The organism is Hyunsoonleella flava, from assembly GCF_004310325.1.
Classification (GTDB): Bacteria; Bacteroidota; Bacteroidia; order Flavobacteriales; family Flavobacteriaceae; genus Jejuia; species Jejuia flava.
This window is the reverse complement of the sequence record NZ_SIRT01000005.1, coordinates 1-57671: the sequence shown is the minus strand read 5'-3', so window position 1 is coordinate 57671 and position 57671 is coordinate 1. Positions and strand designations below refer to the sequence as shown.

The window sequence follows — 57671 nt, the reverse complement described above, 5'->3', positions numbered from 1 at the left end:
AACAACAGTATGGGTTCTGATTTTGTAGACATTAATAACGATTTGTTTCCAGATTTGGTAAGCTTAGATATGCTGGCTGCTGATAGAAAACGCGGAAAGGAAAATATGGCATCTATGGATATTAGGAAGTTTCATCGTATGGTAAATAAAGGTTGGCACCATCAATATATGTCTAATATGCTACAGTTGAATAACGGGAATGGGGTGTACAGTGAAATAGGTCAGTTCGCCGGCATCGCCAAAACCGATTGGAGTTGGGCGCCATTAATTGCCGATTTTAATAATGACGGATATAACGATTTGTTTGTTACCAATGGTATTGAAAAAGATATTGCCAATCAGGATTTTAGACGGCAAATGAAAACTAAGCTATCAAGGTATGATGAAACAGAGAATTTAAAAACTGCGTTACAATTAATTCCTTCTGAAAAGTTAACCAACTATATGTTTTTAAACAATGGCGGTTACACGTTTACAGATGTCTCTAAACCTTTTGGTTTTGATGCAAAAATAAATTCTAACGGTGCTGCTTATGCCGATTTTGATAATGATGGTGATTTAGATTTGGTGATAAATAATCAATCGGACGAAGCATCTATTTATAGAAACAATAGTGCTTCAAACTATTTAAAAGTAAGCTTAAAAGGGCCTAAAAAAAACACCTATGGTATAGGTGCCAAAGTATTAGTTTTTGCCGATAGTTTACAGCAGTCCAAAACCGTTTATGCGAATAGAGGCTATCAATCTTCTGTAAGTTATACATTGAATTTTGGCTTGGGAGAATCGAAAATTATTGACAGTTTGAGAGTCATTTGGAATGATGGCAGACAAGAATTTTTTGCAGATGTCGATTTAAATCAGCATTTAGAATTGGCTTACGAAAATGCCGTAGAGGATGAGCAATATAGAAAAGCATATCATTCTATTTTTGAACCAGTACCAGCCTCTAAATTTGAAATTAATTATAAGCATCAACCTACGCGATATAATGATTATAACTTGCAAATTTTATTGCCTCAAAAACAGTCTACCATTGATGTAGCTTTGGTTGTAGGGGATATAAATAATGACGGTTTAGATGACATTTTCATTGGAAACACAGCTGATTTTCCTTCTGAAATGTACCTTCAAAATAGTTCAGGAAAATTCACATTGTCTTATCAACCTATATTTGAAAAAGACAAGGATTATAACGATAATAACGCTCTGTTTTTTGATGCGGATAATGATGGCGATTTAGATTTGTATGTAGCTTCCGGGAATTATAGCTTGCCTGAAAGTGACAATCTGCAACAAGACCGATTATACATTAACAATGGCAAAGGACAGTTTAGAAAAGGGCGTCTTCCGAAAATATTAAGTGTTACTAAAGCCATATCTGCAGGAGATTTTGATAATGACGGTGATGTAGATGTCTTTGTGGGCGGAAGAGTAATTCCAGGGCAATATCCCAAAGCCCCAGAATCATATTTACTAGAAAACAGAAATGGCACTTTTATAAATGTTACTTTTAAACGTGCTAAAGCATTACAGAATTTAGGTTTAGTGAATGATGCGGTATTTTCAGATTGTGATAGTGATGGCGACAAGGATTTAATCGTTGTGGGCGGGTGGCTACCCGTAACGTTTTTTAATAATGAAAATGGCGTTTTTACAAAAGAAGATATGTCAGGCGACGAAAAAACAGGCTGGTTTCAAACCATAAAAGCCATTGATTTTGATAATGATGGCGATGACGATTATTTTGTTGGGAATTTTGGTGAGAACAATAAATTTCATCCTTCGGAAGCAAGCCCTTTGCATATTTATGCCAATTATTTTGATGATAATGATAGTTATGATATGGCGCTAACTAAATCGTACAACGGTAATTTATTTCCGCTTCGCGGGAAAGAGTGTTCTACGGAACAAACACCGTTTTTAAAGGATAAAATTGCAACTTACAAAGCCTTTGCAAACTCTAATATTTTTGAAGTTTACGGGAAGGAAACTATTGATAATGCGTTACACTTAAAGGCAACAACGTTTAGCTCTTATTACATTGAAAATAAGGGCGACGGCAATTTTGAATTTCACCGTTTGCCAGATAGAGCACAATTTGGACCAACTTTAGATTTCGAGTTTATTGACCTAAATAATGATGAACAAACTGAGGTTTTAGGTGTAGGGACTATCTATAACGCCGAGGTGGAAACTGTGCGTTACGATGCCTCTCAGGGCTATGTTCTACAGGCAAAAGAGAACTCAAAATTCACAAGTCTTAATCAAACCATTTCAAATGCAGAAACAAAAGCCATGGAGCAAATCACCATTAATGGAGCCTTATATTTGATTTTGCTGAATGCTGATAGTGAATTGAGTTTTTTAAAATTGAAATAAAAAGCTATTATTTTATGCTTAAATTAGAATAAAACACACCTTTATGATTCATAAAAGCACCATCCTTTTTATTTAAATCTAAAATATCACCGTTAAAAGAAGTGGCGGGTAAACCAAGTTCGTTGTAAATACAGGCCGTAGCGGCATAATCCCAAATACTGCCACCACCATTTTCTTTTTTCTGGAGCTTTAAAAAGCAAGCTGGCCCGTTTTCTAAAACTAAAATAGCACACATCACAGCGCCTGCTCCTGAAATTTCTTTAATACTGTTTAACCCCAAATCAGATTTATATGTGTTAAGTATGTTTTGAATTTTATCAGATTGAGGTGTGTCTTTTAATTTTTTATCCGTGACGAATGTTAAATAATCATTGGTGTTTTTGATTTCCCACCGTTCTTTATTTTTATAAGCACCTCTCCCTTTTATAGCATGGTATACTGTTTTGGTGGAAGGGTCAAATATCACGCCAATAACAGGTGTGCCATCCTTTGCAATTAAGGCAATCGATACTGAAAACCCAGATTGTTTATTGATAAACGCCAAAGTACCATCTAAAGGATCTATGCACCAAAAAAAGGCTTTCTCAAATCGGCTACCATCATCTTCTGTTTCTTCAGACAATAATCCGATGTCAAACGTTTTACAGGTAGGTTTTAAGTGTGAAAGAATGACACGCTCACATTCATGATCTACTTTTGTTACCACTTGAGACGCATAGGTTGATCCACCTTCTTTTTGTTCTACTGCAATATCATCATCCATGTATTTCTGAATGCTATTTCCAGCAGTAAGCGCAGCTTCAATGGCGATATTTGCTAAGTGTTGTAAATCCATTGCTATAGATTTTTGATGACTTCAGAAGTGATACGTTCGCTATAACTATTAATTTTCCAATGCCCAGGACTCCAACCTTTTAAAAACCGATGGAAATCTGCCCAAGCTACACGATATAATGCTCGCCATTCGGTTTCAAGGGCTTCGTTTTTCTCGCCAAGTGCTTTGTGTAAATATGTAAAATAAGTGTCTAATACTTTTGATTCTAAACGTTCACAATCACTTTCATTAAGGCAACTTCCAATAAAATAAGCGACATCTTTCATACCACAGCCACCACCTACATATTGAAAATCTACACCTGCAACTTGTCCGTTTTCCGAAAAACAAAAGTTGGCCAATTTTGCATCACCGTGTACAAAGGTTTTAAAGGTGCGATTGTTCAGTTTTTTATCAATAGCCACCGCAGCGTTTTTCAAGGTTGTATCTTCTAAAACTTCGAGTTCTTGTGGTCTGGTGTCTAAATGCCAATAGGTGCCAATGTCCCAAAGTCCTTTAGGAACTTTTCCCAAATAACTCGCATGAAATTTTGCCAACCATTCTAAACAGGTTTCTATGTCTTTCCATGTTACGCTTTGTTTTCGTAATGGAAAACCTGCCGCATCTAAATCTTCAAGAATGATAAGGGTCTCGTCTTGGTAGCTTTCGACGTCAAAACACTTTGGCAAACGTGCCTTACTATGTTTACTGTAATCTTCATACCAAGTGGTTTCTACCTCATAAGATTTTAATTTTCTTTGATGACCAATATCTGTATGCCAACCTCTTGGGTGATTTTGGTTTTTGGGTAACTGCACGTGTTTTACAACAACACTTTCTAAAGGAGCATTTTCTAATGCAACACGAATGATTTTACCATAACCACTCCATAATTTTTGAATGGTTTCTTTTTCAACTAAAGAAGATGCACCAGTTTTTTGTAAAATGATGGATTTGAAATGGTTGTTCATAGGGTGGTAAAGGTAGGGAATTGTGGTTTCTATTTAATTAGTTGTCTTTTCCTAATATTTCTACTAGGTATTTTGTTTCAATGTCAATATCAATTTCATTTTTCAACAGTGTTTTAAAGTCGAATAGATAATTACAAAGCATTTCAATTGTCTGATACATTAATGTTGTTTTTCTTTCTAAATCATGCCTGTTTTTATATAAATCTCCAAACTGGAAAACTGAAAAATAAGAGGGATGACTATCTAAAGAAAACATTTGATAGGTTCGATTTTGTCTACCTTTATTTTTCTGCGAGTTTTCAAACATATCTTTCCAAGAAATACTTTGAATTCTTTTATCATTAATTGTTAATTGCCATCTATTTCTTTTTATATAATTGTCTATCGCTTTTTTGTTTTTAGCATAAATTGATGTTCCTTTTATTTCTTTGGTCATTTGAGAAACAAACTCTTTTTCGGTGTCTATTTTTTTCTTGTTATCTGAACTCAAACTATTTGTACTTTCTTTAAGAAGTTCAAACCTTTGAGTTAATGAGGTTATTTTCCATATGTTTTCTAAAACAAGAAATTCTTCATTGTTCCATTCATGAATATATAAGTGATTAAAAAAGCAATAATTTTCAAATAAAGATCGAAAGATGCTTGATTGAGATTGAATATCAATTAAGGGGATCTCCATTTTTGAAGTACCAAAAATTGTAGTTCCTTCAGCTAATTGAAGAATTGAATTTGCCTTTAGCAATGACATTTGTAGCATCATATTAGCAAATTTGTTTTCTTCATTCTTAAAATGTTCATCTACATACTTGAACCCAATTTTTATCAAATCTATTAAAACAGTTTTTTGATATTGATAATTTGAAAGCAATTGATCCTTTTTCGCTAACAGTTTGATAATAAACTCACTTTTACTCATCCTAAATCGACTTTTTATTTACAATATAGCATTCTTAACGCTTTCTTTGAAAATATTCCTTCACCCGCGTAAGCGATTGCAGCGGCATCCTTTTTAAAAATGGGTTAGCACTTACTTTGTGCAGAACTGGAATTTGGCAGATTACCACGTCCTTCGTCCTTGCAATGCCATTTTAAAAAGATATAGCGTAAAGCGCGACCCCGCCTTTTTCCGGCGGGGTTACGCCCAAAACACCTATTTAATTTCCAGAGAAAATCTCCTTTAATTGTGTTACAATACCGCCATTACCAGCCACCGTGATTTCACCAATCTTATCGGCGATTTTTTCAACATACTCCATCTCTTTTAGCTTGTACAGCATGTGGTTCTCTTCCATTAACTTTGCCGTGTTTAGCAAGCTACGGGTAGAGGCTGTTTCCTCACGACGGGTAATGGTGTTGGCCTGCGCTTTCTTTTGTGCTACTAAAACTTGGTTCATGATATCTTTCATATCACCCGTTAAAATAACATCTCGAATACCGCAAGTAAGCACGGTTACACCCAATTTGGTTGCGCTTGTTTTTACGTCGTTAAACACGGCATCTGCAATGTTTTCTTTACGCTCTAAAAGTTCATCCAAAGTGTAAGCACCAACATAGGCACGCAACACCAATTGCATAGTAATGTACAATTGCTTTTCGTAGTCCTTGTTTTCTAGTAAAGCGGTTTCAATATCGGTTACTTTGTACTGTGTGTAAAAGTTGATACGGATAGCCGCTTTGTCTTTAGTTAACAATTCTTGTCCAGCAATTTCCAGTTGCAATTGACGTGTATCTACCTTAGCGATTTTAATAGTTGTGTCGTTTCTCCAGAAACGGTACGTACCACCGCTAAGTGTTTTGGTGTACACATCGTCTACCAAGAGCACCGCCTTTTCGTAAGCGGCCACCTCAAAGGTGCGGATGTGTTTGCTCAAATCATATTTGCTGAACAACGCCTTGTCGATATCTTCAGTAATATCAATTTTGCTTAAATCTACTATTGTAAATTCACGATCAATCAAACCCTTCCAGTACACGTAACGTCCCGCAGACAATACGGTTTTAAAGTTTCCGTTTTCGAAAACTAAAACCAATTCACTGTCTTTTACCTCAATAACATCAAGCATTTTGGCCAACGTTTCGTCTTGTAGTAAGAGTTCTAGAGCAATAGGTGTAGCAAAGGCATTTTCTAAGCTATACACCAATACACGCTGGTTAAAACCTATCCAATGTTTTCCCTCGGTAATTACACGTTTGTAGTTACCGCCTTTGAAAACCAAACCCACTTTTCCTGCATTAATTCTTACTCGTTTCATTGTTTCTTACTTTTTAAATTATTCAATTATTTTTTGCCAACTAAGGCGCGGTAAAACCTGTAACGGAAGGGTTACCATATTTAAAACACAACACCGAGTAAATGCTGAATTTTAAATCTATTTTGGGCGTTACCCACAAGGGGTCGGGCTATCCGTTCAATAGTTTTGGCTCGATGCTCGCCTCGCCAAAAGCTAACCACTTCTATCCCTAACGCGGAATTATCGTCTTAAAAACAGCAGATTGAAAGTCATCTGTTACACACGGAAATACTCATATTAAAAGCCTCAATAACTAGTGTGATGTAGTGTGGAAGTAAAAGATTATATCTCCATTAAGATACGACGTTTTATATCCTGAAAACAAAACAGTAATTAGATATAACAATTAAAAATCAGTATTTCAAAGTGCGTTTCAGATTGCTTCCATTGGGGCACAAAAGCCGACTTACAATCCAACTGTTTTCGCCCTGTTTTTGTTGAGCAGTGTAGCGAACTGCGTTGGCTATCAGTTTTACAAGATGATAAGCTTTGGTGGGGGAGGGTTAAAAACCCATTAACCTACATTATGAGTGTAGTGCTCTAACCTACTGAGCTACGAGATCCAATTTTTGGTGACCTCGGCAGGATTCGAACCTGCGCTATCCAAAAAATCAATTGTTCTAACCTACTGAACTATCACGCCGTAGCGTGAGTGGGAATCGAACCCACGACCTATTGAGTCGAGACTATTTTTTGGTAAACAGTTAAAACCTCCAAGTCTAGTTGAACATAAAACCATCATGCATCCCTGCAACGTTTTATGCAATAGTGCTATACTGAAACACCCAACAAGACCAGCTTGATACTATTTCCTGCAAAAGCAGGATTCTCTTTTTAAGAGTGTTGTGCCTCTTGCCAGATTCGAACTGGCACTTTCGCAGGACGCGAACAGATAGGCTCTAAATGCGCTTTCCTACTTTACATCCTGTGTATTTCGGTGCTTTTGCAAAACCTAGTCATTGGCAGGCACGCCACCAACCACATCATCCTATCACTCCACGGTAACGAATCAAAATCTTTTTCCGCAGCTCTTCCCTTTAAGCTAAAGAGGTATTTAGTGGAACAGACAGGATTCGAACCTATATTCCCAGAGCTTCAATCTGGTGCATTGACCAACTTTGCTACTGTTCCAATGTTTTGAGTATCTATCAAGATTCGAACTTGATCTGGGCGGATATACCTCCCGTGCGAGCCATTACACTATAGATACTCTTCCTATTTGGGGTGACTTCGGGATTCGAACCCTGTTCTTCTCATTCACAGTGAGGCGTTTTACCAAATAAACTAAAGACACCATTTTTTGACAACCTAAAAGGACTCGAACCTTTACCCCAAGATTCGAACTTGGACTTTACGGTGCTTAAAACCGATGCCTCTTCCAGTTGGGCTAGTAGAGCAAATAGTACAGGAAGAGAGATTCGAACTCCCAGTTTCTCGATTCTAAGTCGAGTGCGTTTGCCATTTCGCCATTCCTGCATATTGTTGAGGTATTAGGAGTTGAACCTAAATCACCCGAGTTAAAAGCTCGGTGCTTTAACAATTAAGCTATACCTCAATGTGTTGAGACAATAGGATTCGAACCTATGACTTTCACGATGTAAACGTGACACTCTTACCACTGAGTTATGCCTCAATTTGTACTCCGTAAGAGAATCGAACTCTTAATTCTACATAGAAAGTGTAGCGTCTTATCCATTTGACCAACGGAGCATTAATTTTGCGGAGAGCAAAGGAATTGAACCTTCATTACCAAAACGGCAAACTTACTTAGCAGGTAAGCGCAACAAACCAATATTTGCCTACTCTCCAAATAGCACTCTATAAACCAATGGCCTCTTATACTTCTCTTATAGAACCCAGCACCATTCGCGTTGTTCACAGAGTACTTTTGCGGTTCATACGAGAATCGAACTCGTTTCTCCTGAGAGACAATCAGGAAGGATAGCCATTACCCCAATGAACCAATATTAGTGGGAACTGAAGGATTTGAACCTACTTTGTATAATACACCTGTTTTACAGACAGACCTAGCTCTCCAACACTAGCGAGTTCCCATTAAATCGGCAAACCATGTTTGCCGATTTGTTATTTTCTCTTTCTTTTTTTGTTAGACTTCCTCTTTTTTCTATTACTTTTTTTAGGCTTTATTTTCTTTTTCACTCTAGATATTTCGTTATTTACGTAATCAATAAAACAGTTGCTTGTTGCTGTTTTGTTAGCACTTTTAAATGCCTTAACTGCTGCTTTATAATTATCTTGCTTTTCAAACAAGATACCCTGTAATAACTCAATCAATCCTTTGTCAACACCTTTTATGGTTAATGCAAAAGCAATTAACTTTTCAGCCTCATCGTAATCATCATTCCACAATAGTGTTTGAATGTAGAATGGGTACGTTTTTGGCATCTCCATATGTTGAGCCACAGCTTCTGCGAAATATTGTTTAGCAGTCTGGTAGTCACTTAATTGCTCTGAATACACACGCCCCATTAAACAAAGCGCTTGTGCGTCTTTTGGGTTGTATGATAAAGCATAGTGTAATGCCTCTAAGGTTTCTTCCAATACATATGGATAAGCATCTAAAGCTTTAAACAAATAGTTGTTATGTAAATTATTTTCCATTTTCGTTTTATTTAATATGATACTTGATTTTAAAGCACACCTTTTGCGCTCTTAAAACCAATCAGATTTATTTATTCTTAAAAAATTTTGAAATAAAAAATCCGAAACAGTTTATTCTGCTTCGGATTTTTTCTGTGGAAAGTAATCTACCTACTTATCAGTAGGCAGGCAGAAAACACCGAAGCCTGAGCAGTAACTCGCGGTTACAACTCCAATCCTGAAATGTGATATGATATTTCATCATGACTTCTTGTTTTTGTTAATATTAAATTTTTCTAGCAGTTGTTTACCTAAAACTGCGGTGCAAATATAAAGTGTAATTTTTTAAACTTCCAAATAAAAATTCAATTTAATTTATTGAAAATCAAGTAGTTGGTATTAAATTTAGGTAATGGAATTCTAGTCCGTTTTTCAACAGATAGTTACGTATTTCGGCAAAAGTTTGTCTCCCAGTTGCTTACGCTTCAATGCCTAATATTTTAGTTTTTAAAATTTAGTTTCAAATTATTTTCACTTAAAATCGGTTTCACTAATTTTTTTTCGTTTTCTAATCGGTTTTTGATAATTTTTAACCAATTATTTTTAATAAATGCCTATTATGGGCCATAAAAAAAGCGTCCAACATGTTGGACGCTTTTAAATAATATAGATTTTCTAATCGTTTTATCTATTCATATTCTTTATTTGGTCTACAAAATCATCCAAATCAGTACCGTGGCTTACAAGTGTTAATGCCTTATCGATAATATATTTTACGTTTACCGCATGAAATCCAAGTCCAACAGCTATCTTTTTCAACAGCAACATTTCTGGTTCACCAGTAATGGTATCCACATGAATCATTCGCACTAAATCATACAGACGTTCCAAACGCTGATCATAAGACACAGGCGGGTTAATGGGATGGGAATTATAATCCTTTAAAATGGATTTATAATCGTCATCACCAATCTCTAGCTTACGCGCCAATCTGTCTAAAAACGCCTTTTCATCATCGGTAATTACACCATCTGCCATAGCCACACGGACTATTGCTGCAAAATGACTTTTGTTACGCTTTTTAAACCCTCCGTCAAATAAATTTGAAAACGACATATGTACTTCTTTTTTAGTGCTGCAAACGTACATATTTTTTTTAAGATTCTAAATTGAAACTTTAAATTTTTGGACGCCTGCCTACCTGCAGCTTCAGAGGCAGGTTACCCTCCTAAGATTGGATGGGGCTTTACTTATTGATTTTCGTTATAAATTAATGAATTCGTGAATCTACATATTTAGAAAGCCGCTCTCCTGCGTCGAGGAGCTTCCACAAACCTGTGCTGAGTTTATCGAAGTATCCTTCAATCCTTAATGCAGAGCATTGTTTTTTAAAATAAACTATGATTCCTTTTTAGGATTTTCTTCTTTTTTATCAGAATCTGTCTCTACTTTAGATTTTAAATCCTTACCCTTTAAATATTCAGGTAACTCCATACCTGCCATATTGAACATTTCTTGCAAAGGTGGTACAGATTGATACATCCCTGATAGGAAATTAGCGGTTGAAGATTTACCATCTTTACTATTTCCATTTTCCCAAACAGTAACCTTGTCGATCTTAATATTTTTAATAGCATCTGCTTGAGTTTTAACCAATTCTGGAAGTTTATCAGCAATTAAAAGCAATACTGCATCTCTAGAATTATTACCAGCTGCTTTTACTATTTGGTCTAAACCAGCTGCTTGTTTCGTTAATACCTCATACAAACCTTTCGCTTCTGCTTGCGCTTTGAATAAAATAGCGTCAGCTTCACCTTTTGCGCGTCTTCTAATTCGCTCTGCTTCAGCTTCAGCATCAATTTCAACTTTTTTCTTATCAATTTCAGCAGGCACGATAACATCTGCCATTTGAGACGAACGTTCTCTATCTGCTCTAGCTGTTTCAGCTTCCTGTTCAGCAGCATAAGCTTCTTCCAAAGCTTTTGCACTCTGTACCTTTTCTGAAGCAATAGCAACACGTTCGGCCTCAGCTTCGCGTTGGCGACGTAACGAATCTGAATTTGCAACAGCAATTTTGGCTGTATTTTCACCTTCAACAGCTTGTGCATTTGCAGCTGCAACCTGGGTTCTTTCATCCTGTACCGCATTGGCCTCACCAATAGAACCATCTCTGTTTTTCTCAGCAACAGATTTACGAGCTGCATTAATCGCATGTGCAGCAGCTTCTTTTCCAAGAGCCTCAATATAACCAGATTCATCTACGATATCTGTTATATTTACGTTAATCAGTTTTAATCCTACTTTCTTTAGTTCAGATTCTACACTTTGAGAAATATTGGTCAAGAATTTATCCCTATCAGAATTAATTTCTTCAATATCCATAGAAGCTACAACCAGACGTAGCTGCCCAAAAATAATCTCTTTTGCTAATTCTTGAACATCATTCATCGATAACCCTAACAAACGTTCTGCAGCATTTTGCATTACTCCGGGTTCTGTAGATACACCAATGGTAAAACGCGAGGGGACGTTAACACGTATATTTTGTTTGGAAAGAGCATTTATTAGGTTTACTTCAATAGAAATAGGTGTTAAATCTAAAAACTCATAATCTTGAATAACTGGAAAAATAAATGCAGCACCACCATGAATACATTTTGCGGATTGACCACCACCAACTTTACCATAAACCACTAAAATCCTATCTGATGGACAGCGTTTGTAGCGTCTAATTAAAATAATTAGAAATAAGAAAATAAATAATACCGCAAAAATTAGGGCAAGAGGTAATCCAAAATTAAAGCTCTCCTGAGCCATCAGTAATTTCATAAGTTTTTTGTTTTATAGGTTCAATTGCTTTTCTCGTTTTATCCACTATTAAAATTCCATTACTGGTAACGTCTACAACTTTAATTATAGTTCCAGATGGTAAAGCTTCAAGCGCATCAGTAAGCGCATCAAGCTCGCGTAATGAGCCTTGAACACTTACACTAACCTTTCCCATTTTAGAGCGGTTTGCACCAATGCTTAAATACACCTCTCCAATGGCATCAATAGCATTTTCGTATTTTAAAGTACCACTGTCTACCAACTTCCCCATAAAATAGAACATAGCAGCCATAATAGTCATCATTATCAATCCAGAGATTGTAGAAATTACAAAGGTGATAGGAACAGGTAAATTAGCGTCTATACAAGCTACACCACTCCAACCAAAGATGGTGAAGAATCCAACTAAATTTTTAAATGTGATAAATTGAAAACCAATACCCGTGTCTGATTCTATTTCGGAATCTAAGTCTTCAACCTCGCCTGCATCGCCTCCTAAAAAGGATAAAATGACTACTATTAGAAATATAAATGAGCTTAGAATTGCTATGAGCCAGTAAAATTTTGAAAGAAAATCTAGATTCGCAAACCAGTCTAACATAGTAAAGAATTTAATGAATTAAATGTAAGCTTATTTGTAAGACTCAGCAAATATTTTTGACAGTAAAATCCACTGATTATGCTTATCTGCTTAACTCATATTTTCGTTAGTAGATTTGGCATCAAATGCACTCAACAAAGTCTTATTGTATATTGTTTGTATATAAAATATCAAGTTTGTTACATTACTATAAAAAAGAAAAGACCAGATATATTTCTGGTCTTCGTTTATCTTAAATTTAATTAATATTTTAATTGAAGCTATACCTGAGTCCAAACAATACATTACTAGGTGGCATCGGTACAAACCCTGTTTCAATATACTCAGCATCAAAAATGTTGGCCGCAGTAAGCGTAAATTCAAATTGTTTCGCTGTTATTACAGCAGAGGCGTCCCAAACGTTGTAACTTAAACCAGCGGTACGTTCGGCATGTTTATAGATCACATTTAAATTAATATGTTTTGATAACTGTGAGCTCAATCGAGATGTAAAATGATGCTTTAACGAATTGATAGAATATCTAGAAAATGCAATATTTAAATCGCCGACTTCGTCCTCAATAAAGGTATAACCCATTGCTAAACTTTGAGGAGTATTGCCTATTTTAAAGTTGTAACTCGCGTTAACTTCAAAACCTTTAGTATACAAATCACGTAGGTTGGTGGCCATAAAACGGTCTGCTTCATTTTCTTTTACGTAATCTATCAACTTACTGGCATCTCTGTAGAAAACGGCAAATGATCCATTGAAGTTTGGTGAAAAATATTTACCTCCAAACTCAAAGGAAAGTGCTTCCTCGGGTTCAAGGTTTTCATTTCCTATAGTTGCAGGGTCGCTATAAAACAAATCAGTATACGTTGGGATACGATATGTGTTACCAGTATTAGCATAAATCTTAAAGCTGTCATTTAATCTATACCCAACATCTAAACCAGGAAAGGCATGAAATTTAAAATCTGAAAAGTAGGTAACTGCAACACCTGGCGTAACATCTAGTTTACCATTAAACAACTTAAACTGATGCTCTAGAAACACATTGGTCATAAACCGATTTCTATTTCCTAGATTATTACTTCTTATGTAAATTTTGGATAGGTCTATACCAAAGCCAGTAACTCCAAGATTAGAATTGTAAGACGCGTTAACTTCTGCGCCTATCTTATCCGTGATATGCAGGTTTCTAAAGAAAAGCGGTTCATCACGCTTCAATAAAAACATATCTTGGTTGCGTTTCCAATATACACGTGGTCTTATTTTAAAGTTTTCAGATGTAAAAGTGGTTGTAAACCCTATTAAACTGTTTTGGGTTTCTTCATATTCGTTCCAATCCGGATTGGTAGTATAGAAATTTTCAGCACCAAATTTCCTATCAAAAAATGTCGCAATCATTTCTACGGCCTGTCGCTCTTTATTAAATACACTTTTTAAAAAAAGATTAGTGTTGTTATAGTCTGAATTATTTCGGTATCCTGCTGAGGTTAATTTTCCTGCATGAATAATATGCGACGAATTCTCTAACTCAGAACCTACAGTAACAGAGCCATTTAACTGTCCGAAACTTCCTGTTTCAACATTTGTAGATACTGTATTTTTTAGTTGTTTTTTGGTTACAATATTTATGGCACCAGTAAAAGCATTTTGACCAAACACACGTGCTGCAGGACCTTTAATAATTTCTATACGCTCAATAACTTCAATAGGTAACGCGGCGTTCATGGTGTGGTGTCCTGTTTGCGCATCATCCATTTTAATACCATCAATAAGCAGTAATGTTTGGTCGAAACTTCCACCACGAATGTATAAATCGGCCTGACTTCCAGCTGTTCCACGTCTTCTTATATCAACACCTGCAACTTGTTGCAGTAAATCCGCAATGTTATTGGTGGCACTGTTTTTTATGTCTTCAGAAGTAATGATATCAATGGTTCTCGAGTTTTCCTTAAAAGGTAAATCTATTCGTGTTGAGGAAATTACAACGGTATCTAATTCTTGTTTTTGAGGTTTTTCTTGCGCGTTACTTGTAAAAATAGTTGCTATTACGCTTAAAATAAGAAGTTTAGCTTTCATAAAATAGTTGAATTAAAAACGATGCAAAAGTCGTAACTTTCCGGACGACTTAGATAGTCCAGTTTCAAAACAATGAATAGTCCGGTTGTAGATCTTTTAGAGCAATTAATTCACTTTGAGAAATCAGGCACAAATCCTGTATACATTCAAATAGCACAGCAAATCATTAATGCTATTCAGCGTGGATATTTAGCAAAAGGCACAGTGCTGCCAGGGACGCGTACATTTAGTCAGTTATTAAAAGTGCACAGAAACACAGCTGTCGCGGTTTATGATGAGCTGGCATCTCAAGGTTGGGTGGAGATTGTTCCTAATAAAGGCACCTTTGTGCTAGACCCCAAGCAACGCAGTACACCAATTAAGGCCACAACGCAGCATATTCATCAGGTGTATGATTACTCTAAAACAACAGGGTTTCCATTTCAACCAGCATTTCATTTAGCATCAACCTTTGAAGAAACAGTAGCAAAATATAGCGTTAATGATGGTAAGCCTGATTTACGGCTGCATCCAGTACATCAATTTTCAAGATGGTATAGTGCCGTAATGAAGCGGAAATCGTTGGTCTCAAAATGGAATCAAACAACAGCATCACATTCCGTATTTAAAACTCAAATCTGTAATTATTTAAACGTTACACGAGGGTTTCATATAAAACCGAATAATCTCTTAAGTACAAGAAGCACTGAAATGAGCTTATATATTGTATCGCAACTTTTAATTAAACCGAATGATGTTGTTTTGGTTGGGAGGCTAAGTAATTACGCTTCAAATATGATTTTTCAGCAAGCTGGAGCCACCATTAAAACCGTTCCGTTGGATGATAGCGGTTTGGATGTTTCTTATATCAAGAAGCATTTTATAAGAGGTAGTATTCGTTGTGTTTATGTGCGCGCAAACAGGCATTACCCAACTACGCAAACCTTAAGTGCAGAACGCCGTTTGGAATTATTGGAACTAGCTAAAACCTATGAATTTGCCATTATTGAGGAGGATTATGATTATGATTTTCAGTTTGAAGGCTCTGCAATGCTACCTATGGCCAGTGCCGATGTAAATGGTATGGTTATTTATTTGGGGAAATTGGGACAATCGTTGTTTCCAAGTTTTCAAACGGGGTTTGTAGTGGCACCAGAGAATTTAATTTCTGAAGCAAAAAATTATTTGCAATTGCTAGATGAACAAGGTGACATTATTCAACAACAGATACTTTCTGAATTGATTTCTGAAGGAGAAATATACCGCTTAATGAAAAAGAACATCATTATATACAAGCAAAGGCGAGATTGTTTATGTAAATACCTATCAGAATATTTCAAAAATACTATCACTTGGAGCATACCAACAGGTGGATTGGCTATTTGGCTACAATTTGAACCTAAGATTTCATTAATAAAATTAGCCGAATCCGCTGAAGATCAAGATGTTTTTCTTCCAAAAACTATTTTGTATCAAGATAAAGACACCTGTGCCATTCGCTTTGGTTTTGGACATTTGAATACTGATGAAATAAAAAGTGTAGTTAAAAATTTAAGGAAAGCATATGATGAAGTTTTAAAAGCTAAAATTCTATAGCGTAGTTACTATGCTTAAGGTTTTTCAATTTTAAATTCAGTACTACAATTTTCACATTTATACTTGTATTTTGTGTAGAATGGTAAAATTGACACGAATAGATTTATTAGAAGTGCAAAAATAAAAGCTAAAAAAGACTTGCCATCTCTTATTGTAGAATACACTTTTACTTTTTCACTATTACAATTTGGGCAGTTTATATTATTTCCTTCACCATTAATAGAATACTCATTTATAGCATTAAGAATTTCTTTTGCTTCTTCTACTTGGTGCGATAAAACTTTAAGTTTTACACCACCAATGGCGTTGCTTACCAAAGGATCTGTATCAATAGTAAAATTATCTCTTAAAAATACTTGAATACCTTCAGATTCTAATCGCCCTTTTATAATTTGAGCTTCGCTGGAATATTGAAATTTAGCAACTGTGGTGAAGGTTTGTAGCATATTACTAATATGTTTTCATACAAATATAAAGTATGTCATGGAAAAAATAATTATTTATTTCGATAATTAATTATTGTTTTTCAATAATTTTATTACTTTTGTTATTGTTAAACAATAATATTAAATATAATGAAAACAATAGAACTATTAAAAAAATTAATAACCGTGTATTATTATCTGCTAATAATAGGTTTTGTAGCCATAATATTTTTGATTGTAACAGGCTTTAGTAGCGGGGACATATCAGGATTAAACATTATAGAAGATTATGATGTATCTCAATTAGGGGTAATGGAACTGATAGCACTAGCTGTGGTGCCTTTTACTATTTATATTCTTTTCGTTAGGACTGTCTATTTGTTAAAGGCAACTTTACGGGACTTATCAGAAGGTAATTATTTTTCAAAGTTGGTTATTAATCATTTTAGTACCATTGGCAAACTTATTTTAATTTGTGCAGTTTTATATGCAACGTTTAAGTTTGTGGCAAGACTTCTACTATTAAGCGATGTAAGACTAGGAATAGATTTCTCTTTAATTACACCCATTGCAATTGGTTTGTTTTTTATGTTTTTAAGTGAAGTTTTTACAAAAGCTAGAAAAACGGAAGAAGAAAATAAATTAACCATATAACTATGCCAATAATTGTAAACTTAGATGTGATGCTTGCTAAACGTAAAATGAAAAGCAAGGAGTTGGCAGAAATAATAGGTATTACCGAGGCAAACCTTTCTATTTTGAAATCTGGAAAGGCAAAGGCTGTTCGTTTTTCAACCTTAGAAGCTATTTGTAAGGCATTGGAGTGCCAACCAGCTGATATTTTAGAGTATATTTCTACCGATAAAAGTTGAAGTATTGAAGAATAAATCTGCATTTTTAGCATATATTTTATTTAAAATAACCTGCTGTGAAAAAATGTGTTTTTGCCTTATTGTTTTTAACCTCTTTGTTGGCGTACTCTCAAAATAACCGTATCGTAAAAACTGAAGATGGCAGGCGTGTATTATTAAAAGCAGATTTTACTTGGGAATATATAGATAGCCAACCACTAACTTTGGTAGACAGTAGTAAAATTAAGCCCGTACAACCCTTAGATACAAAACTTTGCAACACCCCCAAAGATTTTAAAGAACCAAAATTGGATAGTAAAATCCAAGCACAGCTCAAAAAGGGTAGGGCAACTATAAGCCATATTAAAAAGAAAGTTGCGAAAGATTACAAATGTGATGTAAAAGATGTAATTTTAATATCAGCTTCTGAAAGGAAAGCCTCAGGAAATTACACCTTTTGTGCCAATGGTAAAAAGGTGTTTTATAAGCGTAGCGGACATAATGTTGCGGAGAAGCGGAAGTTGTTTTAGTCAAGGTATGAAACTTTTCCATAATCTTTAAAAACTTTTTTGTCAACCCATTTGTGATAGCCTCTTTTTCTTGCATCTAGTAAATCAATATTTAGTTTGTCTGCAATAAGATATCCGTTTTCAATAGCCTTATCAGGATCTTCTAAAGTCATCAGATTTAGAATTTTGTTTTTTTGATACCACATATTAACGTGATAATAATCACCAGTTCTAAAAACGGATATATATTCTAGCTCTACAAGGTTTTGCCATACTTCTCTATAGTTAAATATGCCTACTCGATAGCGATGTTGTATTTTTTGGTTTTTAAAATTAAGATGAACACTGTGAGAAGCAATGGCCATAAATGAGGACGAAAATAATATGCAGAGAAGAACAACTAAGTAAATTATTATTGTCCACCTTTCAGGGTGATTCCAAAAATCCCTGTAAGCAAATAAATATATAGCGTAGCCAATTAAGCAAGTATAAAGGAGTGACACAATAATTTTATTAATAAAAGGTTTAGTAGGTTCTTTTATAACAAGGTCACTTTTATACATGCTACAAATATAATCAACAAGAGTTTTATTGTCTTCTATTGGCCAACAATGGTGGTGGCTCTCCAGTAAAAGGATTCCACCTACTAATACTTTTAGCCTCCATTCCTGCTGCGGTAATTACTGCCCTATCCCCAAAGCGTTCGCGCATTTTATCAATAGCCTCACTTAAGTGGAGTTGTTTTTCGTTATCTTCAAATAGGTGTATTTGGTGTCCGCCCTCTACTAAATGGCTAAATTTTACACCAATAAGTCGTACCAACAAGCGTCTATGGTACAGCTTTTTAAATAAATCTAAAACTACAGGAATAATGTTATGATCCATAGCACTGTATGGGATGCGTTGCTGTTGGGTATAGGTTTGAAAATCAGAATACCTAATTTTAAACGTAACACAAGCGGTTAGTTTATTGCCTCGGCGTAATTGATACGCCAAATTTTCAGCCATGGCTATAATGATACCTCTTAATTTAGAAACATCGGTAGTGTCTTTGTTAAACGTACGTTCGGTTGAAATAGATTTTCGTTCATGGTATTGAACAACAGGACTATTGTCTATACCATTGGCTTTTTTCCAAATACTTAAGCCATTTTTTCCCAATACCCGATGCATTAGTTCCACAGGCATGTCCTGTACTGTTTGTATGCGCTTAACCCCCAAATCGCATAGTGCCTTGTAAGTAACATTACCAACCATAGGTATTTTTTTCACAGAAAGCGGTGCTAAAAAAGGTTTTTCAGTACCTGAAATAATACGTATTTGGTTGTTGGGCTTTGCCTCACCTGTTGCAATTTTAGAAACTGTTTTGTTAATAGATAATCCAAAGGAAATAGGCAATCCGGTTTCTTTTATGATACGCTGGCGTAACTCAGAAGCCAGCTTATGGCAACCAAAAAATTTATCCATACCTGTAAGATCAATATAAAATTCATCAATGGATGTTTTCTCATATAATGGGACACTTTCTTTAATTACATCGGTTACATTTTTCGAAAACTTTGTATAAATACCAGAATTACCACGCAAAACAATAGCCTCGGGACATAATATTTTTGCCATACGCATAGGCATCGCAGAATGAATACCAAATTTTCTAGCTTCATAACTACAGGATGCTACAACACCTCTATCAGAAGTACCACCAATAAGTACAGGTTTCCCAATAAGTCTACTATCCAACAAACGTTCGCAAGACACGAAAAACGTATCTAAATCCATATGTATAATAGAACGATTAGTGTTCATAAAAAATGCAATTAAATTTTAATGATTATCATAAGCTTTTGAATGGCTTAATATTTTGGGAGACATGGGCGATAGATGGTTTGCTTTATGATCAGCAAAACTTTTCTTATTCTGAAATGTACTGTTCGAGCTCTTCAAGGCATAGCGAGGATCTTCGATAATGGTAGAGCGTTCCAGACACTGCACTTCAATATTTACACAGTCAAACTCTATCAGAACCTTTCCTGTAATGGTGTAGATGCCTTTTCCTCGAAACGGATATTTTGCAGCTACAGGAGGGAAGTGTACCGTATCGATAAAATTGCCGTCATGGTCTAAAAATGTACCGAAATGCATCTTTTTCCCATTAGAAGTTTTTGTGTTTTTTGTAGCCACTAAGTACCCTTCAATGGTTATAATTTTATTGTTAAAATTAATTAAATGTTTAGCTCTTAAGGGGTTTGATGTTGGGGTTTCCAATAGATGAAATGGATTGCATAAAGGAAACCCCAATAACTCTATTTCATCAAAAGCATTTTCTAAGGCAGTGCTTGGTAGTGCGGGTGTGCTGTAATTTATTTTTTCAGCTTTAAAAAGTGTAATAATATGGGTTTCAAAAGTGGTTTTGCTAATTTTTAAATGGGCTTCCCAGAGTAATTCCCGTTTATTGATACCTGTAAACCGAAAGGTATTTATTTTTATGAGAATTGAAATTTGCTCAATGGATATAGGGACGCGGTCTATAAAATCGTCCAAGCTTTTAAATGCGCCATTTTGCTGACGCTTTATTAGTATATTTTCAATTGTTTTAGCTTCTAAAGCATGTAAAAACATAAAGCCCAAATAAATGGTCTTACCTCTAATAATGGCTTGACTAAAACTAGTATTAATGCATGGTGCCTCTATAATACCTCCATGCATACGCGCTTCGTGTACATACAATTCGGTTCTGTAAAACCCTCCAAAATTATTGATAGTAGCTACCATATATTCCAATGGATAGTAAGCTTTTAAAAACAGACTCTGATAGCTTTCTACAGCATAAGATGCTGAATGCCCCTTGGCAAAGGCGTAACCTGCGAAACTTTCGGTTTGGCGCCATACCTCAGCGGTAAGCGCTTCGGGTTTTCCGCTTGCTTTACAATTATCGAAGAATTGTTGTTTAACAGCTAAAAACTCATCCCGAGAACGGAATTTACCTGACATGCCTCGTCGTAATTTATCAGCCTGCCCCAAATCTAAACCTCCAAAGATATGAGCTACTTTAATTACATCTTCTTGATATACCATAACGCCATAGGTTTCGGGCATGATATCCAATAAAACAGGATGCGCTTTTTTAATACGCTCGGGATACCGATGCCGTAAAATATACTCTCGCATCATTCCTGATTTAGCAACACCAGGGCGAATAATGGAACTTGCCGCTACCAAACCCAAATAGTCATCAACTTGCAGTTTTTTAAGTAACATGCGCATTGCAGGAGACTCCACATAAAAACAGCCAATAGCCTTTGCATTTCGAAGTAAATATTTAATGTTTTCGTCCTTTTTGAATCGCTCAATATCATGAATATCAATAGGGGAAACTTTCGGATTATTATATGCAACGATATTTACAGCATCTTTAATTTTCCCTAATCCGCGTTGACTAAGGATATCGAATTTGTACAATCCAATATCCTCAGCAACAACCATATCAAAATGTGTAGTTGCATAGCCTTTGGGGGGCAAAAAGGTGGCAGTATAGTAATGAATAGGTTTTTCTGAAATTATGATACCACTAGCATGAATACCCAAATAATTTGGAAAGCCTTGAATATAGGTGCTGTATCTTAGTACAAGTTGAGACAGTTTGTCCAATTGGTTTATATTATAGCGTCCTCTTGTAAGCACATCCATTTCGGCTTTAGGTAAACCAAATACTTTCCCTAGCTCACGCACAGAGGCTTTAAATTTAAAGGTGTTGTATACGGTTAGTAAAGCTGTGTTCTTAAATGTTTTAAAGATGAAATCTGTAATGTCATCCCTATCGGTCCATGAAAAATCAATATCAAAATCTGGTGGATTTTTGCGATATAAATTAATAAACCGCTCAAAATACAAGTCTAATTCTATGGGATCTACATCTGTAATCCTAAGTAAATAGGCTACAACACTATTGGCACCACTACCGCGACCAACGTAGTAATAACCCTTGCTGCGTGCATATTCCAAAATACGCCAATTGATTAAAAAGTATGAAACAAAGCCTTTACTTTTTATAATATCTAGCTCTTTTTTTATACGATTATGAATGGTGTCGTCTGGGTTTTTATAGCGATAGGTAAGTCCTTCATAAGTTAGTTTTTTTAGCAACTCATAGTCGGAATCTTCGTTTTCAGTAAACGATTTTTGATTGTTTGGCGTTTCTTGTGAAAAATCAAATGCGATAGTGCAATTGTTTAGAATAGCCAAGGTGTTATCCAAAAGCTCTGGAAATTCCTGATACGTTTCACATAATTCATCATAAGGCAGTATTTTATCATTTGGTTTTCCTTCTTCGCTTTTAGGAAGTTTACTCAATAATGTGTTGTTATCTATAGCGCGTAATAAGCGGTGGGTATTGAAGTCTTTTTTCGTTTCAAAAGAAACTGTTTTCAGCACTACCAGCTTGCTTCTTAAATTATTCCACTGGGAGAATTTAAGCTTGTTGAGATCTTCGGGTTTAATACCTAAAAACTCATTAGGTTTTAATTTAAAATTGTTGTGTTGCTGGTAAGGATAAATAACATAGGTGTGTTCTAACTCAGGAGCCTTTTTAGGAATTTCAAGATGGTTATCATGAAGAAATTTTGATAGATATGCGTTTATATTTTGAAAACCTTTATTGTTTTTTGCCAGTAGCACAAACTGCTGTTGTGCGCCGTTTCTAAAATCGATACCCAATACAGGTTTTATACTATATTCTTTAGATAATCTTACAAAATCCAAACATGCCGATGTGTTATTAATATCAGTTAGTGCCAATGTTTTAATGCCATTTTTTGAAGCAATGGCTAGTAACCTCTCTGGCTTAATGGTGCCGTAGCGTAAGCTATAATATGTGTGACAGTTTAAATACATAGGATTAACAAAATTAGCTACTAATTGTAGTTTTAGTTGCTTATATTTGTAGCAAATAATGTTAAAGTTTATTTTTTGATGAAGCATATTAATTCTAACATTAAACACTTGCGTGGTCTTAAAGGGTTTTCGCAAGAGCGATTTGCAGATGAGTTGGGGTGGTCGCGTTCTATGGTAGGGTCTTATGAAGAAGGACGCTCTGAACCACCAATTAACCGTTTGATTGAGCTATCTAATTACTTTGATATTCCCATTGATATTTTAGTGAAAAACGATTTGCGTAAAGCCACCAACACCTCTTTTATCAAAGTAGGAAATAAGCGGGTGCTATTTCCAATTACCGTAAATGAAGCCAATGAAGATTTAATTGAAATCATACCGGCAAAAGCATCAGCCGGATATTTACAAGGGTATGAAGACCCCGAGTACATAGAGCAGCTTCAAAAAATAAAATTGCCTTTTTTGCCTACGGGAACACACAGGGCATTCCCTATAAGCGGTGATTCTATGTTGCCTGTAAAAGATGGCTCGTTTGTTGTTGCAAAGTTTGTTGATGATATTGATACCGTTAAAAATGGGCGTACATACATTGTATTAACAAAAGATGATGGTTTGGTATATAAAAGAGTTTATGTAAAAGACGATGAGACCTTAACGTTAAGCAGTGATAATAGGTTTTATAATCCGTATGACATTAAAAAGGCATCTATTATAGAATTATGGGAATTTGCCTGTTGCATCAATACCCAGGAATATGATAAAGATGAATTGAAGGTAAGCAGTATTGCAACATTATTCCAAGAGCTTAATATTGAATTAAAATCGATTAAAGGTTTGAAAAACTAATTTTCAAGCTATCTTTGAAGTGAGTTCCATACCTTCTGATTAGTACAATGAAGAAACCTCTAGCAATCTTGATTTTTACATTTTTTACTACTGCGGTATTTTCCCAAGAAATTACCAGTAAAGTAGTTGATTCGTTGTATAAAGAAGATCAATTTTACATAGGAACAACATATAATTTATTAACCAGAAAACCAGAAGATTTAAAACAAAACAGCTTCTCTCTTGGGTTTCATTTGGGCTATATTAAAGATATGCCAATCAATAAAAGGCGAAACAAATCTATTGGTATCGGTTTGGGGTATTCTACAAACTCCTATATTCAAAATATGCTCATACAGCAGGATAATTCAGGAAACCTTAACTACAGTATCATAGATACTGAAGCGATAAGTTTTACCAAAAATAAGTTTTCCGAACATGTTTTAGAATTGCCTATAGAATATAGATGGCGCACTTCAACTAAAACGTCCTATAAGTTTTGGCGTATTTATGCTGGTGCTAAATTTGGATATGTGTTTTCTAACAGAAGTAAATTCAAGGGAAGCTTGGGGGAATTGAAATATAATAATATTGAAGATTTTAATGCATTTCAATACGGACTCACCTTAAGTGTAGGTTACAATACATGGAATATTTATGTGTATTATGGTTTGAATCCTATTTTTTCAGATACAGCGCAACTTGATGGTGAGAACCTCGACATGAATGCTGTAAAAATTGGGCTAATGTTCTACATTCTCTAAAGCCATTTAGTTACCAAAATTAATTGGGGGAATATTCCAACAAAAACACCCATAATCAATTCGGGATACGTGTGCGCTTTTAGATGCAATCGTGAAGTTGCTACAGCTCCAGCTACAATACTCATAATGGCTAATGTGCCGTTAATGTTAATACTAAAATGGATACTCAAAGCAATAAAAAACATAAACACACCAGAAATGGCAATCATGTGTATACTTGCTTTAAATTTAAGAATGGCCAAAATTAAACACGCCAATGTTGAGATTAATATACCCACGAAAAAGTAGTAAAGTTCAATGTAGGGATCTGGTCTTAATATCCGTTGAATGACCAATAGCACTACAATGGCATTTAAAATTAAGGGGACAATACGCTCTTTAGTGTTTCTTAGATAAATAGAATTTACCTTTCCTAAGGTTTTCAAAAGAAAATATAAAAGTATAGGTAAAATAATGGTTAAAATGGTCAGCGATACCAATTTAGCCCAAATCACTTCCCTATCGATAAATCGAGGTGTTTTAGCAAAATAAAAAATAACACCTGCAATAGGCATTAACAATGGATGAAAAATAACCGAAACACTTTTTAAGATTTGATGCATTTAAATTTTCTTTCTTAAACGTGCTACAGGAATATCTAATTGCTCTCTGTATTTTGCTACAGTACGTCTTGCAATTGGATACCCTTTTTCTTTTAAGATTTTCGCTAAAGCCTCATCCGTGAGCGGTTTCTTTTTATTTTCTTCTTCAATAACCGTTTCCAATATTTTTTTAATTTCCCTAGTGGAAACATCTTCGCCTTGATCGTTTTTCATCGATTCTGAAAAGAATTCCTTTATCAGCTTAGTACCGTAAGGCGTATCTACATACTTACTATTGGCAACCCGAGAAACTGTGGATACATCCATATCAATTTCATCAGCAATGTCCTTAAGTATCATTGGCTTTAATTGACGTTCATCACCAGTTAAAAAATAATCTTTTTGATAATGCATTATCGCACTCATGGTTACAAACAACGTTTGCTGACGTTGCTTTATAGCCTCAATAAACCATTTTGCAGCATCCAGTTTTTGCTTAATAAAAAGTACTGCATCTTTTTGAGATTTACTTTTGTCTTTAGCGTCTTTATACCCTTTCAGCATATTGTTGTACTCTCTAGAAACGTGCAACTCAGGTGCATTTCTGCCGTTAAGTGTTAATTCTAATTCTCCATCAACAATTTTAATGGCAAAATCAGGAACAACATGCTCTACAATACGATTGTTTCCGGCATAAGAACCACCGGGTTTAGGGTTAAGGTGCTCAATTTCAGTTATGGCATCTTTAAGCTGAACCTCTGAAATATCAAACTTTTGAAGTAATTTTTTGTAATGTTTTTTAGTAAATGCATCAAAGGCGTTATCGATGATATCGATAGCCAAATCTGTATCTGCCGTTTTTTCTTTTCTATGTAATTGAATGCTTAAACACTCCTGTAGGTTTCTGGCACCAACACCAGCTGGATCCAATTGATGCACTATCTTTAAAACGCTTTCAATTTTATCCTCAGTAGTATAAACATTTTGAGTAAATGCCAAATCATCCATAATATCAGATAGAGAGCGCCGTATATACCCACTCTCATCAACGCTGCCTACTAAAAACTCTGCAATATCACGTTCTTCTTCATCAAGCCTATAGGTGTTTAGTTGGTTAATTAAATGTTGCGTAAAAGAAGTGCCAGCAGCATAAGGAATAGATTTCTCATCATCATCACTACTATAATTATTGGCTTGTGTACGATAATCAGGTATTTCGTCGTCACTTAAATACTCATCAACATTAATGTCTTCCGCATTTATGGTCTCATTATCATCAAAATCATCACTACTGTTTTCAAATTCGGCATCAAATTCAGTATCCTTTTCCTCTTTGCCGCCTTCTAAAGCAGGATTTTCTTCAAGTTCCTGTTTTATCCGCTGTTCAAAAGCCTGCGTTGGCAACTGTATCAATTTCATCAATTGAATTTGTTGCGGCGATAGCTTTTGCGATAATTTAAATTGTAAATGTTGCTTGAGCATATTTGGGTTTGGTATTAATCAAAGATAAAAAAAGCAATATGTAAACCAAAGGTCGTACCAAACTATTATAATTTAAAATTTTCAGGAATATTATTTTTTTGGGCGCTACCCACAAGGGGTCGGACTTTCACTACTCAATCCCTCCTACGTCGGGGATTTCAAACATGCCGTTCAATCCCTAGCGCATACCTACTTGCTAGCACAAGTACTTTATCCACGTGCAAGGTGTATTTTCTTAAGTAGTATCTTAATCAGTTTCTAAAACTCTGCATTTTGAGGAGTCCGTGGATAAGGAATTACATCTCTAATATTGTTCATTCCTGTAACAAACATAACCAAACGCTCAAAACCAAGTCCGAAACCAGAATGTACGGCAGTACCATATTTACGTAAGTCTAAATACCACCATAATTCTTCTTCAGGAATATCAAGGGCAGCCATTTTTTCTTTTAAAACTTCTAAACGTTCTTCACGTTGAGAACCGCCTACCATTTCGCCAATGCCTGGAAAAAGTATGTCCATAGCACGCACCGTTTTGCCATCCTCATTCAAGCGCATGTAAAATGCTTTTATATTAGCAGGATAATCAAACAAAATAACGGGACATTTAAAGTGTTTTTCAACTAAAAAACGTTCGTGTTCACTTTGTAAATCTGCACCCCATTCGTTTATAGGAAATTTAAATTTTTTCTTTTTATTTGGTTTACTGTTACGTAAAATATCGATGGCTTCGGTATAGCTTACGCGCTTAAAATTATTATCGATAACAAATTTTAACTTTTCAATCAACGACATGTCGCTACGTTCTGCTTGAGGTTTAGTTTTTTCCTCATTTATCAAACGTTGCTCTAAAAACTCTAAATCGTCTCTATTGTGTTCTAAAATATAGTTGAGGACATATTTTAAGAAATCTTCAGCCAAATCCATGTTTCCTGGTAGGTCCATAAAGGCCACCTCAGGTTCAATCATCCAGAATTCAGATAAATGGCGTGAAGTATTTGAGTTTTCAGCACGAAATGTTGGTCCAAACGTATATACCTTTCCTAAGGACATGGCATAAGTCTCGGCTTCTAGCTGACCAGAAACCGTAAGATTGGTTTCCTTACCAAAGAAATCCTTTGAGTAATCTACCTCGCCATTATCATCTAAAGGCGGGTTTTTAACATCTAATTTAGTTACCTTAAACATTTCACCAGCGCCCTCAGCATCACTACCAGTTATGATAGGTGTATGCATGTAATAAAACCCATGCTCGTTAAAATATTTATGTATAGCATACGATAGTTTAGAACGCAAACGCATTACCGCACTAAACGTATTGGTTCTTGTACGCAAGTGTGCATTCTCTCTCAAAAACTCAAAAGAGTGTTTTTTTGGTTGAATTGGATATGCTTCTGCATCAGAGTCTCCTAAAACTTCTAATTCACTAACAAGAATTTCGACTGTTTGCCCTTTACCTTGGCTTTCTACCAATTCGCCTTTAATATGCAATGCTGCTCCAGTAGTTATGCGTTTTAAGAGTGCCTCATCAGTGTTTTCAAAATCTACAACACACTGTATATTACTTAAGGTAGATCCATCATTTAAAGCCACAAATCGGTTAGCTCTAAACGTTCTTACCCAACCTTTAACTTCTACTTCTGGTAATTTATTTTCCTGCTTTAATAATTGAGAGACAGAATACAACTGCATATGTTATGGGTTTAGAACAGTAAATATAATGGTTTCAATGTTTAAAATTCAAATAATAAATTCTAAAAATCAGGCAAATTTTGAATTAATTCATCAAATGTGATTTGAAATTGTAATTAATATTGATTTTCAGGTAGTTCCATATCATTATCGTCCTCTTCAGGAATAATATTAATTGGTGGTTTCTTCAGTACCTCTTTGTTGGCTATGCTTCTTTCTAATGATAAAAGAAGCGACGGCAATAGCAGTAAATTAGACAACATGGCAAACAATAAGGTTGCCGATACTAAAGCCCCCAAGGCTACTGTACCTCCAAAATCGGATATGGTAAATACCGAAAACCCAAAGAACAAAACGATAGAGGTGTAAAACATGCTTACCCCAGTTTCTTTTAAAGCACCATAAACAGATGGTTTTATTTTCCATTTGTTGGCCTGTAATTCTTGTCGGTATTTTGCTAAAAAGTGAATGGTATCATCTACCGAGATACCAAAGGCAATACTAAACACCAAAATGGTTGAAGGCTTTATGGGTACGCCTATATAGCCCATGACACCTGCTGTTACCAGAAGTGGTAAAATGTTTGGTATAAGTGATACGATAATCATTCTTCCAGACCTAAACATATACGCCATAAAGAGAGATATTAGCAAAATGGCAAGGGATAATGAAATTGCAAGGTTTTTAACCAAATATTTGGTACCTTTTTGAAACACCAATGCTTTCCCAGTCATTGTAACATCATAACGTTCGTCTGGAAACACTTTGTCAATTTTATCTTGAAGGTTTTCCTGGATACGTTCCATTTTATCAGTGCCAATATCTTTCATAAACGTTGTGATACGTGCATACTGACCGGTACTATCTACAAAGTTCTTGAGTAAATCCACATCAGAGGATGAGTTTTTAGCATAAGAAAGAATAAAACTGTTCTCTTGTGAGGTTGGCAATTGGTAATGTTTTGGGTTCCCGTTATAGTAAGCCTGTTTAGAATATTTTACCAAACCAACTACTGAGATGGGTTTTGAAAGCTCTGGTGTTTCCACAATAAACTCTTCAATTTCATCCATGCGCTTTAAGGTGGATAACTTCATCACACCCTTCTTGCGCTTGGTGTCTACCATGATTTCAACAGGTAGGATACCATCAAATTCTTCCTCAAAAAACCGAATATCATTAACAAATTGAGATTCTTGTGGCATATCCTCAATTAGACTTCCTGAAACTTTTATTTGGTTTATGCCAATCATGCTGATAGTTAAAAGCAAAACAGAAACAGCATAAATGGCAATACGTTTATTGCGTACCATATATTCCATCCAATTTACAAAGCCACCAATCCAGCGCTTGTTTAAATGCTCTAAATGACGATCTTTTGGAAAAGGTAAGAATGTATATATAATAGGAATTATAAGTAGACAGAGAATAAAAATAGCCAGGATACTTAAGGACGCAACAATACCAAATTCTTTTAAAAGTTTACTTTCTGTAAGGATAAACGTAGCAAAACCTGATGCTGTAGTAACATTAGTCATTAAAGTGGCATTACCAATTTTAGTGATGACACGCTGTAATGATTTTACCTTGTTACCATGAAGCTTTACCTCGTGTTGGTATTTATTGATTAAGAAAATACAGTTTGGGATACCAATTACAATTATCAATGGCGGAATTAAAGCCGTTAAAACAGTAATCTCATATTTTAGTAAACCAATAATACCCAAGGTCCACATTACCCCAATGCAAACTACTATTAAGGAAATGAACGTAGCTCTAAACGACCTAAAGAAGAAAAAGAAAATTATGGAGGTAACCAATAGTGCCGCCACTACAAACTTTCCAATTTCATCAATGATATTTTCAGAGTTTTTAGTACGGATGTAAGGCATCCCAGAAATACGTACATCCAAATCATAATCCTTTTCAAAGGCCTCAATTTTGGGTTCTAAAACCTCAAGAACAAATTCTTTTCTGGCAGATGTATTTACTAACGATTTTTTTAAATAAAGCGCTGTACGTACTGTTTTGGTTTCACTATTGAACAGAAAATTATCATAAAACGGATACTTTTCAAAAAGCTCCTGTTGCAGTGTTTTAACTTCGGAGGTACTTGAAATAGAATCTTTAATAAACGGTTCTAGGGTAAACTTTTCTTTTACAGTGTTTTTTACAAGCTTTTGAAGATCCTTTATGGAAATAACGGCTTCTACCGCTTCATGATTTTTAAATTCTGAAGAAAATCTGTTCCAAGCGTTAAGCTTTTCTATGTCAAATAAAGTACTGTCTTTTACACCAATTATGATTAGATTTCCTTCTTCGCCAAACCTGTCTAAAAAATTATTGTAAGCAATATTCGCTTCATGATCATCGGGCAATAAATTGGCTTCAGTATTGCTAAAACGCATGTAATCCCATTGCGTACTAAACAAATATGTAGCAATAACAATTGCGATGAGTATAGCGATTTTATTCCTAAGAATTAATCTAGCAGTTACATCCCAAAAATCCTTTGTAAACAATTTAAACATAAGCTGTTATAAAAGCTGCGCAAAGGTAGAAAAAACAATGTATTAACAACTGCAAATCGATTATAATGTTAGGTTAAATGTGAATTTAAAAGCAATATTATCCTCAAAGTTTGGAAGGTGATATGCGCCATAACGATACGTAAAACTCAAACCAAAACCAAAGAGTAGTTTGTTGAGTTCAAATCCAGACTCTGTGTAGCCTTTATTCAAGGAGCCAAAGGTAATATTTTGATGTCTTTCTGGACTATCCATATCTCCAATAGCATATCTAGTAATCAATACTAATTGAGGCTTATAGCGTACTGAAACATTAAAGGGCTTTAAGAAGTGCTTGAATTGAATTGTGGTAAATTTATCTGAAAAGAACTCATTAAAAAACATGGTTTCAAAACTAGTAATACCAGCAACTGAGAAACGCTGTAGAATAGTCTCTTTATTAATATTATTAGGGTAAGCATGATATAGGTGTGTTAAAGGAGTGTCGCCTCTTGCAATACCAGAAACCAAAGTGATTTCTGACACATTTTTATTTTTATGCAAATGCCGATGAATAGTTTTAAAGTCTAACATTGAGAAATTAAAATTTCCTTTCAAAACATCTTTCACGCTCTTTGTATATTGTAAAGTAAACTTGGGGTAGCCCTCTTTTATGTTTTCATATAGATTGTCAACAATTTTAAACTGGTTAAACGGGCTCCATTGCATGGATACAGTAGCTGTAGTAAATTGAAATTTGTTGTAAAGTTGGCCATCTAAGTTAAAAACGTAATTATAAGTCGGATCCACATTACTTGAGGCAAATTGCGATTCGGTAGATAATTTGGGGTGAAATTTATGCTTAACCGAGATAGCCTGTGTAATGTGCCGATGAAATAAATCAATATTCAAGAGTCGAGGCTCGAAGAATTGAAAAAACCGTGTATCCGTCAAAAATTTTGAGCTTCCGGTTTCCTGTAAATCGTCAGTATAAGAAACTCTTAACCAGGTATCCGTACGTTTAGATAGTCTTGTGCTTCCTCCAATACTGAATTTGTAAGCGTCATCCCTAAAACCATAAACGGTGTAACCATCAATTTTAAATTTTTCTGAAAAGTTCTTATTTGTAACCCCTCCAAGGCCAGTTCTTAAACCTTCATATTGATTATACTTTACTAAATACCTTAAATCAAAATCAAAATATTTAGTTGGGAAGTAGCCATTACCTAATTGCTTTAAAAAGAAATTCTTTTTAACGGAGTCCTGTTCAATTTCAAAAAAGTTAATTGAAGCATTTTGAGCTTGTGCTACTGCAAAAGAAAAATAAAAAACAAGAGCACAATATTTTAGCATTTATGAGAAAAGAATACGGGTTTTAAAGAAAAAAAGCGACGTTGTTGTCGCTTCTTTTTATACGGTCATGATCTCTTTTTCCTTATTGTCAAAGATCTCATCTATTCTGTTAACGTAACTATCCGTCATTTCTTGTATGTCAATTTCAGCATTCTTCTGAAGATCTTCAGATACATCATCCAGCTTCTTAATATCATTGTTAGCTTCTTTACGTGCATTTCGCACACCAACTTTTGCATCCTCTGCTTCAGATTTTGCTTGTTTTGCAAGTATTTTTCGGCGTTCTTCAGTTAATGGCGGAACATTAATAATAATGCTTTCACCATTATTCATAGGATTAAAACCCAGGTTTGCCACCATAATACCACGCTCTATTTCTTGCAACATACTTTTTTCCCAAGGCTGCACAGTTATAGTTCGGCCGTCAGGTGTATTTACATTTGCAACCTGGTTTAATGGAGTTTGAGAGCCATAATAATCCACCATTACACTTCCAAGCATAGAAGGAGATGCTTTACCCGCTCTAATATTCACCAATTGTTTTTCAAGATGCTTAAGAGCAGCATCCATTGCTTCTTTGGCTGTATCTAATATAAATTGTAAGTCTTCGTTCATCTTTTAAAATTTTAAATTATCTATAAAGATTCAAAAATTACGCCACATTTAAATATTTACTTCGGTACCAATTGATTCTCCAGAAACCACTTTTAGTAAGTTCCCCTTTTTGTTCATGTCAAAAACAATAATTGGTAATTTGTTTTCTTGGCTTAATGTAAATGCCGTAGTATCCATCACTTTTAAACCACGTTTCAATACATCATCAAATGTAATGTTACTAAATTTGGTTGCAGTACTATCTTTTTCTGGGTCGGCATTGTAAATCCCATCAACTCTTGTGCCTTTTAAAATTACGTCTGCTTCAATTTCAATAGCACGCAATACAGCGGCGGAATCTGTTGTAAAATAAGGATTTCCAGTACCACCACCAAAAATCACTACACGACCTTTTTCTAAATGGCGCATTGCTTTTCGACGTATAAAAGGTTCTGCTACCTCATTTATTTTTATGGCAGTTTGTAAGCGTGTAGGGATATCTGCATCCTCAAGTGCTCCTTGTAGAGCCAAACCATTTATTACTGTTGCGAGCATGCCCATATGGTCTCCTTGAACGCGATCCATACCATTACTTGCACCTGCTACACCTCTAAAAATATTCCCGCCACCAATTACAATGGCTACTTGTACGCCTTTATCTGTAATAGTTTTAATATCGTGCGCATATTCTGCTAAGCGTTCTGGATCTATACCGTATTGCCGATTTCCCATTAAGGCTTCGCCAGATAGTTTGAGGAGTATTCTTTTGTATTTCATTGGGTGTATTATGAAGTTTAGCAAAACTAAACATTTTTTTTATTTCTGAAATTTATTTCTGACTTCGATTTTAGGCAAAAAAAACCACCATCCAAAATGGATAGTGGTTAAATATCTATAGTTTTTAAGAAATGTTATCCTAAAGTAACTCTCTTAAATGCAGTGATTTCTACTTCACCATAAGAAGCAACATAAGCTTCAACAGTTTTCTTTTCATCTTTAATGAAATTCTGATTTAATAAACACTGCTCTTGGTCTAAAGTAGTGTTATCAGAAATGAAACGTTGCATTTTACCTGGTAAAATTCTATCCCAGATTTGCTCTGGCTTACCTTCAGCTTTCAATTCTGCTTTTGCGGCTTCTTCAGCTTCAGCGATAACCTCAGGTGTTAATTGTAATTGCGAAATGTATTTAGGTACATTCTTCAATGTTTTTCCTAAACGCTCCAATTCTTCATTATCTTTTTCAATAGCTGCAATTCTTGCTTCGGTTTCTGATGCTACATAAGCAGGGTCAAAATCCTTATAAGATAATGTAGTTGCTCCCATCGAAGCAATTTGCATTGCTACATCTTTTGCAAGCGTTTCAATATTGTCTACAACGCTGGAAAAACCAACAATAGCAGCAATTTTATTAATATGAACATACGAACCAACGTAAGCAGCTTCTACTTTTTCAAAAGCTTTAATGTCTAATTTCTCACCAATTACACCTGTTTGCTCCACTAATTTATCTGCAACTGTCATACCACCGAAATCAGCAGCTAAGAATTCGTCTTTAGAAGATGTAGTTAAAGCAATATCACCTAACTCACTGGCTAGTGCTAAAAAGTTTTCGTTTTTACCAACAAAGTCAGTTTCACAACCTAAAACAATAGCAACACCAACGGTATTATCAGCATTTACTTTTGCTACAGCAGCACCTTCGCTAGATTCTCTATCTGCTCTTTTGGCTGCAACTTTTTGTCCTTTTTTACGTAAGATTTCAATAGCTTTATCAAAATCTCCTTCAGCTTCAACTAAAGCTTTTTTGCAGTCCATCATACCTGCACCAGTAGCTTGTCTTAGCTTATTTACCTCTTGGGCCGTTACTTTTACTGTAGTACTCATAGTATTTATAATTTAAAAAAGTCGTTCAATTTATTTCAGTGAAGAAAATAACTAAACGACTTATTTATGTTGTATTAATGTTATTTATTCTTCTTCTTCAGATTTTGCTGGAGCAACTTCTGCTTTTTTAGCTTCTGCCTTAGGCTCTTTTTCCGCTGATGCAGCTTCTTTTTCTGCCTTACGTTCTGCTAATCCTCCTGCTACTGCATCAGTAACATGAGTTAAGATTTTGCTTATCGATTTAGAAGCATCGTCATTTGCTGGTATTACATAATCCACTTGACGAGGATCAGAGTTTGTATCTACCATTGCAAAAATTGGAATGTTTAATTTTTGAGCTTCCTTAATCGCAATATGCTCACGCTTAATATCCACAACAAACAAAGCACCTGGTAAACGTGTCATGTCACTAATAGAACCTAAATTCTTTTCTAATTTAGCTCTTAGACGATCTACCTGTAAACGCTCTTTTTTAGATAATGTGTTGAAGGTGCCATCTTTCTTCATTCTATCAATAGCAGCCATTTTCTTAACCGCTTTTCTGATAGTAACAAAGTTGGTTAACATTCCACCTGGCCATCTTTCAGTAATGTAAGGCATGTTAACAGCACTTGCTTTTTCAGCAACAATATCCTTTGCTTGTTTTTTAGTAGCAACAAATAAAATTTTTCGACCTGAGGCTGCAATTTTTGCTAATGCTGCTCCTGCTTCGTCAATTTTAGCTGCTGTTTTGTAAAGGTTGATAATATGGATGCCGTTACGCTCCATGTAAACGTAAGGTGCCATATTTGGGTCCCACTTACGTGTAAGGTGTCCAAAGTGCACACCTGCTTCTAGTAGTTCTTTTACTTCTACTGCCATTTTTGTAATAGTTTACGTTCTGTTGAATTAGCAATGATTAAGTGGTCATTTTAAAAAAATTCGCCTTAATCATTTAGATGCTAAACTAAATCTTTCCGCCTATGCGGAATAGACAACAATAACTGGTTTTAATTTTGCTGAATTTTTCAGCATTTTCAATAAAATAAAGTAATTCAGAATCTGAACTTTCAGATTCTGAATTAAGAGTTTTGGAATATTAACGTTTAGAGAACTGGAATTTCTTACGCGCTTTCTTCTGACCGAATTTCTTACGCTCTACCATTCTTGGATCTCTGGTTAATAAACCTTCTGGCTTTAGGATACCTCTGTTTTCAGCATCTACTTCGCACATAGCGCGGGATAATGCTAAACGTACAGCTTCTGCTTGACCAGTGATACCACCGCCATATACATTTACTGTAATATCAAAGTTGCCGTCATTGTTAGTCAAAACCAATGGTTGCTTTACTTTATACTGTAACGTACCTGTAGTAAAGTAATCGGTTAAGTCTTTTTTGTTAATCGTAATGTTTCCTTTTCCTTTAGAAACATAGGCACGAGCAACAGCCGTCTTTCTACGGCCGATTTTGTGAATTACATCCATTTATTTGAATTCATTTAAATTGATTGTTTTAGGCTTTTGAGCTTCATGTTTGTGCTCAGCACCTACTACAACCGTTAGGTTACGGAATAAAGCTGAACCTAATTTGTTTTTAGGCAGCATTCCTTTTACTGATTTTTCTACTATACGAGCAGGGTTTTTTCCATACAACTCGGTAGCAGTTAAACTTCTTTGACCTCCTGGATAACCCGTGTGGCGAATGTATGACTTATCGTTCCACTTGTTTCCAGATAAGTTGATTTTTTCAGCATTAATAACAATAACGTTATCGCCGCAATCAACGTGTGGTGTGAAGTTTGGCTTGTGCTTACCTCTTAAAAGTTTTGCAACTTTAGAAGCTAAACGACCAAGCGTTTGATTATCAGCATCAACAACAACCCACTGCTTATCTACAGTAGCTTTGTTTGCCGAAATCGTTTTGTAGCTTAATGTGTCCACACTAATTTATTTTTCTGATTAAACATTCCTCTTTCTCAAAAAGAGTTTGCAAATTTACGATTATATATTTGATTACCAAATAGTGTAGGGGATTATTTTAACTGAAAAATTCAGGCTTTTTAGGATTGAAAATTGATATGTAAAAACCCAATCCAAGTAAACAGTTTTTACAACCGGATTGGGTATTACAAATACTAAAACCATAATATAAAATTAGTTTTTATCTACAAATTTAAGGTTGATACCTACTGAAAAAAGAAACGTTCTATCTGTAAAATAAGAAGGAGGTGTGAAGTTGTCGGCATAATCATCCAGAATTCTGCTCGTTACAAAATTCACTTCGCTATTAAAAGGCAATTTACCATTTGTTAGCCGGTTTACTGGTAGGTTTACACCAAAACCCCAAGTAAGTCCTTTTTTGCGGCCTGTAGCCCAAAACCCGCCATCTGGTTTGTCTCCTGTTGGTCTAGTTTCATTATAATAACCAAGGCGTAAAGCTAGTAAATTCATAAACCATGCCTCAGCACCAATACCAAAGGCAGTGTTATTTTCATGATTTATGTTCTGAATGGTTTCTTTTGGGCCAGGAAGTACATCTCTATATTGTAAATGTATTGCTAAGTCTAATGTTTTTGGTGCACCGCTAAAAAACCCTTTCCCCTCAGTGAAGTCTGGTCGAATAGCCAATGTAGTCTTATAAGCTGCTCCAAAGGACAAATGAATGGGTAAATCTCTGTAGTTTAAATTATCTAGATAGGTTTGTTCTATTCTGTTTTTCATTAGGGCATTTACCAAGCTTCCAGCAAATACTAGACGTTGATTTGAGAGATTATCTGACTTAATAAAGTCTACTTCCTTTGTATAAATGGCTCCAACAGATAGTATAAATTCAGAATTAGTTACATTATCGTCTAGCGACCTGCTTACAAGATAATTTCCAGAAACGCCAAAATTTAAACCTGGAATTATTTCGTAGTTGCCAGTAAGCAGATAAACAGATTGACTTCGACGCTCTACACTTTCTTCAAAACCGCCAATTATGGTTGTCCAAGGCGAATTTTTTTCGTCCCACCAATTTAAATTGCTAGCACTAACTATTAGTTTGTCATTAATACGGTATGATATTCCTAAAAACGGATACTGACTGCCCTTATAAACAGGGCTGCCTAAGGCATAATTTAAGTGTACATTAACTTTTTCTTTAGTTAAGCCAATGGTTGCGGGATTATAAAATACATTTTCTACACCATCTAACGTTATGGTGGTTAATCCCATGCCTGTCGCTCTTGCACTTGAGGGTTGTCCGTAAAAAATACCACTGTAGTGTGTGGGGTTGTAATAACTCGCTTGAGCATTTATGAGACTGAAATTAGCTGCTATTAATATTATGGCTATAGTTTGGATGATGTTTTTCATATCGATTGGTTTAATTAATTACCAATGCATCGATATAATGTTAAAATGTCATCAAAACGTGATTTTTCTTTTCAGTTTTGGATAAAAAGATTTAAATTATGAAAAAGAAACCAACGTTTATTTATTTGAATATAATTGTATATTAGGATAAAATGCAGCAACGGCAAACCAAAAACTTACCACAGAATTAGCAGTTCCAAGAACCTGACCTTTTCTAGGGCCTTCAATGGCTTCCCCAAAAATATTCCATGCGTTGCCTTCATCATCTTTAAAGAATTCTTCACCATTTGAATGACTGTATTCAAAATTTAGGTGTTTTAGATTTTCTGAAAGTTTAAAAGCATATATTAAAGATGAATTTCCAACGATGACATAATCGGCAAAACTAAAATTATCCTTAAACGCTTTTCCATCAGTGAAATCCGAAAATTTGTAGGCCTTTGACGAACCTCTGTTTATAAGAGCAAACACACGCTGCTTGCTTGGTAAAGCATCATTTGTTGGAGAGACTGAAAAGATGAGTCTATCGTGATTTGTCTTATAATCGCCGTAAGGATATGTGGTATAATCTCTAGGGAATCCAGTATTTAAACTTAAAACTTCGGTTTTAGGGTATATTCTAGACCATGTTTTCCAATCGGTTTCAATAACCTTAAGCAAAGTGGGCCTATTCCCTATTGCGCTGCCATTAACACATTGTAACTTTAATTGAGACCAATTACTTTGCGTATTTCTATCATACATTATTAGATTAGAATTATACAACAGTCCAGAAACTCCAAAATCAACATCTTTGGCTTCCCAAGCAAATGCAGTACCAGTTAATGGACAGTAATTTATAGCAATGTCGTTATCATTTACTACCTCATGCCAATCTAAAATTTCATGAGGATAAGCTTTTGGTATACCATCATCTATTATACCGACGATTAAATCGTTATCACTTAAGAAAGTAGCTTCATCGGCAGAAATAAATTTAGGAAAGTCAATAGAGGGGATGCCATCTTTTCCTGGGCCTCCATCTTTAACTTGATCTTTTGGGATTAACCAAGAGCCATCCACCCTTGTATTCTCATCGGGTCCTTCATCAGATGGATTAAGGGGGTTGTTTACACCTTGTGGCAAAACACCATTGTCCGAATCTCCTGTGCTGCAAGCAGTAAATGCTAAAAGCATTAAAATGTAAATGATATAGGTTTTCATAGCTATTGTTTTATGTTGAATAGTTTTTCTTTTGGTTTTAGTTTCAGTAAAAGCCCAGACATTAGTCTGTATGTAGGTGTTAATTGTGTACCATCTACATTACTATATATTGGAAGTTCTGCTCTTGTAAGAAACATAAGATTTGGTGCGATATTTATTGAAAAATTTGGGATAAGAAATACCCAGTTCCCTCCTGTGTTATCTAAATCAAACCCATCAATTTGATCCAAATCGGCATCACGGTATTTAAATGAAATACTGGGGCTTATTAGAGTTTTGAAAGCTAAAAACTGATCAGTAAAAGTTAAAAATGCCTGAAGCTCATTCCCGAATTTATAAGTTTGATCTCCAAAATATGATGGGTTAGTGCCGGTACCGCGGTAGATAAGTCTTGTAGCAATGGTTAATGTTGGTCTAAAGCTGGGGTTTTTAGAAGCTGAAATAAAATAAATCGCATCCCAAGCATTACTCCCAGGCTGTAAATCGGCATTCAAGGTTATGCCTTGTGTATTAGTTTCAGTTGAAGACCCAAAAGGAATTTTAGCACCTAACCCCAGTGTAATGTCACTATTCTTACCAATAAGGTTTTCAAAACTATATTTTAAAAGGGCCAATCCATCACCGATTCCAGAGGTTTGATCTAAATTTTCATTACCAAACTGTGTAATTTTTCTTCGTTGATTAACCCAGGTAAACAAAGCTTCAATAGAGAGGGAATTTGTTATGGCATAACTTGTATTAAGTAGGACAGAATGTGTAATGCGCAACCTAGAATCGTCATTTAGATTTTCAGTGCCATTGTTTAAAGTATTCAAATTATTATAATCGTAATTGACACTTAATTGAAATGTGCCTTTTTCTTCAATGGACATGCCAATGTTGTTGGAAAGAGGAATGCCTCCCGAACAACAAGTTTGAGCATTAATAAATGCACAACAAACCATCATTGCGGTTAAGATTAACTTTTTTAAATGCATTATAATTTAATAGTTACTCATGTAATGGTCGGTCAACTAACCAAAACCTTACTAACTTTAACATTAAAAGGATATAAAGAAATGATTGTAAAGGTTTATGTCTTAATTAAGAATGTGCGGCACGCTGGAGTCTATCATTTATAGATTTGCCCAAACCATGATTCGGAAAAATTTCAGCAATAATTATGTCCAAATCTAACTTGTCCAATTGATGTAAGCTATCATATAAATTTGAGGCAGCTTGAGACATATCGCCTATTTCAGATAAAACAATTTGAGAAGAAATTGCCTCACTGTTGATTTTAGACTGAAAGGTTAAAGCACCAATGCGCATGCCACCGTAATTTTCAATCTCCTTTAAAATATTGCTAGATAAAACTGTTTTAGTTGAAGGCGCGTAATGTTTACCTAACATACCAGGTGCATCAGGATTTTGCTCTTTTTTGTTTTTTATTGGTGTTTTGCCCACGACAGCCTCAATATCTTCAATGGCTATTGAGCCTAAGCGGTAAATGATAGGGTTACCTTTTTCAAAACCTATAATGGTAGATTCAATACCTTTTTTACAGGGGCCTCCATCTAAAACCATTTTTATTTTATCTTCAAAATATTCTTCAACATGTTGCGCAGTCGTAGGACTAATTCTATTAAAAGGATTTGCGCTTGGAGCGGCCAAAGGAAACTTTAGTTGTTTTAAAAGTTCTAAGGTTACAGGATGGCTTGGAACCCGGACTGCGACGCTATCTTTTCCGGCAGTAATCAAATCAGGAATAGTATCTTTTTTTGGTAGCACCAAAGTTAAAGGTCCTGGCCAAAAAGCATTTGCTAATTGTCTTGCTTTTTCAGGAATTTGACTTACAATAGTGTCCAGATAACCCACTGAAGGGATATGTACAATAAGCGGATTAAAAAACGGGCGCTGCTTAGTTTCAAAAATGGACTTAATCGCTTTTTCACTGTAAATATTACCAGCCAACCCATACACCGTTTCTGTGGGTATGGCCACTAATTCCTCGCTGCTCAAAAGAGCGACGGCCTTTGATATGTCCTTTGAAATGATGGGCATTAAAACAAATTAAGCGGTGCAAAAGTACATTCTTTTAATGAATTTCTCATTGCTGTTAGCCGTACTAACAAAATCGTATGTTTTATACAATGAGATTGATATCTTGCACGGTTGCATAAATTGTTCTACGAAAAACTAATAACCGATAGCTTGACCTTCGCGCCTGAATAGCTATTCTAAAAATCTGTCATTTGATAGATTAATCGAAAAAGATGCTTATTTTTACCCACTTACTATAATAAATGTAAGAGATTGTAGTTATTAGAAAACAAATAAAAACAGGGTGTTGAAAACATTTTTTAAACCTACATTATACGTTCTACTTGCCGTACTTGCCATTACAAGTTGTTCTCGCAAAAAAAACACGTTTTTAAGCAGAAATATACATGCTGTTACTGCGGAATATAATGCGCTTTACAATGGCTACAATGCTTTAGACCAAGGCAGAACTAGCCTTAACGATACTTATGAAGATGATTATTGGGAGATTTTGCCTATTGAGCGCATGCAGATTGATGAGGATGTCATTCTTCCTGGACAGTCAAAAAACGAAAATTTCACCAGAGCTGAGGAAAAGGCGGTTAAGGCCATCCAAAAACATAGTATAAATATTGAAAGTAAGGAGTACAATCCACAAATGGATGAGGCGTATTTACTTTTAGGAAAGGCGCGTTACTTCGATCAACGTTTTGTGCCTGCGCTTGAGGCGTTCAATTATATTCTCTACAAATACCCCGCTAGTGATAAGATTAATCAGGCAAAGGTTTGGCGAGAGAAAACCAATATTCGTTTAGAAAATGATGAGTTGGCCATAAAAAATCTAAAGCGTTTATTAAAGCAAGAGGATTTAGAAGATCAAGATTTAGCAGATGCTACATCAATGTTGGCACAGGCATATTTAAATATCAAAGTAATTGATACAGCTATCACTTTGCTTGAAGTTGCTGCTGAGGCTACTAAAAGTAATGAAGAGCGAGGACGTTATAGTTTTATCCAAGGGCAATTATATAATGAATTAGGATATAAGGATAGTGCGAATATCGTTTTTGACGAGGTGATTGAACTCAATAGAAAAACACCACGTATTTACATGATAAGTGCATATTTGGAAAAGGTTAAAAATTTTGATTATGAAAATGGAGACAAGCTAGTGTTATCTGAATTACTTGAGGAATTAGAAACCAACAGAGAAAACCGTCCATTTTTGGATAGGATTTATCATGTTATAGGAATGCACCATTTAAAAGGCGAATCGGTTGAGTTGGCATCTCGCTACTTTAATAAATCCTTGCGGACAAACACACGAGATCAAAAACTAAAGGCTAGAAATTATGAGATTTTAGGCGATATGACTTTTGATAAAAGGCTTTACGCCGATGCCGGTGCATATTATGATAGCACATTGGCAAATCTTAAGCTCAATTCTAAACCCTACAGAACCATAAAGCGGAAACGTGATAATTTAGAGGATGTCATTTATTATGAAAGTGTCGCTAAGGTGGATGATAGTATTTTGGGCTTAGTGCGTTTACCCGAAGCTGAAAAGCTTGCTTATTTTGAGAAATTTGTAGCAGATTTAAAAGATAAGGCTGAGGAGGAAGAAAAGAAGCAAGAGGCTTTAAAGCGCAACAATGGATTGGCTACTGTAGGCAATCAAATAGGGAATAGAAATATTGGCGCTGGAGGTCCTGGCGTGCCTAACCAAGGTGGAGGCTTTTATTTTTACAATCCAACTACCGTAGCCTTTGGTAAAAACGAGTTTTTAAAAATTTGGGGAGATAGACCTTTAGAGGATAACTGGAGATGGTCAAACAAAGGAGCTTCCGCTGGCGGAAATTCAGGAACCACAGCAGATATTGCTGCTAGTGCCAGTGAAGACGAGCGTTTTGACCCACAGTTTTATATTTCAAGAATACCTTCTGATGCTAAGGAAATTGATAGTATTTCAAAAGATCGGAATTATGCCTATTATCAATTAGGCTTAATTTACAAGGAAAAATTTAAGGAGTTCAATCTAGCTAAAGATAAGTTTAAGGAATTACTGGAAAGCAATCCAGAAGAGCGTTTAATACTGCCTTCAAAATATAATTTATATAAAATTTATGAGTTATTGGAGCAACATGATGAAGCAACAATAGCTAAGAATGATATTGTTTCAAATTATCCTGAAAGTAGATATGCTGCTATTTTAACCAATCCAGAATCGGTAGCCTTAAAAGATGAAAATAGTCCTTTGGCGCTTTATGAAAAACTGTATGACGTTCACGTTTCCCAAGATTATGAAATAGTAATCAATCAAAGTGAAGAATATATACAAGCATTTGAGGGCGATCCTATTGTTCCTAAATTTGAATTGTTGAAGGCAACAGCATCAGGACGATTACTAGGTTTTGATGCTTACAAAAAGGCTATAAATTATATTGCCGTAACCTATGCTAATACACCTGAGGGACAACAAGCGCAACGAATGGCAAATGAAATGCTACCTAAACTAGAAAGTGCAGCATTTGTAAACGATAGTATTTCCAGTGGATTTAAAGTGGTATTTAAATTTGATAGAAATAACACTGTTAAAATAAATGAATTTAAAACAACTTTAGACTCTGTTTTAGAAAACGTAAGGTATTATAAATTAAAGAGTTCAATAGATGTTTATGATACAAACACTACCTTTGTAGTGGTGCATGGTTTAAGAAATGCACAGGTGGCAAAAACATTTGACCAAATATTACTAGACAAAGACGTAAAAAAAATAACAGAGCCCTATTTTGCAGTATCATCTGCAAATTATCAGATACTACAAATTCATAAGAATTTGGATGCCTACTTAAATTTGAATAACCCTTAACCCCAAATGTTGTGTTTACAGAAAACAAAAAAGACAAACAAACAATGGAAAATCAATCAAGCCAAAATATCATAGCCCAAGGCACCAAAATTGTTGGTGATTTTAATAGTCCGGGCGATTTTAGAATAGACGGTACTGTTGAAGGTAATATTAAAACTTCAGGAAAACTAGTGGTTGGTAAAGATGGTTTTATCAAAGGTACTATACAAGGTACGGATGCTTATTTTGAAGGTAAATTTTCGGGTAAACTGTCCTTGTCAGGTACGTTAACCTTAAAATCCTCAGCATTTATTGAAGGTGAAGTTGTAGTTGGTAAACTAGCCGTTGAGCCAGGAGCTACATTTAATGTAACGTGTGCAATGAAAGGCACTGTAAAACCCATGACAAACGGTGAGCCAGCAAGAAAAAAACCAGAAGAAACCGGGAAAACAGCTTAGAAATTGGGCAACGTTCTCCGGAATTGGCTTGCAAATGGCCATTACCATTTTTCTTGGAAATTTGCTAGGGATATGGTTGGATAAAAAGTTAGAAACTTCCTTTTTAGAAACAACAGTAACACTCGTGGCCATATTTGCATCTATGTTTCTTATTATTTATCGTGTAAATAGAATGGATAAAGACTCATGAAACAAATACGTTTATATGGTATTTTACTTGCTTTAGTTTCACTTTTCATTTATTACTTACATGTTCATGTATTTGTTTCTATATCAGATAAATCTCCTGTACCTTTAGACGTTATCTACTTATTCAATGGTGCATTTAGCTTACTCACATGTTCAACGGTATTGTACCTTTCAAATCAGCAAAAATATAACGATCAAATAGGCTTTTTGTATTTGGCTAGTGTAGTTTTAAAACTAGTTTTATTCTTTTTGATATTCTATAGACCTATTTTTAAAACAGATGCATTTACAAACACAGAAAGCGTTAACTTACTGATTCCCATAATTTTATTTTTAATTATTGAAGTGATTTTGATAAGGAAATTGCTTAATAAAAATTCTCATTTAAAAAATGAGTCGTAAGGACTTTTAAGTCTAAAAATAATACCTATCTTTGCGCCGAATTTTAGACCTCATTATTCAGATCATAAAGGAACTATAAACGAATGAAGGTATTATCAAAAACAATTACGTCTTTAACTCTAGGCTTACTTCTTACGTTAACAGCATTTGCTTCTGGAGACAAAAACAAAAAAGGTCATGGTGATCCTGTTAATACACCAGAAGAGATTAACGAATATATTCAACATCACGTTAAGGATTCTCACGACTTCCACCTATTTTCTTATTTCTCTGACGGTGAAGAACACCATGTAGGTTTTCCGCTTCCAGTTATTTTGTGGGGAGAAAACGGTTTGACTGCATTTATGTCTTCTGCGTTTCATCATGATGATAATGGAAAAGAAATAGTAGAAAAAGGCGGCAGCAAGTTTGTAAGATTACATGGTAAGATTTATGAACTGGAAGAAGGTGCAACTGAGGTTAAGTTTGATGATGAACACCATCCAGTAAATGCATCTACACCTTTTGATTTGTCAATTACAAAAAGTGTTTTTGGAATTTTATTGATAGGCTTATTGATGTTGCTTTGGTTTGGTGGATTGGCAAAACAATATAAAACAAAAAAAGTACCTACTGGTTTTGGTCGTGTGTTAGAACCATTGGTTTTATATGTGCGTGATGAAATTGCAAAACCAAATATTGGTCCAAAATACAGAAAGTTTACAGGGTATTTGATGACTGTTTTCTTTTTTATCTGGATTTTAAACCTCTTTGGGCTAACACCTTTTGGTTTTAATGTAACAGGCCAGTTAGCAGTTACGGCAGCATTAGCTTTAATTACCTTGGTAGTTTATTTATTTAGTAGTAATGGTCATTTCTGGAGTCACCAATTATGGATGCCTGGGGTACCATATTTCTTGCGTCCGTTATTAGCAGTTATCGAACTAGCGGGAACACTTATTATTAAGCCTTTTTCCTTGATGGTACGTTTATTCGCAAATATAACAGCAGGACATATTGTAGTAATGAGTCTTATTGCAATTGGTATTACTATGCAGCAGCAGATGACAGCGGTGGGCTCAACCTTATTATCATTTGTTTTATCATTATTTATTACGCTTATAGAAGTTCTGGTGGCCTTCTTACAAGCTTATATTTTCACAATGCTTTCAGCTTTATTTATCGGAATGGCGGTTGAAGAGCCAGAGCATCATTAAGTAGAATTTATTTTTTAACTATATATATTTAAATTATGTTTTTAGCAATGCTTCAAGAAGCCCCTTCAGTAGTTCCTATGTTAGTAGGTGCTGGTTTAATTGTAATCGGTGCCGGTATAGGCTTAGGGCAAATTGGTAGAGGTGCCATGGAAGGTATCGCGCGTCAACCAGAAGCGTCTGGAAAAATCCAGACAGCAATGATTATTATTGCAGCACTTTTGGAAGGACTTGCTTTCGCGGCGATTTTCTTAGGGAAGTCGTAAACGAACACCACCATTTTCCTGCAACGGTTGGTTGCAGGAAATGGTTTTTTTAAGAAATAGTAAAAAGTATTTATAAAATATTATGGATCAGTTATTAGAAAATTTTTCGCTTGATTTATTTGTGAAGCAAACTGTTTTATTCCTTGTGCTTATTTTCCTTTTGGTAAAATTCGCGTGGAAACCAATTCTTAATGCATTAAATGACCGTGAAGAGGGTATTAAAAATGCATTGGATTCTGCTGAAAAAGCAAAATTAGAAATGGAAAATCTTCAAGCAGATAATAATAAATTATTAAAAGAAGCTAGAGCAGAGCGTGAAGCAATGCTAAAGGATGCTAGGGACTTGAAGAATAAAATGATAGAGGATGCTAAAGGGGAGGCTCAGGCAGAAGCAGCTAAGTTAATTGCTCAAGCTCAAGCGAGTATTGAAACAGAAAAGAAAGCTGCGATTGCCGATTTAAAAGCTCAAGTGGCGAACTTATCCATTGACATAGCTGAAAAAGTAGTTCAAGGAGAACTAGCAAATAAAGGAAAGCAAGAAAAGTTAGTGGAGTCGCTATTAGACGATGCTACTTTAAACTAAGAAAGAATTATGGCAGGAACAAGAGCAGCTATACGTTATGCAAAGGCAGTATTGAGTTTGGCCCTTTCTGAAAAAAAAGCAGATAAGGTTAATGATGATATGAAGCTTATTGCCAATACTATCTCAGAAAATGAGGAGTTGGCTACTGTTTTGAGCAACTCCGTTATTAAGACGGAAGTAAAAAAAGCATCATTATTAGCTATATTTCCTAAGGTGAATAAAGTAACAAATGGGCTTATCGATCTTTTAATTTCTAACAAAAGAATTGATATTTTGAATGACGTTGCCGTGAAATATAGCGCGTTATTTGATGAGCACAATGGTAAAGAAGTTGCTCAAGTAACCACGGCAGTAGCACTTACCAAAGATTTAGAGAAAAAAGTTTTAGCTAAGGTAAAAGAGCTTACCAATAAAACAGTAGAATTAGAAAGTATTATAGATGAAAGCATTCTTGGTGGTTTCGTCCTAAGAGTTGGAGATAAGCAGTTTGATGCAAGTATTTCTAACAAACTAGATAAATTAAAAAGAGAATTTACATTAAATTAAAATAAGATGGCAGAAGTAAAACCAGCTGAAGTATCAGCAATCTTAAAACAACAACTTGAAGGTTTTGAAGCCTCAGCTTCGTTAAATGAAGTAGGAACAGTACTTACTGTTGGTGACGGTATTGTACGTGCCTATGGATTATCAAATGCACAATACGGCGAGCTAGTGGAGTTTGATGGTGGATTAGAAGGTATCGTTCTTAACCTTGAAGAAGATAACGTTGGTATTGTATTATTAGGTGCTTCAACAGGAATTAGTGAAGGTTCTACAGTAAAGCGTACTGGAAAAATTGCTTCTATTAACGTAGGTGAAGGTATTGTTGGTCGTGTTGTAGATACATTAGGTAACCCAATTGACGGTAAAGGTGCTATTTCAGGAGAAACGTACCAAATGCCATTAGAGCGTAAGGCACCTGGGGTTATTTTCCGTGAGCCAGTAACTGAGCCATTACAGACAGGTATTAAGTCTATCGACGCGATGATTCCTGTGGGTCGTGGTCAGCGTGAGTTGGTAATTGGCGACCGTCAAACTGGTAAAACAACAGTTTGTATTGACACCATCTTAAATCAAAAAGAATTTTACGATGCAGGTGAGCCTGTATATTGTATATATGTTGCTGTAGGACAAAAAGCATCTACCGTAGCAAACATTGCAAAAACATTGGAAGATAGAGGCGCATTAGCCTATACTACGATTGTGGCTGCAAACGCATCAGATCCTGCGCCAATGCAGGTATATGCTCCAATGGCAGGTGCTGCAATTGGTGAGTATTTTAGAGATACAGGTCGTCCAGCATTAATTATTTATGATGATTTATCTAAACAAGCGGTAGCATATCGTGAGGTGTCATTATTATTACGTCGTCCACCAGGACGTGAGGCGTACCCTGGAGACGTTTTCTACTTACACTCTCGTTTATTAGAGCGTTCTGCAAAAGTGATTAACGATGATTCTATCGCTAAGGATATGAACGATTTACCAGAAGCTTTAAAACCGATGGTAAAAGGAGGAGGTTCTTTAACTGCTTTACCAATTATTGAAACTCAAGCGGGTGACGTATCAGCATATATTCCAACAAACGTAATTTCAATTACTGATGGACAGATTTTCTTAGAGTCTGATTTATTTAACTCTGGTGTGCGTCCAGCTATTAACGTAGGTATCTCAGTATCTCGTGTGGGTGGTAACGCTCAAATTAAATCCATGAAAAAAGTTGCAGGTACATTAAAGTTAGACCAAGCACAGTTCCGTGAATTGGAAGCATTTGCTAAGTTTGGTTCAGACCTTGATGCAGCTACATTGAATGTAATTGAAAAGGGTAAGCGTAACGTTGAGATTTTAAAGCAAGCTCAAAATGATCCTTTTACTGTTGAAGATCAGATTGCAATCATTTATGCAGGTTCTAAAAACTTGTTAAGAGATGTTCCTGTTGAGAAAGTAAAAGAATTTGAAAGAGATTATATAGAATTCTTAAATGCTAAGCATAGAGATACATTAGATACTTTAAAGTCTGGTAAATTAACGGATGAGGTTATTGATACTTTAACTGCTGTAGCAAAAGATTTATCAAGTAAGTATTAAAAACTCAAAATGAGTTGTCATCCTGAACTTGTTTCAGGATCTCATAATTTATTTTAAAAAGATTCTGAAATAAATTCAGAATGACAAATAGAGATTATGGCGAATCTAAAAGAAATACGTAACAGAATATCATCAGTATCTTCAACGATGCAGATTACCAGTGCCATGAAAATGGTATCGGCTGCTAAACTGAAGAAAGCACAGGATGCTATTACCGCAATGCGTCCTTACGCGGATAAATTGACTGAGCTTTTGCAAAGTTTAAGTGCGACTTTAGATGCCGATTCTGGAAGTAAATTCTCTACGCAACGTGAAGTAAATAAAGTGCTAATTGTTGCTATTACATCAAATAGAGGTTTAGCAGGTGCATTTAATTCTAATATCATTAAGGAGGTTAATAGATTAGCTTCTGACACCTATGCAAACCAACAAGTATCTTATGTAGCTATTGGAAAAAAAGCGAATGATGCATTTAAGAAATCAAATAAGGTAATTGCTAACCATAGTGGGGTTTTTGACGATTTAACGTTTGAAAATGTTGCTGCCATCGCTCAAGATTTGATGGACAAGTTTGTTGAAGGTGAGTATGATAAAATTGAAATTGTTTACAACAAATTCAAAAATGCGGCTACACAAATTGTAATGACAGAGCAGTTTTTACCAATTGTTCCTGTTGAGGGTGATGCCAATACAAATGCTGATTATATTTTTGAACCAGGGAAAGCACAGATTGTAGAGCAATTAATTCCTAAGTCTTTAAAAACTCAGTTGTATAAGGGTATAAGAGATTCTTTTGCTTCAGAGCATGGTGCACGTATGACGGCAATGCACAAGGCGACAGATAACGCTACTGAGTTAAGAGATCAATTGAAATTGACCTACAACAAAGCGCGTCAAGCAGCAATTACTAATGAAATCCTTGAAATTGTTGGTGGAGCAGAAGCTTTGAATAATTAATAAAATTGGTGCTAATTATTTAATACCAATCACTATTGTTTTTAAAATATTGTTAAAGCCTCACTTTTTAGTGGGGCTTTAATTATTAATAGAAGAAGCGTAAAGTTTAATAAAATTATTAAAGTAGTTTTCTAAATCAACTTTAGCTTTTTTACTTTTAAGTTTATCTTTTTTCCCATAAATACCAAGATTCGAACCATCAAAACTAAATTTTGTATAAACTAGATGTAGAGTTTGTGGATGGGTAGAACCTCCTGTTAGTTTAAATGTAGGAGCGTATATTTTAATTTTATCATCCATTAAACTGATTGAAACGGCGTAAGAGATATCAAAAAAATGTAAAAAATTTCGTTTTACTTTTTCAAACTCAAAGCCTTTAACAAGAATAGAGTCTTTCTTAAAAGGCTTTAAGAAATTTATAGATGGAATAGAGTCCTTTATATTGTCTAAAGTTCGTCTATAAAGTTGACTTTTAGTTAAATTGGGAGCATCAATAATTACATAATCTATAGAGGTATCATTAGCATTCTTAAAACCTTGAGGAGTAAGTTCAAATTTTTCATTCTGAGAAAACAATCCAACACTAAAATGGAACACAAAAACGAAGGATTTTTTTAAAACTTTTTTCATTAAACCTTAATTTAATAAGGACTAAGTTAATAATTTAGATATAAATATGGTTTTAGTCTAGATAAAATTTTCTAGACCTAACTTTGAATCGAATGATTAAATTCGTTTTTGGTTTACGTTAACTAAAGCCCTATTTTTAGCAGAACAAAATCCAACGATTGAGCGCATTTAAATCACTTTTCAAGCAAACATTTATTTACGGCTTAGCAACGGTGCTACCAAGGATGCTAACCTTTTTATTAACCCCACTTTACACGGAGGTAATGGCTGTGGGTGTTTATGGTAAAGTGTCCATCATCTTTTCATGGTTTGCAATTTTTAATGTGATTTTAGCTTATGGAATGGAAACCGCGTTTTTCCGTTTTTTTAATAAAGAAGACCATCAAGATAAAGTTGTTGGAACTGCAACACTGTCTATTGTTTTCACCTCATTGGCAATATTTATTTTAGCATTTTTATTTAAAAGTCAAATAGCAGAAATCACTAATATTGAGGCACATCATATTAGTTTTGTTATCTGGATTCTATTGCTTGATGCATTAGTGATTATCCCCTTTGCATGGTTAAGGGCCAATGCAAAACCTATGAAATATGCTATAATAAAAATCGCGAATGTTGCCATAAACATAGGTTTAAACCTGTTTTTCTTTTTACTGTTGGCAGGTTTAGCAGAACAAAACGAGGTATTTGATTCAATTTATCAAACTGATTTTGAAATAAACTATGTATTAATAGCAAACCTAATTGCAAGTGGCGTTACCCTTATTTTGATGTTTTCGTTCTATGGTAAAATCAAATACATATTCGACTCAAAATTATGGCAACAAATGTTGCGTTATGCGTTTCCTGTATTAATTGCAGGACTTGCTTATACAACTATAGAAACATTTAACCGCATTTTATTAGAAAGTAGTTTATCTACTGCTGAAAACCCAGAAGAAGAAGTTGGTATGTTTTCAGCTTGTTACAAATTAGCATTGTTTATGACGTTGTTCGCCACTGCATTTCGATTGGGTATAGAACCTTATTTTTTTAGTCATGCAAAAGCAAAAAACCCACAAAAGAATTATGCCAGAATTTTAGAATACTTTGTAATTTTTGGTTCAGGTATTTTATTAACTGTTGTGGTATTTTCAGATATTTTAAAAGTTATTATTATAAGAGATGAGGAATTCTGGGAGGCTATGTGGATTGTACCGATTATCCTTATCGCCAGTTTTTGTTTAGGGATTTATCACAACCTTTCCGTATGGTATAAAATAACGGATAGAACAAAATTTGGCGCCTATATATCGGTTGTTGGGGCTATAATTACTTTAGCTTTAAATATATGGCTCATCCCTATTATTAGTTATAAAGGCTCCGCTATTGCTACTTTAGCCGCTTATGGCACGATGGTCTTATTATCGTACTACTTTGGTAGGAAATACTATCCTATTCCTTATAATGTTAAGAAGATAGGTGCGTATTTATTGGTTTCCATAGGGTCTTCTGTAGTGTATTTCTATCAATTTAGAGCCAATTATGTTGTTGGAATTTCTTTGTTAGTTGTATTTTTGGGAATCGTTTATTTTTCAGAGAAGGACAAACTAAAACAATTATTAAAAAGATAATATGAAAATTAAAATCATAAACAAATCCAGACACGATTTACCAAATTATGAAACGATTGCTTCGGCGGGGATGGATTTGCGAGCAAGTTTAACAGAATCTAGAATATTAAAACCTTTAGAACGTACTATTGTTGGCACAGGTTTATTCATAGAGTTGCCCGTTGGTTTAGAGGCTCAAGTGCGTCCTAGAAGTGGGTTGGCAGCCAAAAAAGGGATTACCGTATTGAACGCCCCAGGAACTATTGATGCAGACTACAGAGGAGAGGTGGGTGTGATTTTGGTTAATCTATCAAATGAGGATTTTACTATAAATAATGGAGAGCGCATCGCACAATTAGTTGTAGCTAAGCATGAGCGAGCAGAATGGGAAGAAGTAGAAATACTTTCTGAAACCGATCGTGGTGAAGGCGGATTTGGAAGTACAGGCACGAAGTGATTGAAGAATTACGATTAACGATTTTTAATTTCAGAATAAAAATAGAAAGATTTGTGAATTCGTGGCAAACGAATAAACAATTAAACACATAAACGAATCAACAAAGGAAAATGAAAATAATAGTCCCAATGGCAGGCCGAGGTTCTCGCCTTCGCCCACATAGTTTAACAGTACCAAAACCATTAATACCAGTTGCGGGTCAACCCATAGTGCACCGCCTAGTAAAAGACATTGCCAAAGTTTTAAAACAACCTATTGAAGAAATAGCTTTTGTTTTAGGAGACCCAGCATGGTTTGGTGATGATGTGGTAACAAGTTTAGAGGATTTGGCAAAGAGTTTAGGCGCAAAAGCTTCTATTTACCGTCAAGATAAGCCTTTAGGCACAGGACACGCCATTATGTGCGCAAAACCATCATTGTCTGGGCCTGCGGTAATTGCGTATGCTGACACTTTGATTAGAGCAGAGTTTGATTTAGATCCTGAAGCTGATAGTGTGATTTGGACGAAGCAGGTTGAGAATCCAGAGGCTTATGGTGTTGTGAAGCTTAATGCCAATGATGAAATTGTGGAGTTGGTAGAGAAACCAGAAATCTTTGTGAGCGATCAAGCAGTAATCGGTATCTATTATTTTAAGGATGTTGCCGTTTTAAAAGGGAAACTACAAGAAATTTTAGACGAGAACGTTATGAATGGTGGTGAATACCAAATTAACGATGGTATTAAACGTATGATGGCGGATGGCAAAATATTTAAAACAGGAACTGTTGATGAATGGATGGATTGTGGTAACAAAACGATTACAATAGAAACCAATCAACGTATGTTAGGGTTTTTGCAAGCTGATGGCGATGAGCAATTAGTGGCGTCTTCGGCGAAATTGACAAATTCTAATATTATTGAGCCTTGTTTTATAGGAGAAAATGTTGTGCTTAACAATTCTTCGATAGGACCTTATGTTTCCATTGGAAATGGCACTGTTATTGAAGATTCAAATATTAAAAATAGCTTAATTCAAAACCATACAACCATTAGAAACGCTAATTTAGATAAAGCGATGATAGGAAACCATGTGAAATATGATGGCGGTTTCACAGAAATAAGCATTGGTGATTATTCTGTTTTGGAATAAAAATTCCCTTGAAAAAGTAATCTTTTGCAGATAAGCATAAAAGTGACTTTAAGCTAGGTGTTGGCAGATAGTTGCGTTAGGGATTGCAGCGGTAGCTTTTGGTCCCGCCATAGCGGAAAGCCCGACCCGACCTTAAGGAGGGAAACGCCCAAATAACATAAAATGAAACAACTTTTCTACATATTCTTTTTCTTTGGAATGTTGACCGTTCCTCAGGTAAATTATGCGCAAGTTGATTTTAATAAAACGCCCGATGATGATTTAGGAGTTGTTGAAGACGAATTTCAAGAGTTGTTCTTTGAAGCCCTAAAACAAAAGGGTATAGAGAACTATGATAGAGCCGTACAAGCACTTTTAAAATGCATTGCACTTGATAAATCGCCTGCCGTTTTATATTTTGAATTAGGTAAAAACTATATGCTTTTAAAGAATTTTGGGGCTGCAGAGGATGCACTGAAGGAAGCAGTGGACAAAGCACCAGACAACGAGTGGTATTTGGATGAATTGTATGGATATTATGTGTCTCAAAACGATTTGAAAAATGCACTTAAAACGGTGCAACAGTTGGTGAGCTACCATCCAGATTACAAAGAGGGTTTAGCAACTTTGTATATAAAAATGGAAAAGTATGATGAAGCTCTTGAAATTTTAGATGAATTGGATGCATCTTTTGGTATTTCGGCAGCGCGGGATGTGATAAGAAATAGAATTTATAAAGCTACAGGACGCGCCAAGGAACAAATAGAGAACTTGGAGTCTAGAGTTGACAACAACCCTAAGAACGAAGCGAACTATTTAGCATTAATTTACCGTTATAGCGAGCAAGGAGAGAAAGAAAAGGCCTTTGAAACAGCACAGGAATTACTTGAGATAAAACCAAATTCGCAAGTAGTACATTTGGCGCTTTACAAATTTTATTTAGATAAAAATAATACGGAAGAAGCCATTAATTCTATGAAAATTGTGGTGCAAAGCAATGCTATAAAACCTGATGCGAAATTAAAAGTACTATCGGATTTTGTAAATTTTGTAAAGCTAAATCCGCAATACGAGAAAGATTTGGTTGAAGCTACATCATTATTAGATGGGGCGTCTGATGCAAAAACCTTGACAGATTTAGGACAATATTATCTGCAAAAAGGCGATAAGGAAAATGCTTTGAAGCATTTTGAAGAAGCCTTAAAATTGGATAGTGATAGCTTTAGTATCTTAAAAAATGTGATACTATTGCATATTGATTTAAAGCAATTTGAAACCGCAAAAGCAAAAAGTGAAGCGGCTATTTTAAAGTATCCTGCTCAACCCTTGTGTTATTTAATACATGGTGTGGCGTTAAACGCATTGCAAAAGCCCAAAGAGGCAGTAGCATCGTTGGAGTCCGGTTTGGACTGGATAGTAGATGATAATGCCATGGAAGCCGACTTTTATAATCAATTGGCTAGAGCCTACGAAATGATGAATAATACTGCAAAAGCAAAAACGTTTAGGGATAAGGCAAATGCCCTAAAATCTTAAGAGAACGATTTTATGAGACCTCAAATATTAAAATACAAACATCTTATTACCTTACTTTATGTAGCGCTTTTTTTGGTGTTTACAGGTTGTAAATCCTCAAAAACAGTTACAGGCGGCGATAGCAATTTAAAGTTAAGCACTAAACAACTCATTAAAGAAAATTCTAAGAAATCCCCAGATTTTAAGACATTACAGTCTAAATTAAAAATCACATATTCCGAAGGTGATAAAAAGCAATCGCACACGGTAAGCTATCGTATGGAAAAGGATAAAGTGCTTTGGATGAGTGCCACATTTGGAGTTATAAGAGCGAAAATCACACCTGAAGCTGTAGCGTTTTATAACAAATTGGATAACACCTATTTTGAAGGTGATTTTGAGTATTTCAGTAAGATGCTAGGTACAGATTTAGATTTTGAAAAAGTGCAAAATATCATTTTAGGTGAAGCTTTATTCAATTTAAAAGATGAAAACTACAGGCTTTCACTTCATGAAGGGAATTATTTGTTGCAACCTAAAAACCAGCGCGAACTGTTTGAAATATTTTTCCACATTAACCCATCTCTGTTCAAGGTTACACGACAAGAGCTAAGTCAAATTAAAGAGCGAAGACAGTTACTTATAGACTATTTAGCACATCAGGAAGTGGATAACCAAGTATTACCAGAACATGTAAAAGTTATTGCGGTGGAGGGCACAGAAGAAATGATTGCTGAGTTGGAATTTAAGTCAGTATCCCTAAACGAGGATTTGAGATTCCCTTTTAAAATTCCCTCAGGTTTTAAAAAGATAGACTTATAATGCGTTACCAAAGGCATATCATCTTAGTTCTTTTTTTGATACTTCTGCCTTGTGGTCATAGTATGTATGCCCAAAACAGTAAACAAAAGCAGCTAGAAACACGCCGACAGGAACTTCGCAGGGAAATTCAAAAAATAAATGCCTTACGCACAGAGAATAAGTCTAAAGAAAAGTCGCAATTATCCTTAATCGAGGATTTCAACTATAAAATAAGCGTACTGAATAACCTGATTAAGGTTACCAATCAACAAGCTAATTTGTTAACAAGGGAAATAAACAATAACCAAAAACAGATTAGCAACCTTCGTGACGAATTAAAATTATTAAAGGACGACTATGCGGCTATGATTGTGAAGTCCTATAAAAGCCGAAACCAGCAAAGTCGTATTATGTTTCTCTTGTCTTCAAACGACTTTAAGCAGGCTTACAAGCGCTTGCAGTATATGAAGCAGTACACAAGTCATCAAAAAGAACAGGGAGAAACTATAAAAGCTAAAACAGCTCAATTACAGCAGATAAACAAAGATTTATTGGTGCAAAAGGAGGAGAAGCAAAAGCTAATTACCGAAAACAAAAAAACACAAAGAACACTAGAAAAAGAGCGAGCCCAACACCGCTCTATCATGGCGTCTATCCGTAAAGATCTAAGCAAGTATACCGCTCAAATAAAATCTAAACAACGGGAAGCTGCTAGAATAGATAGAGAAATACAACGTATTGTTAGGGCGGAAATAGCCAAATCTAATAAAACGACAACGGCATCAAATAACAGCGCCAGTTTTGCTCTAACGGCCGAAGAAAAAGTGCTAGCTAGTAATTTTGTATCCAACAAAGGCAAGTTGCCTTGGCCTGTAGAAAAAGGCTTTGTAAAGGCGCGTTATGGTAAGCAACCTTCTTTGATAGATCGGTCGCTAACCGTGCAACGTAATGGTGTTTTAATTACCACCGAAAAGCAGGCCAAAGCCCGTGTGGTTTTTAATGGTACGGTCATTAAAGTTACGGCTATTCGCAATTCCAACCCTATGGTAATGATTAGGCACGGTAATTATATAACGGTGTATAAAAACCTATCTAAAGTTTACGTAAAGGAAGGCGATAAACTAAAAACGAAGGACGTTATCGGTGAAGTCTCCACAAATGTGGAGGGTGATACCATCCTAAGTTTTTCTATTTTTAAGGATGCACAAACCCAAAATCCCGCAAGTTGGATTTATAGGATGTGACACTTTTTGTTATGTTTAACTTATTTCAGTAAATCACACTAGTATTCGGGCGTTACCCACACCCTTCGAGTGCCTCAGGGCAAGTGGGTCGGGCCTGCCTGCCGGCAGACAGGCTTCCCGCTATGGCGACCAAAAGCTGCCGCTGCAATCCCTAACCTTTAGATTAGCAAATACTATTAATTGTTATTACATTTAAAAAGGACAGAGTGAACTTATATCCCTAACTAGCTAAAAAGAGCTATCGTGCGTATTA

52 protein-coding genes and 7 tRNA genes (1 of these 59 running past the window's edge) are annotated in these 57671 nt (G+C 35.2%); 23 read left to right on the top strand and 36 right to left on the bottom strand.

Features of this window, described 5'->3' with window-relative positions:
• On the top strand, positions 1 to 2379 hold the 3' portion of the coding sequence (locus tag EYD45_RS07925) for a VCBS repeat-containing protein (RefSeq protein WP_233702571.1). Its footprint begins 894 nt before the window's first position; 2379 of the gene's 3273 nt are visible here — the last part of the coding sequence; its start codon lies beyond the left edge, outside the window; the stop codon is at positions 2377 to 2379.
• A gap of 7 nt (positions 2380 to 2386) precedes the next feature.
• On the opposite strand, the gene EYD45_RS07920 is transcribed toward EYD45_RS07925, so the two are convergent.
• The 16 genes from EYD45_RS07920 to EYD45_RS07845 form a co-directional block, all read right to left on the bottom strand.
• Positions 2387 to 3214, bottom strand: a complete 828-nt coding sequence (locus EYD45_RS07920) for a 3'(2'),5'-bisphosphate nucleotidase CysQ family protein (RefSeq protein ID WP_130964004.1) — start codon at positions 3212 to 3214, stop codon at positions 2387 to 2389.
• 2 nt (positions 3215 to 3216) lie between these two features.
• On the bottom strand, positions 3217 to 4164 hold the full coding sequence (locus EYD45_RS07915) for an oxidoreductase family protein (RefSeq protein ID WP_130964003.1): 948 nt from the start codon (positions 4162 to 4164) through the stop codon (positions 3217 to 3219).
• 37 nt (positions 4165 to 4201) lie between these two features.
• Positions 4202 to 5080, bottom strand: a complete 879-nt coding sequence (locus tag EYD45_RS07910; RefSeq protein ID WP_130964002.1) for a hypothetical protein — start codon at positions 5078 to 5080, stop codon at positions 4202 to 4204.
• 238 nt (positions 5081 to 5318) lie between these two features.
• Positions 5319 to 6416 carry a slipin family protein gene (locus EYD45_RS07905; RefSeq protein ID WP_130964001.1) on the bottom strand — a complete coding sequence of 366 codons (1098 nt, stop codon included), beginning with the start codon at positions 6414 to 6416 and terminating at the stop codon, positions 5319 to 5321.
• 1097 nt (positions 6417 to 7513) lie between these two features.
• Positions 7514 to 7586, bottom strand: a tRNA-Phe gene (locus EYD45_RS07895).
• An 89-nt stretch (positions 7587 to 7675) separates the two neighbouring features.
• Positions 7676 to 7749, bottom strand: a tRNA-His gene (locus tag EYD45_RS07890).
• 109 nt (positions 7750 to 7858) lie between these two features.
• Positions 7859 to 7931: transfer RNA gene (locus tag EYD45_RS07885), tRNA-Leu, on the bottom strand.
• Between the two features lie 6 nt (positions 7932 to 7937).
• Positions 7938 to 8010, bottom strand: a tRNA-Lys gene (locus tag EYD45_RS07880).
• A gap of 5 nt (positions 8011 to 8015) precedes the next feature.
• A tRNA-Val gene (locus EYD45_RS07875) sits at positions 8016 to 8088 on the bottom strand.
• A gap of 5 nt (positions 8089 to 8093) precedes the next feature.
• A tRNA-Glu gene (locus tag EYD45_RS07870) sits at positions 8094 to 8165 on the bottom strand.
• Positions 8166 to 8426: 261 nt separating this feature from the next.
• Positions 8427 to 8509 (bottom strand) — tRNA-Tyr (locus EYD45_RS16740).
• Between the two features lie 31 nt (positions 8510 to 8540).
• Positions 8541 to 9077, bottom strand: coding sequence for a tetratricopeptide repeat protein (locus EYD45_RS07865; RefSeq protein ID WP_130964000.1), 537 nt, complete (start codon positions 9075 to 9077; stop codon positions 8541 to 8543).
• Positions 9078 to 9740: 663 nt separating this feature from the next.
• Entirely contained in the window at positions 9741 to 10172 is a 432-nt protein-coding gene (locus tag EYD45_RS07860) for a tellurite resistance TerB family protein (RefSeq protein WP_130963999.1), read from the bottom strand.
• 282 nt (positions 10173 to 10454) lie between these two features.
• Positions 10455 to 11885, bottom strand: a complete 1431-nt coding sequence (locus EYD45_RS07855; protein WP_130963998.1) for a flotillin family protein — start codon at positions 11883 to 11885, stop codon at positions 10455 to 10457.
• Complete coding sequence (locus EYD45_RS07850) at positions 11854 to 12486, bottom strand: hypothetical protein (RefSeq protein ID WP_130963997.1); 633 nt, start codon at positions 12484 to 12486, stop codon at positions 11854 to 11856. The genes EYD45_RS07855 and EYD45_RS07850 overlap by 32 nt, the downstream gene beginning before the upstream one ends.
• Before the next feature lie 250 nt (positions 12487 to 12736).
• On the bottom strand, positions 12737 to 14554 hold the full coding sequence (locus EYD45_RS07845) for a TonB-dependent receptor plug domain-containing protein (RefSeq protein ID WP_130963996.1): 1818 nt from the start codon (positions 14552 to 14554) through the stop codon (positions 12737 to 12739).
• A gap of 72 nt (positions 14555 to 14626) precedes the next feature.
• Here EYD45_RS07845 and EYD45_RS07840 point away from each other — a divergent pair, with 72 nt between their 5' ends.
• A complete protein-coding gene (locus tag EYD45_RS07840) occupies positions 14627 to 16129 on the top strand; it encodes an aminotransferase-like domain-containing protein (RefSeq protein WP_130963995.1) in 1503 nt (500 codons plus the stop codon).
• 14 nt (positions 16130 to 16143) lie between these two features.
• Here the strand turns inward: EYD45_RS07840 and EYD45_RS07835 are convergent, their stop codons facing one another.
• Positions 16144 to 16575, bottom strand: coding sequence for a putative signal transducing protein (locus tag EYD45_RS07835; protein WP_130963994.1), 432 nt, complete (start codon positions 16573 to 16575; stop codon positions 16144 to 16146).
• Positions 16576 to 16704: 129 nt separating this feature from the next.
• Here EYD45_RS07835 and EYD45_RS07830 point away from each other — a divergent pair, with 129 nt between their 5' ends.
• Genes EYD45_RS07830 through EYD45_RS07820 form a run of 3 tightly spaced genes read left to right on the top strand, consistent with a single transcriptional unit; the run spans position 16705 to position 17935 of the window.
• On the top strand, positions 16705 to 17208 hold the full coding sequence (locus EYD45_RS07830; RefSeq protein WP_130963993.1) for a DUF2975 domain-containing protein: 504 nt from the start codon (positions 16705 to 16707) through the stop codon (positions 17206 to 17208).
• Between the two features lie 2 nt (positions 17209 to 17210).
• Positions 17211 to 17426 (top strand): helix-turn-helix domain-containing protein, encoded by a 216-nt coding sequence (locus EYD45_RS07825; protein ID WP_130963992.1) that lies wholly within the window; start codon positions 17211 to 17213, stop codon positions 17424 to 17426.
• Positions 17427 to 17482: 56 nt separating this feature from the next.
• On the top strand, positions 17483 to 17935 hold the full coding sequence (locus EYD45_RS07820) for a DUF3157 family protein (RefSeq protein WP_130963991.1): 453 nt from the start codon (positions 17483 to 17485) through the stop codon (positions 17933 to 17935).
• Here the strand turns inward: EYD45_RS07820 and EYD45_RS07815 are convergent.
• Genes EYD45_RS07815 through EYD45_RS07805 form a run of 3 tightly spaced genes read right to left on the bottom strand, consistent with a single transcriptional unit; the run spans position 17932 to position 22804 of the window.
• Positions 17932 to 18477 (bottom strand): hypothetical protein, encoded by a 546-nt coding sequence (locus EYD45_RS07815; protein WP_130963990.1) that lies wholly within the window; start codon positions 18475 to 18477, stop codon positions 17932 to 17934. The two genes, EYD45_RS07820 and EYD45_RS07815, sit on opposite strands and share 4 nt — an antisense overlap.
• Before the next feature lie 25 nt (positions 18478 to 18502).
• Positions 18503 to 19720 carry a DNA polymerase IV gene (gene dinB / locus EYD45_RS07810; protein WP_130963989.1) on the bottom strand — a complete coding sequence of 406 codons (1218 nt, stop codon included), beginning with the start codon at positions 19718 to 19720 and terminating at the stop codon, positions 18503 to 18505.
• 18 nt (positions 19721 to 19738) lie between these two features.
• Positions 19739 to 22804 (bottom strand): DNA polymerase III subunit alpha, encoded by a 3066-nt coding sequence (locus tag EYD45_RS07805; protein WP_130963988.1) that lies wholly within the window; start codon positions 22802 to 22804, stop codon positions 19739 to 19741.
• A gap of 78 nt (positions 22805 to 22882) precedes the next feature.
• Between EYD45_RS07805 and EYD45_RS07800 the strand changes: the two genes are divergently transcribed.
• Together EYD45_RS07800 and EYD45_RS07795 are read left to right on the top strand one after the other, a co-directional pair.
• Positions 22883 to 23650, top strand: a complete 768-nt coding sequence (locus EYD45_RS07800) for an XRE family transcriptional regulator (protein ID WP_130963987.1) — start codon at positions 22883 to 22885, stop codon at positions 23648 to 23650.
• A 47-nt stretch (positions 23651 to 23697) separates the two neighbouring features.
• On the top strand, positions 23698 to 24393 hold the full coding sequence (locus tag EYD45_RS07795) for a porin family protein (RefSeq protein WP_130963986.1): 696 nt from the start codon (positions 23698 to 23700) through the stop codon (positions 24391 to 24393).
• On the opposite strand, the gene EYD45_RS07790 is transcribed toward EYD45_RS07795, so the two are convergent.
• The 15 genes from EYD45_RS07790 to EYD45_RS07720 form a co-directional block, all read right to left on the bottom strand.
• Positions 24390 to 24995, bottom strand: a complete 606-nt coding sequence (locus tag EYD45_RS07790; protein ID WP_130963985.1) for a hypothetical protein — start codon at positions 24993 to 24995, stop codon at positions 24390 to 24392. The genes EYD45_RS07795 and EYD45_RS07790 overlap by 4 nt on opposite strands.
• Entirely contained in the window at positions 24996 to 26456 is a 1461-nt protein-coding gene (rpoN, locus tag EYD45_RS07785) for an RNA polymerase factor sigma-54 (RefSeq protein WP_130963984.1), read from the bottom strand. It abuts the gene before it with no gap.
• A gap of 258 nt (positions 26457 to 26714) precedes the next feature.
• Positions 26715 to 28148, bottom strand: coding sequence for an asparagine--tRNA ligase (asnS, locus tag EYD45_RS07780; RefSeq protein ID WP_130963983.1), 1434 nt, complete (start codon positions 28146 to 28148; stop codon positions 26715 to 26717).
• 116 nt (positions 28149 to 28264) lie between these two features.
• A complete protein-coding gene (locus tag EYD45_RS07775; RefSeq protein WP_130963982.1) occupies positions 28265 to 30676 on the bottom strand; it encodes an efflux RND transporter permease subunit in 2412 nt (803 codons plus the stop codon).
• A 60-nt stretch (positions 30677 to 30736) separates the two neighbouring features.
• Positions 30737 to 32005: a hypothetical protein gene (locus EYD45_RS07770; protein WP_165453904.1), complete on the bottom strand. Its 1269-nt coding sequence runs from the start codon at positions 32003 to 32005 to the stop codon at positions 30737 to 30739.
• Between the two features lie 57 nt (positions 32006 to 32062).
• Positions 32063 to 32620 (bottom strand): ribosome recycling factor, encoded by a 558-nt coding sequence (frr, locus tag EYD45_RS07765; RefSeq protein ID WP_130963981.1) that lies wholly within the window; start codon positions 32618 to 32620, stop codon positions 32063 to 32065.
• Positions 32621 to 32668: 48 nt separating this feature from the next.
• Positions 32669 to 33376: a UMP kinase gene (gene pyrH, locus EYD45_RS07760; protein ID WP_130963980.1), complete on the bottom strand. Its 708-nt coding sequence runs from the start codon at positions 33374 to 33376 to the stop codon at positions 32669 to 32671.
• A 134-nt stretch (positions 33377 to 33510) separates the two neighbouring features.
• Positions 33511 to 34485 (bottom strand): translation elongation factor Ts, encoded by a 975-nt coding sequence (gene tsf, locus EYD45_RS07755; protein ID WP_130963979.1) that lies wholly within the window; start codon positions 34483 to 34485, stop codon positions 33511 to 33513.
• 84 nt (positions 34486 to 34569) lie between these two features.
• Positions 34570 to 35346 carry a 30S ribosomal protein S2 gene (gene rpsB / locus EYD45_RS07750; protein WP_130963978.1) on the bottom strand — a complete coding sequence of 259 codons (777 nt, stop codon included), beginning with the start codon at positions 35344 to 35346 and terminating at the stop codon, positions 34570 to 34572.
• 217 nt (positions 35347 to 35563) lie between these two features.
• The gene (rpsI, locus tag EYD45_RS07745; RefSeq protein WP_042245326.1) at positions 35564 to 35950 is read right to left on the bottom strand and encodes a 30S ribosomal protein S9; all 387 of its coding nucleotides are present in this window, start codon (positions 35948 to 35950) and stop codon (positions 35564 to 35566) included.
• Positions 35951 to 36406 carry a 50S ribosomal protein L13 gene (gene rplM, locus EYD45_RS07740; RefSeq protein WP_130963977.1) on the bottom strand — a complete coding sequence of 152 codons (456 nt, stop codon included), beginning with the start codon at positions 36404 to 36406 and terminating at the stop codon, positions 35951 to 35953. It abuts the gene before it with no gap.
• Positions 36407 to 36619: 213 nt separating this feature from the next.
• A complete protein-coding gene (locus EYD45_RS07735; protein WP_130963976.1) occupies positions 36620 to 37822 on the bottom strand; it encodes a PorV/PorQ family protein in 1203 nt (400 codons plus the stop codon).
• 117 nt (positions 37823 to 37939) lie between these two features.
• Complete coding sequence (locus EYD45_RS07730; protein WP_130963975.1) at positions 37940 to 39025, bottom strand: DUF3179 domain-containing protein; 1086 nt, start codon at positions 39023 to 39025, stop codon at positions 37940 to 37942.
• Between the two features lie 2 nt (positions 39026 to 39027).
• Complete coding sequence (locus EYD45_RS07725; RefSeq protein ID WP_130963974.1) at positions 39028 to 40002, bottom strand: hypothetical protein; 975 nt, start codon at positions 40000 to 40002, stop codon at positions 39028 to 39030.
• 106 nt (positions 40003 to 40108) lie between these two features.
• Positions 40109 to 41068: an L-threonylcarbamoyladenylate synthase gene (locus tag EYD45_RS07720; protein ID WP_130963973.1), complete on the bottom strand. Its 960-nt coding sequence runs from the start codon at positions 41066 to 41068 to the stop codon at positions 40109 to 40111.
• A gap of 286 nt (positions 41069 to 41354) precedes the next feature.
• Here EYD45_RS07720 and porW point away from each other — a divergent pair, with 286 nt between their 5' ends.
• The 10 genes from porW to atpG all read left to right on the top strand — a co-directional run bounded on the left by porW (position 41355) and on the right by atpG (position 50070).
• A complete protein-coding gene (gene porW / locus EYD45_RS07715; protein WP_130963972.1) occupies positions 41355 to 43916 on the top strand; it encodes a type IX secretion system periplasmic lipoprotein PorW/SprE in 2562 nt (853 codons plus the stop codon).
• 11 nt (positions 43917 to 43927) lie between these two features.
• On the top strand, positions 43928 to 44353 hold the full coding sequence (locus tag EYD45_RS07710; RefSeq protein ID WP_207303299.1) for a bactofilin family protein: 426 nt from the start codon (positions 43928 to 43930) through the stop codon (positions 44351 to 44353).
• Positions 44307 to 44543 carry an AtpZ/AtpI family protein gene (locus tag EYD45_RS07705; RefSeq protein ID WP_130963970.1) on the top strand — a complete coding sequence of 79 codons (237 nt, stop codon included), beginning with the start codon at positions 44307 to 44309 and terminating at the stop codon, positions 44541 to 44543. The genes EYD45_RS07710 and EYD45_RS07705 overlap by 47 nt, the downstream gene beginning before the upstream one ends.
• Positions 44540 to 44944: a DUF6168 family protein gene (locus EYD45_RS07700; RefSeq protein ID WP_130963969.1), complete on the top strand. Its 405-nt coding sequence runs from the start codon at positions 44540 to 44542 to the stop codon at positions 44942 to 44944. The genes EYD45_RS07705 and EYD45_RS07700 overlap by 4 nt, the downstream gene beginning before the upstream one ends.
• Positions 44945 to 45027: 83 nt before the next feature.
• A complete protein-coding gene (gene atpB, locus EYD45_RS07695) occupies positions 45028 to 46140 on the top strand; it encodes a F0F1 ATP synthase subunit A (RefSeq protein WP_130963968.1) in 1113 nt (370 codons plus the stop codon).
• A gap of 47 nt (positions 46141 to 46187) precedes the next feature.
• The gene (gene atpE / locus EYD45_RS07690; protein ID WP_130963967.1) at positions 46188 to 46403 is read left to right on the top strand and encodes an ATP synthase F0 subunit C; all 216 of its coding nucleotides are present in this window, start codon (positions 46188 to 46190) and stop codon (positions 46401 to 46403) included.
• Between the two features lie 82 nt (positions 46404 to 46485).
• Positions 46486 to 46986: a F0F1 ATP synthase subunit B gene (locus EYD45_RS07685; protein ID WP_130963966.1), complete on the top strand. Its 501-nt coding sequence runs from the start codon at positions 46486 to 46488 to the stop codon at positions 46984 to 46986.
• A gap of 9 nt (positions 46987 to 46995) precedes the next feature.
• Complete coding sequence (gene atpH, locus EYD45_RS07680; protein ID WP_130963965.1) at positions 46996 to 47532, top strand: ATP synthase F1 subunit delta; 537 nt, start codon at positions 46996 to 46998, stop codon at positions 47530 to 47532.
• 6 nt (positions 47533 to 47538) lie between these two features.
• Positions 47539 to 49113: a F0F1 ATP synthase subunit alpha gene (atpA, locus tag EYD45_RS07675; RefSeq protein ID WP_130963964.1), complete on the top strand. Its 1575-nt coding sequence runs from the start codon at positions 47539 to 47541 to the stop codon at positions 49111 to 49113.
• A 96-nt stretch (positions 49114 to 49209) separates the two neighbouring features.
• Positions 49210 to 50070, top strand: coding sequence for an ATP synthase F1 subunit gamma (gene atpG, locus EYD45_RS07670; protein WP_130963963.1), 861 nt, complete (start codon positions 49210 to 49212; stop codon positions 50068 to 50070).
• A 78-nt stretch (positions 50071 to 50148) separates the two neighbouring features.
• On the opposite strand, the gene EYD45_RS07665 is transcribed toward atpG, so the two are convergent.
• Entirely contained in the window at positions 50149 to 50700 is a 552-nt protein-coding gene (locus EYD45_RS07665) for a hypothetical protein (protein ID WP_130963962.1), read from the bottom strand.
• Between the two features lie 158 nt (positions 50701 to 50858).
• Between EYD45_RS07665 and EYD45_RS07660 the strand changes: the two genes are divergently transcribed.
• The 6 genes from EYD45_RS07660 to EYD45_RS07635 all read left to right on the top strand — a co-directional run bounded on the left by EYD45_RS07660 (position 50859) and on the right by EYD45_RS07635 (position 57418).
• The gene (locus tag EYD45_RS07660) at positions 50859 to 52313 is read left to right on the top strand and encodes a lipopolysaccharide biosynthesis protein (protein WP_130963961.1); all 1455 of its coding nucleotides are present in this window, start codon (positions 50859 to 50861) and stop codon (positions 52311 to 52313) included.
• 1 nt (position 52314) lies between these two features.
• On the top strand, positions 52315 to 52749 hold the full coding sequence (gene dut, locus EYD45_RS07655) for a dUTP diphosphatase (RefSeq protein WP_130963960.1): 435 nt from the start codon (positions 52315 to 52317) through the stop codon (positions 52747 to 52749).
• 110 nt (positions 52750 to 52859) lie between these two features.
• Positions 52860 to 53879, top strand: coding sequence for a sugar phosphate nucleotidyltransferase (locus EYD45_RS07650; RefSeq protein WP_130963959.1), 1020 nt, complete (start codon positions 52860 to 52862; stop codon positions 53877 to 53879).
• 162 nt (positions 53880 to 54041) lie between these two features.
• Positions 54042 to 55394 carry a tetratricopeptide repeat protein gene (locus EYD45_RS07645; protein WP_130963958.1) on the top strand — a complete coding sequence of 451 codons (1353 nt, stop codon included), beginning with the start codon at positions 54042 to 54044 and terminating at the stop codon, positions 55392 to 55394.
• 12 nt (positions 55395 to 55406) lie between these two features.
• Complete coding sequence (locus EYD45_RS07640; protein WP_130963957.1) at positions 55407 to 56195, top strand: DUF4292 domain-containing protein; 789 nt, start codon at positions 55407 to 55409, stop codon at positions 56193 to 56195.
• Positions 56195 to 57418 carry a murein hydrolase activator EnvC family protein gene (locus tag EYD45_RS07635; RefSeq protein WP_130963956.1) on the top strand — a complete coding sequence of 408 codons (1224 nt, stop codon included), beginning with the start codon at positions 56195 to 56197 and terminating at the stop codon, positions 57416 to 57418. The genes EYD45_RS07640 and EYD45_RS07635 overlap by 1 nt, the downstream gene beginning before the upstream one ends.
• Positions 57419 to 57671: the final 253 nt, after the last annotated feature.

What these genes read in the sequence shown, in the direction of transcription:
- EYD45_RS07920 (WP_130964004.1), bottom strand. Translation starts at nt 3,214, where the DNA reads ATGGATTTACAACACTTAGCAAATATCGCCATTGAAGCTGCGCTTACT.
- EYD45_RS07915 (WP_130964003.1), bottom strand. Translation starts at nt 4,164, where the DNA reads ATGAACAACCATTTCAAATCCATCATTTTACAAAAAACTGGTGCATCT.
- EYD45_RS07910 (WP_130964002.1), bottom strand. Translation starts at nt 5,080, where the DNA reads ATGAGTAAAAGTGAGTTTATTATCAAACTGTTAGCGAAAAAGGATCAA.
- EYD45_RS07905 (WP_130964001.1), bottom strand. Translation starts at nt 6,416, where the DNA reads ATGAAACGAGTAAGAATTAATGCAGGAAAAGTGGGTTTGGTTTTCAAA.
- EYD45_RS07865 (WP_130964000.1), bottom strand. Translation starts at nt 9,077, where the DNA reads ATGGAAAATAATTTACATAACAACTATTTGTTTAAAGCTTTAGATGCT.
- EYD45_RS07860 (WP_130963999.1), bottom strand. Translation starts at nt 10,172, where the DNA reads ATGTCGTTTTCAAATTTATTTGACGGAGGGTTTAAAAAGCGTAACAAA.
- EYD45_RS07855 (WP_130963998.1), bottom strand. Translation starts at nt 11,885, where the DNA reads ATGAAATTACTGATGGCTCAGGAGAGCTTTAATTTTGGATTACCTCTT.
- EYD45_RS07850 (WP_130963997.1), bottom strand. Translation starts at nt 12,486, where the DNA reads ATGTTAGACTGGTTTGCGAATCTAGATTTTCTTTCAAAATTTTACTGG.
- EYD45_RS07845 (WP_130963996.1), bottom strand. Translation starts at nt 14,554, where the DNA reads ATGAAAGCTAAACTTCTTATTTTAAGCGTAATAGCAACTATTTTTACA.
- EYD45_RS07840 (WP_130963995.1), top strand. Translation starts at nt 14,627, where the DNA reads ATGAATAGTCCGGTTGTAGATCTTTTAGAGCAATTAATTCACTTTGAG.
- EYD45_RS07835 (WP_130963994.1), bottom strand. Translation starts at nt 16,575, where the DNA reads ATGCTACAAACCTTCACCACAGTTGCTAAATTTCAATATTCCAGCGAA.
- EYD45_RS07830 (WP_130963993.1), top strand. Translation starts at nt 16,705, where the DNA reads ATGAAAACAATAGAACTATTAAAAAAATTAATAACCGTGTATTATTAT.
- EYD45_RS07825 (WP_130963992.1), top strand. Translation starts at nt 17,211, where the DNA reads ATGCCAATAATTGTAAACTTAGATGTGATGCTTGCTAAACGTAAAATG.
- EYD45_RS07815 (WP_130963990.1), bottom strand. Translation starts at nt 18,477, where the DNA reads ATGTATAAAAGTGACCTTGTTATAAAAGAACCTACTAAACCTTTTATT.
- dinB (WP_130963989.1), bottom strand. Translation starts at nt 19,720, where the DNA reads ATGAACACTAATCGTTCTATTATACATATGGATTTAGATACGTTTTTC.
- EYD45_RS07805 (WP_130963988.1), bottom strand. Translation starts at nt 22,804, where the DNA reads ATGTATTTAAACTGTCACACATATTATAGCTTACGCTACGGCACCATT.
- EYD45_RS07800 (WP_130963987.1), top strand. Translation starts at nt 22,883, where the DNA reads ATGAAGCATATTAATTCTAACATTAAACACTTGCGTGGTCTTAAAGGG.
- EYD45_RS07795 (WP_130963986.1), top strand. Translation starts at nt 23,698, where the DNA reads ATGAAGAAACCTCTAGCAATCTTGATTTTTACATTTTTTACTACTGCG.
- EYD45_RS07790 (WP_130963985.1), bottom strand. Translation starts at nt 24,995, where the DNA reads ATGCATCAAATCTTAAAAAGTGTTTCGGTTATTTTTCATCCATTGTTA.
- rpoN (WP_130963984.1), bottom strand. Translation starts at nt 26,456, where the DNA reads ATGCTCAAGCAACATTTACAATTTAAATTATCGCAAAAGCTATCGCCG.
- asnS (WP_130963983.1), bottom strand. Translation starts at nt 28,148, where the DNA reads ATGCAGTTGTATTCTGTCTCTCAATTATTAAAGCAGGAAAATAAATTA.
- EYD45_RS07775 (WP_130963982.1), bottom strand. Translation starts at nt 30,676, where the DNA reads ATGTTTAAATTGTTTACAAAGGATTTTTGGGATGTAACTGCTAGATTA.
- EYD45_RS07770 (WP_165453904.1), bottom strand. Translation starts at nt 32,005, where the DNA reads ATGCTAAAATATTGTGCTCTTGTTTTTTATTTTTCTTTTGCAGTAGCA.
- frr (WP_130963981.1), bottom strand. Translation starts at nt 32,620, where the DNA reads ATGAACGAAGACTTACAATTTATATTAGATACAGCCAAAGAAGCAATG.
- pyrH (WP_130963980.1), bottom strand. Translation starts at nt 33,376, where the DNA reads ATGAAATACAAAAGAATACTCCTCAAACTATCTGGCGAAGCCTTAATG.
- tsf (WP_130963979.1), bottom strand. Translation starts at nt 34,485, where the DNA reads ATGAGTACTACAGTAAAAGTAACGGCCCAAGAGGTAAATAAGCTAAGA.
- rpsB (WP_130963978.1), bottom strand. Translation starts at nt 35,346, where the DNA reads ATGGCAGTAGAAGTAAAAGAACTACTAGAAGCAGGTGTGCACTTTGGA.
- rpsI (WP_042245326.1), bottom strand. Translation starts at nt 35,950, where the DNA reads ATGGATGTAATTCACAAAATCGGCCGTAGAAAGACGGCTGTTGCTCGT.
- EYD45_RS07735 (WP_130963976.1), bottom strand. Translation starts at nt 37,822, where the DNA reads ATGAAAAACATCATCCAAACTATAGCCATAATATTAATAGCAGCTAAT.
- EYD45_RS07730 (WP_130963975.1), bottom strand. Translation starts at nt 39,025, where the DNA reads ATGAAAACCTATATCATTTACATTTTAATGCTTTTAGCATTTACTGCT.
- EYD45_RS07725 (WP_130963974.1), bottom strand. Translation starts at nt 40,002, where the DNA reads ATGCATTTAAAAAAGTTAATCTTAACCGCAATGATGGTTTGTTGTGCA.
- EYD45_RS07720 (WP_130963973.1), bottom strand. Translation starts at nt 41,068, where the DNA reads ATGCCCATCATTTCAAAGGACATATCAAAGGCCGTCGCTCTTTTGAGC.
- EYD45_RS07700 (WP_130963969.1), top strand. Translation starts at nt 44,540, where the DNA reads ATGAAACAAATACGTTTATATGGTATTTTACTTGCTTTAGTTTCACTT.
- atpB (WP_130963968.1), top strand. Translation starts at nt 45,028, where the DNA reads ATGAAGGTATTATCAAAAACAATTACGTCTTTAACTCTAGGCTTACTT.
- atpE (WP_130963967.1), top strand. Translation starts at nt 46,188, where the DNA reads ATGCTTCAAGAAGCCCCTTCAGTAGTTCCTATGTTAGTAGGTGCTGGT.
- EYD45_RS07685 (WP_130963966.1), top strand. Translation starts at nt 46,486, where the DNA reads ATGGATCAGTTATTAGAAAATTTTTCGCTTGATTTATTTGTGAAGCAA.
- atpH (WP_130963965.1), top strand. Translation starts at nt 46,996, where the DNA reads ATGGCAGGAACAAGAGCAGCTATACGTTATGCAAAGGCAGTATTGAGT.
- atpA (WP_130963964.1), top strand. Translation starts at nt 47,539, where the DNA reads ATGGCAGAAGTAAAACCAGCTGAAGTATCAGCAATCTTAAAACAACAA.
- atpG (WP_130963963.1), top strand. Translation starts at nt 49,210, where the DNA reads ATGGCGAATCTAAAAGAAATACGTAACAGAATATCATCAGTATCTTCA.
- EYD45_RS07665 (WP_130963962.1), bottom strand. Translation starts at nt 50,700, where the DNA reads ATGAAAAAAGTTTTAAAAAAATCCTTCGTTTTTGTGTTCCATTTTAGT.
- dut (WP_130963960.1), top strand. Translation starts at nt 52,315, where the DNA reads ATGAAAATTAAAATCATAAACAAATCCAGACACGATTTACCAAATTAT.
- EYD45_RS07650 (WP_130963959.1), top strand. Translation starts at nt 52,860, where the DNA reads ATGAAAATAATAGTCCCAATGGCAGGCCGAGGTTCTCGCCTTCGCCCA.
- EYD45_RS07645 (WP_130963958.1), top strand. Translation starts at nt 54,042, where the DNA reads ATGAAACAACTTTTCTACATATTCTTTTTCTTTGGAATGTTGACCGTT.
- EYD45_RS07640 (WP_130963957.1), top strand. Translation starts at nt 55,407, where the DNA reads ATGAGACCTCAAATATTAAAATACAAACATCTTATTACCTTACTTTAT.
- EYD45_RS07635 (WP_130963956.1), top strand. Translation starts at nt 56,195, where the DNA reads ATGCGTTACCAAAGGCATATCATCTTAGTTCTTTTTTTGATACTTCTG.